50 protein-coding genes and 2 tRNA genes (2 of these 52 cut by a window edge) are annotated in these 57,671 nt (G+C 45.2%); 17 read left to right on the top strand and 35 right to left on the bottom strand.

The window, feature by feature from the left end; all coding sequences use genetic code 11:
• On the bottom strand, nucleotides 1-132 hold the start of the coding sequence (locus MHN02_RS04110; protein WP_239244685.1) for a 5-(carboxyamino)imidazole ribonucleotide synthase. It extends 1,005 nt beyond the left edge of the window; 132 of the gene's 1,137 nt are visible here — the first part of the coding sequence; its start codon is at nucleotides 130-132; the stop codon falls past the left edge of the window.
• Complete coding sequence (purE, locus tag MHN02_RS04105; RefSeq protein ID WP_239244683.1) at nucleotides 129-623, bottom strand: 5-(carboxyamino)imidazole ribonucleotide mutase; 495 nt, start codon at nucleotides 621-623, stop codon at nucleotides 129-131. Before purE ends, MHN02_RS04110 begins: the two co-directional genes overlap by 4 nt.
• A 278-nt stretch (nucleotides 624-901) precedes the next feature.
• Between purE and nhaA the strand changes: the two genes are divergently transcribed.
• Nucleotides 902-2,176, top strand: a complete 1,275-nt coding sequence (gene nhaA / locus MHN02_RS04100) for a Na+/H+ antiporter NhaA (protein WP_014948097.1) — start codon at nucleotides 902-904, stop codon at nucleotides 2,174-2,176.
• On the opposite strand, the gene MHN02_RS04095 is transcribed toward nhaA, so the two are convergent.
• The 4 genes from MHN02_RS04095 to trxA form a co-directional block, all read right to left on the bottom strand.
• Nucleotides 2,138-4,954 carry an ATP-binding protein gene (locus MHN02_RS04095; protein WP_239244681.1) on the bottom strand — a complete coding sequence of 939 codons (2,817 nt, stop codon included), beginning with the start codon at nucleotides 4,952-4,954 and terminating at the stop codon, nucleotides 2,138-2,140. The two genes, nhaA and MHN02_RS04095, sit on opposite strands and share 39 nt — an antisense overlap.
• 22 nt (nucleotides 4,955-4,976) lie before the next feature.
• On the bottom strand, nucleotides 4,977-6,275 hold the full coding sequence (locus MHN02_RS04090) for an amidohydrolase (RefSeq protein ID WP_239244679.1): 1,299 nt from the start codon (nucleotides 6,273-6,275) through the stop codon (nucleotides 4,977-4,979).
• Between the two features lie 228 nt (nucleotides 6,276-6,503).
• Complete coding sequence (rho, locus tag MHN02_RS04085) at nucleotides 6,504-7,769, bottom strand: transcription termination factor Rho (RefSeq protein ID WP_014948094.1); 1,266 nt, start codon at nucleotides 7,767-7,769, stop codon at nucleotides 6,504-6,506.
• Nucleotides 7,770-8,040: 271 nt separating this feature from the next.
• Nucleotides 8,041-8,367 carry a thioredoxin TrxA gene (gene trxA / locus MHN02_RS04080; RefSeq protein ID WP_012517074.1) on the bottom strand — a complete coding sequence of 109 codons (327 nt, stop codon included), beginning with the start codon at nucleotides 8,365-8,367 and terminating at the stop codon, nucleotides 8,041-8,043.
• 100 nt (nucleotides 8,368-8,467) lie between these two features.
• Here trxA and rhlB point away from each other — a divergent pair, with 100 nt between their 5' ends.
• Together rhlB and MHN02_RS04070 are read left to right on the top strand one after the other, a co-directional pair.
• The gene (gene rhlB / locus MHN02_RS04075) at nucleotides 8,468-9,760 is read left to right on the top strand and encodes an ATP-dependent RNA helicase RhlB (protein ID WP_239244677.1); all 1,293 of its coding nucleotides are present in this window, start codon (nucleotides 8,468-8,470) and stop codon (nucleotides 9,758-9,760) included.
• A gap of 33 nt (nucleotides 9,761-9,793) precedes the next feature.
• The gene (locus tag MHN02_RS04070; protein WP_014948093.1) at nucleotides 9,794-11,305 is read left to right on the top strand and encodes a hypothetical protein; all 1,512 of its coding nucleotides are present in this window, start codon (nucleotides 9,794-9,796) and stop codon (nucleotides 11,303-11,305) included.
• A 111-nt stretch (nucleotides 11,306-11,416) separates the two neighbouring features.
• On the opposite strand, the gene hemB is transcribed toward MHN02_RS04070, so the two are convergent.
• Genes hemB through tatA form a run of 7 tightly spaced genes read right to left on the bottom strand, consistent with a single transcriptional unit; the run spans nucleotide 11,417 to nucleotide 16,980 of the window.
• The gene (gene hemB / locus MHN02_RS04065; protein ID WP_039225046.1) at nucleotides 11,417-12,427 is read right to left on the bottom strand and encodes a porphobilinogen synthase; all 1,011 of its coding nucleotides are present in this window, start codon (nucleotides 12,425-12,427) and stop codon (nucleotides 11,417-11,419) included.
• Entirely contained in the window at nucleotides 12,424-14,322 is a 1,899-nt protein-coding gene (locus tag MHN02_RS04060) for a diguanylate cyclase (protein WP_039225047.1), read from the bottom strand. Before MHN02_RS04060 ends, hemB begins: the two co-directional genes overlap by 4 nt.
• Nucleotides 14,323-14,334: 12 nt before the next feature.
• Nucleotides 14,335-15,111, bottom strand: a complete 777-nt coding sequence (locus tag MHN02_RS04055) for a TatD family hydrolase (protein WP_239244675.1) — start codon at nucleotides 15,109-15,111, stop codon at nucleotides 14,335-14,337.
• Nucleotides 15,112-15,654, bottom strand: coding sequence for a hypothetical protein (locus MHN02_RS04050; RefSeq protein ID WP_239244673.1), 543 nt, complete (start codon nucleotides 15,652-15,654; stop codon nucleotides 15,112-15,114).
• Between the two features lie 25 nt (nucleotides 15,655-15,679).
• Nucleotides 15,680-16,435 carry a twin-arginine translocase subunit TatC gene (gene tatC, locus MHN02_RS04045; protein WP_014948088.1) on the bottom strand — a complete coding sequence of 252 codons (756 nt, stop codon included), beginning with the start codon at nucleotides 16,433-16,435 and terminating at the stop codon, nucleotides 15,680-15,682.
• Nucleotides 16,436-16,735, bottom strand: coding sequence for a Sec-independent protein translocase protein TatB (tatB, locus tag MHN02_RS04040; RefSeq protein WP_014948087.1), 300 nt, complete (start codon nucleotides 16,733-16,735; stop codon nucleotides 16,436-16,438).
• Nucleotides 16,735-16,980 (bottom strand): Sec-independent protein translocase subunit TatA, encoded by a 246-nt coding sequence (gene tatA, locus MHN02_RS04035; protein ID WP_230633705.1) that lies wholly within the window; start codon nucleotides 16,978-16,980, stop codon nucleotides 16,735-16,737. The genes tatB and tatA overlap by 1 nt, the downstream gene beginning before the upstream one ends.
• Before the next feature lie 177 nt (nucleotides 16,981-17,157).
• Between tatA and MHN02_RS04030 the strand changes: the two genes are divergently transcribed.
• Nucleotides 17,158-18,219 (top strand): hypothetical protein, encoded by a 1,062-nt coding sequence (locus MHN02_RS04030; protein WP_014975518.1) that lies wholly within the window; start codon nucleotides 17,158-17,160, stop codon nucleotides 18,217-18,219.
• Nucleotides 18,220-18,226: 7 nt separating this feature from the next.
• Here MHN02_RS04030 and MHN02_RS04025 read toward each other — a convergent pair whose 3' ends face one another.
• Nucleotides 18,227-19,837 (bottom strand): cyanophycinase, encoded by a 1,611-nt coding sequence (locus MHN02_RS04025; protein WP_232300906.1) that lies wholly within the window; start codon nucleotides 19,835-19,837, stop codon nucleotides 18,227-18,229.
• 502 nt (nucleotides 19,838-20,339) lie between these two features.
• On the opposite strand from MHN02_RS04025, the gene MHN02_RS04020 reads away from it, so the two are divergent.
• From MHN02_RS04020 to iadA, 3 genes are read left to right on the top strand one after another with little or no spacing between them, the layout of a single operon-like run.
• The gene (locus MHN02_RS04020) at nucleotides 20,340-23,300 is read left to right on the top strand and encodes a TonB-dependent receptor (RefSeq protein WP_239244671.1); all 2,961 of its coding nucleotides are present in this window, start codon (nucleotides 20,340-20,342) and stop codon (nucleotides 23,298-23,300) included.
• A 45-nt stretch (nucleotides 23,301-23,345) separates the two neighbouring features.
• Nucleotides 23,346-24,845 (top strand): putative basic amino acid antiporter YfcC, encoded by a 1,500-nt coding sequence (gene yfcC / locus MHN02_RS04015; protein ID WP_239244669.1) that lies wholly within the window; start codon nucleotides 23,346-23,348, stop codon nucleotides 24,843-24,845.
• Nucleotides 24,846-26,012 (top strand): beta-aspartyl-peptidase, encoded by a 1,167-nt coding sequence (iadA, locus tag MHN02_RS04010; RefSeq protein WP_239244667.1) that lies wholly within the window; start codon nucleotides 24,846-24,848, stop codon nucleotides 26,010-26,012. It abuts the gene before it with no gap.
• A gap of 120 nt (nucleotides 26,013-26,132) precedes the next feature.
• On the opposite strand, the gene ilvN is transcribed toward iadA, so the two are convergent.
• The 8 genes from ilvN to orn form a co-directional block, all read right to left on the bottom strand.
• Nucleotides 26,133-26,630: an acetolactate synthase small subunit gene (ilvN, locus tag MHN02_RS04005; RefSeq protein WP_014975513.1), complete on the bottom strand. Its 498-nt coding sequence runs from the start codon at nucleotides 26,628-26,630 to the stop codon at nucleotides 26,133-26,135.
• Nucleotides 26,630-28,348, bottom strand: coding sequence for an acetolactate synthase 3 large subunit (locus tag MHN02_RS04000; protein ID WP_039225051.1), 1,719 nt, complete (start codon nucleotides 28,346-28,348; stop codon nucleotides 26,630-26,632). The genes ilvN and MHN02_RS04000 overlap by 1 nt, the downstream gene beginning before the upstream one ends.
• A gap of 273 nt (nucleotides 28,349-28,621) precedes the next feature.
• Nucleotides 28,622-28,999 carry a DUF413 domain-containing protein gene (locus MHN02_RS03995; protein WP_069943639.1) on the bottom strand — a complete coding sequence of 126 codons (378 nt, stop codon included), beginning with the start codon at nucleotides 28,997-28,999 and terminating at the stop codon, nucleotides 28,622-28,624.
• Between the two features lie 233 nt (nucleotides 29,000-29,232).
• Nucleotides 29,233-29,694, bottom strand: coding sequence for a hotdog fold domain-containing protein (locus MHN02_RS03990; RefSeq protein ID WP_239244665.1), 462 nt, complete (start codon nucleotides 29,692-29,694; stop codon nucleotides 29,233-29,235).
• A gap of 182 nt (nucleotides 29,695-29,876) precedes the next feature.
• Nucleotides 29,877-32,963 carry a TonB-dependent receptor gene (locus MHN02_RS03985; RefSeq protein ID WP_239244663.1) on the bottom strand — a complete coding sequence of 1,029 codons (3,087 nt, stop codon included), beginning with the start codon at nucleotides 32,961-32,963 and terminating at the stop codon, nucleotides 29,877-29,879.
• An 826-nt stretch (nucleotides 32,964-33,789) separates the two neighbouring features.
• A tRNA-Gly gene (locus tag MHN02_RS03980) sits at nucleotides 33,790-33,865 on the bottom strand.
• Nucleotides 33,866-33,918: 53 nt separating this feature from the next.
• Nucleotides 33,919-33,994, bottom strand: a tRNA-Gly gene (locus MHN02_RS03975).
• Nucleotides 33,995-34,095: 101 nt separating this feature from the next.
• Nucleotides 34,096-34,641 (bottom strand): oligoribonuclease, encoded by a 546-nt coding sequence (orn, locus tag MHN02_RS03970; RefSeq protein WP_239244661.1) that lies wholly within the window; start codon nucleotides 34,639-34,641, stop codon nucleotides 34,096-34,098.
• An 86-nt stretch (nucleotides 34,642-34,727) separates the two neighbouring features.
• On the opposite strand from orn, the gene rsgA reads away from it, so the two are divergent.
• The 4 genes from rsgA to MHN02_RS03950 all read left to right on the top strand — a co-directional run bounded on the left by rsgA (nucleotide 34,728) and on the right by MHN02_RS03950 (nucleotide 38,571).
• Complete coding sequence (gene rsgA, locus MHN02_RS03965; protein WP_014975509.1) at nucleotides 34,728-35,771, top strand: small ribosomal subunit biogenesis GTPase RsgA; 1,044 nt, start codon at nucleotides 34,728-34,730, stop codon at nucleotides 35,769-35,771.
• Nucleotides 35,772-36,019: 248 nt separating this feature from the next.
• A complete protein-coding gene (gene asd / locus MHN02_RS03960) occupies nucleotides 36,020-36,967 on the top strand; it encodes an archaetidylserine decarboxylase (protein ID WP_239244659.1) in 948 nt (315 codons plus the stop codon).
• Between the two features lie 3 nt (nucleotides 36,968-36,970).
• Nucleotides 36,971-37,846: a DMT family transporter gene (locus tag MHN02_RS03955; RefSeq protein WP_014948075.1), complete on the top strand. Its 876-nt coding sequence runs from the start codon at nucleotides 36,971-36,973 to the stop codon at nucleotides 37,844-37,846.
• Between the two features lie 32 nt (nucleotides 37,847-37,878).
• Nucleotides 37,879-38,571: a glycerophosphodiester phosphodiesterase gene (locus MHN02_RS03950; RefSeq protein WP_039225148.1), complete on the top strand. Its 693-nt coding sequence runs from the start codon at nucleotides 37,879-37,881 to the stop codon at nucleotides 38,569-38,571.
• Between the two features lie 123 nt (nucleotides 38,572-38,694).
• On the opposite strand, the gene MHN02_RS03945 is transcribed toward MHN02_RS03950, so the two are convergent.
• From MHN02_RS03945 to MHN02_RS03935, 3 genes are all read right to left on the bottom strand, one after another.
• Nucleotides 38,695-39,123, bottom strand: coding sequence for a MerC domain-containing protein (locus MHN02_RS03945; RefSeq protein WP_014948073.1), 429 nt, complete (start codon nucleotides 39,121-39,123; stop codon nucleotides 38,695-38,697).
• Between the two features lie 156 nt (nucleotides 39,124-39,279).
• Nucleotides 39,280-40,170: a divergent polysaccharide deacetylase family protein gene (locus MHN02_RS03940; protein ID WP_239244701.1), complete on the bottom strand. Its 891-nt coding sequence runs from the start codon at nucleotides 40,168-40,170 to the stop codon at nucleotides 39,280-39,282.
• Between the two features lie 141 nt (nucleotides 40,171-40,311).
• Nucleotides 40,312-41,475 (bottom strand): peptidoglycan DD-metalloendopeptidase family protein, encoded by a 1,164-nt coding sequence (locus tag MHN02_RS03935; protein WP_014948071.1) that lies wholly within the window; start codon nucleotides 41,473-41,475, stop codon nucleotides 40,312-40,314.
• Between the two features lie 253 nt (nucleotides 41,476-41,728).
• Here MHN02_RS03935 and MHN02_RS03930 point away from each other — a divergent pair, with 253 nt between their 5' ends.
• From MHN02_RS03930 to gpsA, 4 genes are all read left to right on the top strand, one after another.
• Entirely contained in the window at nucleotides 41,729-42,154 is a 426-nt protein-coding gene (locus tag MHN02_RS03930; RefSeq protein ID WP_014948070.1) for a rhodanese-like domain-containing protein, read from the top strand.
• Between the two features lie 12 nt (nucleotides 42,155-42,166).
• On the top strand, nucleotides 42,167-42,427 hold the full coding sequence (gene grxC, locus MHN02_RS03925; RefSeq protein ID WP_014948069.1) for a glutaredoxin 3: 261 nt from the start codon (nucleotides 42,167-42,169) through the stop codon (nucleotides 42,425-42,427).
• A gap of 62 nt (nucleotides 42,428-42,489) precedes the next feature.
• Entirely contained in the window at nucleotides 42,490-42,999 is a 510-nt protein-coding gene (gene secB, locus MHN02_RS03920) for a protein-export chaperone SecB (protein ID WP_014948068.1), read from the top strand.
• Between the two features lie 10 nt (nucleotides 43,000-43,009).
• Entirely contained in the window at nucleotides 43,010-44,041 is a 1,032-nt protein-coding gene (gene gpsA / locus MHN02_RS03915) for an NAD(P)H-dependent glycerol-3-phosphate dehydrogenase (RefSeq protein ID WP_239244657.1), read from the top strand.
• Between the two features lie 90 nt (nucleotides 44,042-44,131).
• Here the strand turns inward: gpsA and MHN02_RS03910 are convergent, their stop codons facing one another.
• The 7 genes from MHN02_RS03910 to MHN02_RS03880 all read right to left on the bottom strand — a co-directional run bounded on the left by MHN02_RS03910 (nucleotide 44,132) and on the right by MHN02_RS03880 (nucleotide 53,268).
• A complete protein-coding gene (locus MHN02_RS03910; RefSeq protein WP_239244655.1) occupies nucleotides 44,132-44,524 on the bottom strand; it encodes an NAD(FAD)-dependent dehydrogenase in 393 nt (130 codons plus the stop codon).
• 159 nt (nucleotides 44,525-44,683) lie between these two features.
• The gene (locus MHN02_RS03905; RefSeq protein WP_239244653.1) at nucleotides 44,684-46,093 is read right to left on the bottom strand and encodes a TolC family protein; all 1,410 of its coding nucleotides are present in this window, start codon (nucleotides 46,091-46,093) and stop codon (nucleotides 44,684-44,686) included.
• A 4-nt stretch (nucleotides 46,094-46,097) separates the two neighbouring features.
• Nucleotides 46,098-48,068, bottom strand: a complete 1,971-nt coding sequence (locus tag MHN02_RS03900) for a MacB family efflux pump subunit (protein ID WP_239244651.1) — start codon at nucleotides 48,066-48,068, stop codon at nucleotides 46,098-46,100.
• Between the two features lies 1 nt (nucleotide 48,069).
• Nucleotides 48,070-49,248, bottom strand: a complete 1,179-nt coding sequence (locus MHN02_RS03895) for an efflux RND transporter periplasmic adaptor subunit (RefSeq protein ID WP_156085856.1) — start codon at nucleotides 49,246-49,248, stop codon at nucleotides 48,070-48,072.
• Nucleotides 49,249-49,342: 94 nt separating this feature from the next.
• Nucleotides 49,343-50,077 carry a hypothetical protein gene (locus MHN02_RS03890; RefSeq protein WP_239244649.1) on the bottom strand — a complete coding sequence of 245 codons (735 nt, stop codon included), beginning with the start codon at nucleotides 50,075-50,077 and terminating at the stop codon, nucleotides 49,343-49,345.
• A complete protein-coding gene (locus MHN02_RS03885) occupies nucleotides 50,074-51,201 on the bottom strand; it encodes a PepSY-associated TM helix domain-containing protein (RefSeq protein WP_239244647.1) in 1,128 nt (375 codons plus the stop codon). The genes MHN02_RS03890 and MHN02_RS03885 overlap by 4 nt, the downstream gene beginning before the upstream one ends.
• A gap of 3 nt (nucleotides 51,202-51,204) precedes the next feature.
• Nucleotides 51,205-53,268, bottom strand: coding sequence for a TonB-dependent receptor (locus MHN02_RS03880; RefSeq protein WP_239244645.1), 2,064 nt, complete (start codon nucleotides 53,266-53,268; stop codon nucleotides 51,205-51,207).
• A 280-nt stretch (nucleotides 53,269-53,548) separates the two neighbouring features.
• Between MHN02_RS03880 and MHN02_RS03875 the strand changes: the two genes are divergently transcribed.
• A complete protein-coding gene (locus MHN02_RS03875) occupies nucleotides 53,549-54,262 on the top strand; it encodes a response regulator transcription factor (RefSeq protein ID WP_239244643.1) in 714 nt (237 codons plus the stop codon).
• Nucleotides 54,259-55,623, top strand: a complete 1,365-nt coding sequence (locus MHN02_RS03870; protein ID WP_239244641.1) for an ATP-binding protein — start codon at nucleotides 54,259-54,261, stop codon at nucleotides 55,621-55,623. Before MHN02_RS03875 ends, MHN02_RS03870 begins: the two co-directional genes overlap by 4 nt.
• A 58-nt stretch (nucleotides 55,624-55,681) precedes the next feature.
• Here the strand turns inward: MHN02_RS03870 and trmL are convergent, their stop codons facing one another.
• The 3 genes from trmL to MHN02_RS03855 form a co-directional block, all read right to left on the bottom strand.
• Nucleotides 55,682-56,146, bottom strand: a complete 465-nt coding sequence (trmL, locus tag MHN02_RS03865) for a tRNA (uridine(34)/cytosine(34)/5-carboxymethylaminomethyluridine(34)-2'-O)-methyltransferase TrmL (RefSeq protein ID WP_202941782.1) — start codon at nucleotides 56,144-56,146, stop codon at nucleotides 55,682-55,684.
• Nucleotides 56,147-56,298: 152 nt separating this feature from the next.
• A complete protein-coding gene (locus tag MHN02_RS03860) occupies nucleotides 56,299-57,276 on the bottom strand; it encodes an alpha/beta fold hydrolase (RefSeq protein ID WP_039231048.1) in 978 nt (325 codons plus the stop codon).
• A gap of 64 nt (nucleotides 57,277-57,340) precedes the next feature.
• Nucleotides 57,341-57,671, bottom strand: partial view of an ATP-binding protein gene (locus MHN02_RS03855; protein ID WP_239244639.1) — the end only. Its footprint extends 1,031 nt past the window's final position; 331 of the gene's 1,362 nt are visible here — the last part of the coding sequence; its start codon lies off the right edge, out of view; its stop codon occupies nucleotides 57,341-57,343.

The raw sequence follows: 57,671 nt of genomic DNA, 5'->3' as shown, positions 1-57,671 counted from the left end.
AGGGGTTTTGCTAACTGGATGTACAACGGTATCGTTGTTTACGTCCACAGCTTGAACGTCAATACCTAACGGGCTTCCCGCCAGGTACATCATTTGAGCAAGTTGGCCTGCGCCGTAAACGACTACTCTCATTCATCTAGCTCCAACGTATTGCTTGAAGCAAGTACCGTATCAGTTTGCGATTTTCTAAAAGCGATAACGGCATTGCGTACGCTTTCGTCTTGCAGCGCAACAACTTGTGCCGCGAGAAGACCCGCATTTGCTGCACCAGCCTCACCTATTGCCAGTGTACCTACCGCAACACCTTTCGGCATTTGAACGATAGAAAGCAGTGAGTCTAATCCGTTGAGCGCCTTTGATTTAACCGGGCAGCCAAACACAGGTAAATGCGTGTGTGCAGCAATCATACCCGGTAAGTGAGCTGCGCCGCCTGCGCCAGCAATGATTGCGCTAAAACCTTTATCTGCAGCGCTTTCTGCAAACTCTACTAGCAAGTTGGGTGTACGGTGCGCCGACACCACCTTCGCTTCAAATTCAACACCAAACGACTTCAGCATTTTTGCGGCCTGCTGCATAGTAGGCCAGTCTGAAGTTGAACCCATTACAATCGCGACTTTTGCCATCTAGAGATCCTCGGGGTAGGTAAAGTGGACAACCTTGGAAAGGCCGCGATTGTAGCGTAAAACCGTTCAAAATCCCACCGTAAATGGCGTCAATTATAGCGCCACTCGCTTAAGGGTTGTTGAGGCTACTCTCTTATAAGGGTGATCTATCTCTTCGCTGTCAGTCGTATTAACTATAATTAATTTATGTAGAAAAGTTGCCTGACTACACGGATTAACGAACGCTTTTATTTCCACATTTTGCGACGTTGACCATGAACGGGCGTTAGAGGTTATTGATGACAGATAAACACGAACCCGACGTACTTGATGAGGTGATAGAAGAAGTACAAGACGTGGTCTCTGACTTCTTAAATCGCGAAGCCGCTCCCGGCATATTGTTAATGGGTGCAACGATTCTTGCGCTCATTATTGCTAATTCTCCCCTAGATACGCTTTACGATCATTTAATCAGTATGCCGGTACAAATATCAGCCGGTACGTGGGCTATCGATAAGCCATTATTGCTGTGGATTAACGACGGGTTAATGGCGGTGTTCTTTTTTCACGTGGGTCTGGAACTGAAGCGGGAAATCTGCGAAGGTGAATTGGCCAATCCCAAAGATATTATTTTACCCGCAGCGGGTGCTGTAGGTGGTATGGCACTACCCGCCTTGATATACGTAGGCATCAACTGGGACAACCCCGTAGCCATTGCAGGGTGGGCAATTCCCGCCGCTACTGACATCGCGTTTGCGTTAGGTATTTTGGCGCTACTAGGTAGTCGAGTACCTACGAGCCTGAAAGTTTTCTTAGTCACCCTGGCTATTATTGACGATATCGGTGCTATCGTAATTATTGCCCTGTTTTACACCGAGCACATTACCGCGGGTGCGCTGTATATTGCTGCAGGTTGTTTATTGCTGTTGTGGCAAATGAATAAACGCAATGTGGTAGATATTCCGCCTTATGTTTTTGTGGGAATCATTCTGTGGGTAGCCATGTTGAAGTCAGGCGTTCACGCCACACTGGCAGGTGTCGTACTTGCTGGCTTTATTCCTATGCGGGATGAGAAAGACGAATCTTATTCTCCGGTAACGCGACTAGAGCACGGTTTGAATGGCTCGGTGAGTTTCGCGATCCTACCTTTATTCGCCTTCGCTAACGCCGGCATAAGTTTTGGTAACATCAGTCCGGAGGGTATTTTCCATCCTGTTACCTTTGGGATCTTTCTTGGCTTGGTTGTGGGTAAACAAATTGGCGTATTCGGTTTTTGCTACTTAATGGTGAAGTTAAAGCTGGCTAAGTTACCAGAGGATCTTAACTTCAAGCATATCTATGGCTGTGCGCTACTTTGCGGTGTTGGCTTTACAATGAGCTTATTCATTGGGGGACTGGCCTTTGCACAGACAGGTATCAATCAAATTTTTGACGAGCGTGTGGGCATTTTAACCGGCTCTCTTGTCTCGGCGTGCTTAGGGTATATTGTACTGCGATTCGTTAGCGAAGCGCCGAGCGATAACACTGATGTAGCCTCAAACGCGAGCAAGTTCACGGGCAATACAGTCAAATAGAACCTGCTTGCGAATAGGCTTACTTAAATGCGCATTCATGCCTGCTTCTAAGCAGGCATTTTTGTCTTCGATAAACGCATTGGCGGTTAAGGCGATGATCCTGACCGAGTCCTTATTCCTGCCTTCACTTCGAATAAGTTTCGATGCTGTATGACCATCCATGATCGGCATTTGGCAATCCATTAAAATTACGTCGAAATCGTGCCTCTTCTCGGCCTTAACAGCATCTTGCCCGTTTTTCGTTCTAATACATTTGATGTTGGACGATTTGAGCATGTCCATGACGATTTCAGCATTAATGTCGTTGTCTTCAGCCAATAAAACCCGTAATCCATCGGGTAATGACGGAATCACTTCATTTTCTGCATGCTCTTTTTCTTCACTTACTGTGGCAGGAATGTGGAAGGTGAAGCTTGTTCCTTTACCCAGTTCACTTTCAACATAAAGCTCACCACCAAGAAGCTCAACCAAACCTTTAGAAATGGCCAAACCTAATCCTGTGCCACCAAAATTTCGAGTGGTGGACGGATCGGCTTGCTCAAACTTATCAAAAATAAGGCGTAGTTTGTTGGGAGCAATGCCTATTCCCGTATCGGTAACCGAAATTTTAAGTCCTTGGTGGGCATAGCTGACGTTAACCGTCACGACACCATCGCTGGTGAACTTAATCGCGTTACTAAGTAAGTTATTGATGATTTGGCTCACCTTCCCTGCATCAATGTTCAGTGCGTTAGGTACGCCCTGATTAATATACAAAGCAATATCGTACCCTTTTACTTGCGCAGCGTGACGGTAGAGGTCACAAGAAGCTTCAAGTAACTCGCGAATGGCACAACTTTGAATATCGGTGAGCATTTTACCCGATTCAATCTTCGACCAATCTAAGATACTGTCCAGGATGATAAGTAGATTGCTAGCAGAGCGTGAAATTGTTTTGGCTCTAGCCGAAACATTTTCCGGCAACTCGTTCTCGAGCATCAATTCACATGAGCCAATAATGCCGTTCATTGGCGTTCTGATCTCGTGACTCATGTTAGCGAGAAACTGCGTTTTCGCCACATTAGCGGCTTCCGCTTCTTTAAGCGCTAACGCAAGGTGCTCGGTTTTCTCTTCTATGCGCTTTTCCAAAGACTGATTCAATTCCCCTAGCTCGACATTCAGGCTTTGCTCTACTTCTCTTGCAACCTTTAGCTCTTCAAATGCATCGAGCAATCGGGCTTCTAAACTCACGAACTCATCGCTTAGCGACGAGAGCTCTTGAATGTGCAGTGCCCTTTGTGGTGCTTTAACAACTTCTTTTTGTGTAGGGTCGAATTCGGCAATATAGCGAACCAGGCGACGAATAGGCGCGCCGACCATTTTTGCGACTACGTATCCAGTGAATGTTCCAAATGCAGATAATGCCAATAGCAGCAGTAAGTCTTTTAGCAAATAATTACTCATTGATGCCATTAACAGTCGTTTGTCGAAGTAATAGCTGACTTTCCAGCTAGCAAAAGGCATATCTTTCGCTAACCTCAACCATGTTTTCCCCTGAGGCCCGTTCTCCACCTCAACAGCACAATCAGGTTCACAAATATAAAAAGGTGCTTTAGTGAGTGGCTTCATCTTCAGGCCTTTAGATGCATAGATAACTTCGCCTTTTTGATCCTCAATGAGCATCAAAAAACCACCTAAGCTTAAGTTATCAATAGCAGAAAAGCTCTTTAACGATAAAGAGCCCTCTACAATACCTTTTGGAGTGCCATCTGCATCTGTAATAGGAGCTGACAAGGCTACAATTGGATCGTTACCAAAACCTCGGCCTTGAAATACATTTGAAAGGAATGGTTTACCTGTCTGCATGACTTCAAAGAAATACGGCCTGTAAGCCACATTTGACAAGCCGCTTTGTTTTGCCTTATCCAACAGGCTAGGCGGGTAAGCGTGGGTAAGATCGCCATTGTCATCTGCAATGAGGAAGGTCAAAAATTCTGGATTGTGCGATGCCAACACCCGCAAATTTGTCACCGCTGCATTATCGAAATCGCTGTTTGATACCTCGCTAGACAACACTTGCGCTGCGCTAATAATGGCACTTTGGTGTTGCTGAATAAAATTCGAAAGTTGGAACTCCAGCACATTCACCCGCTGCGACATGTAACTGTGAATTTGTCTTTCTTGCTGATGTTGAAACAGACTTACCGACAAATAAATTACTGCCATGGAAGCAACGAAGAAGCAACCGGAAAAGAAGTACCCAAAAAGAAAGTGCAGCGTAACCCGCTCGGACTTACTTGATGTTTGTCGCTTAAGCCCGTGGACTGCCAAATACGAAAAGTGTCCGGTTACAAGACCAAATACACCGCTTACCCAGGTGACCAGCACACCCGAAAACAGCATATTTGCGTTATCGCCATCATAAAGAGAATGCTCTAAAACGAGAATGGGCAGAAAGACAATAGACCAAAAGCCTGCGCCTACTTTTATCACCTGTTTAAGCGACTTGTTATAGCCAAAAAAGCTAAGCACGATAGGCAGTAGAGTAAGGCTTTCCTTTCCAACTATGCTCCCGTCGTTAAGCCATAAGGGAAGGCTGACAACAAGTGCAATAGGAATGGAAATAAAAGGAGAAAACCGAAGTGAAGCGTAGACTGCCGCACCTATGCCAAATGTAGCTATCCCTGTGCTATCAAAGGGTGGGTTGAGAGCATTAAGACCCGCACCTAACACACATACAAGCAGTGCTTGAAGGGCCAGAGACCATGAAAAAGAAAATGAAATACTGCCAATTTTCAACGCATGTCTCCGGCGGATAGATTTAGTGTTGAGCCATGTAATCTAGGGTAAAGTTCGTTAGAAGCTTCACGCCTAATTTCATGCCTTCATCATCAACATAAAATTCCGGTGTGTGATGAGCAGGGCTATCTTCTTCAGACACGTCCAGTGGCTTACCGCCTACCCAAACATATAAACCTGGAATTTGTTCTTGGAAAAATGAAAAGTCTTCCGCCCCCGTGACCGGTTTAGAAAGCAGCGTATTTTCAACGCCTGCGGTACGCTGCATAGTAGGCAGCATGGCTTTTGTAAGCTCTGGGTCGTTGTACGTAATGGGGTAATAGTAATCTAGCGGTAGCGTAAGTTCTGCTTCTGCGCCCATACTTTCAGCAATAGCCTTTACTTTGCGCGGAAGCGACTCGTAAATGTGATCGCGAGCGGCTTCATTGAGTGTACGAATTGTGCCAACCATTTCTACTTCATTTGGAATGATGTTTGAACGGTTACCGCCGTGAATAGAGCCAATAGACACCACCGCTGCATCGTCAATCAATTTCAACTCACGACTTACTATGGTCTGAATTGACATGATCATTTGCGCAGCGGTAACCACTGGATCAACACTCTTCCAAGGATAAGCGCCGTGGGCTTGCTTACCGTGAATAACAATTTTAAATGGGTCTACCGCGGCCATGGTGCCACCCGCGTTATAACGCACTTTACCCACATCGGTGTTAGCATTGATATGCAGGCCAAAAATAGCGTCTACATCAGGGTTCTTAAGTACACCTTCAGCAACCATAACTTCCGCACCGCCTTTTTCTCCAGCGGGTGCGCCCTCTTCTGCTGGCTGAAAGATAAACTTCACTTTACCTTTCAGGTCGCCTTTAATTTCGGTAAGAATTTTTGCCGCGCCCATGAGCATTGCCATGTGAGTATCGTGACCACAGGCGTGCATAACCGGCACTTCTTTTCCGTTGTATTCGCCCATCTGCTTTGAGCGGTAGGACAAATCGTTTTGCTCTTTTACAGGAAGTCCGTCCATGTCTGCACGTAATGCAACCACAGGACCTGGCTTGCCCGAGTCTAAAATAGCTACCACACCGGTTTTCGCCACCCCAGTTTGCACTTCTAGACCTAAGCTATTGAGATAGTCGGCAACATATTCAGCGGTTTTAAATTCACGATTTGATAGTTCAGGAAACTCATGAAAGTGATGACGCCATTTAATTACATCTGGCTCTACTTTATTGGCTAATTCATCTACGTTGATTTGAGTAGCATTAGCAGCAGACACAGAGGCCAGCCCTGCAAATGCAAGTGACAGCAATTTCTGGTACATAACATTTATTTCCTTTGGTGTTTTTAGACAGAGTAAATCATCTTTAGAAAGAACACACCACTGAACTAACGATTGCTGTTAAAAATCAATAAGCAGACGAAAATACCCCATTCACAAGACTGAGGGTATTAGACGGAAGTATAAGAAAAGTACTTTATCGATGCAGGGAATAAAAAAGGCGCCGAGTGGCGCCTTTTCTTTAAATATCAACTTATTACTAAGTTTCTATTAACTCTTTTGTCTACGCATTGCGTCAAAGAACTCATCGTTTGTCTTGGTCATCGACAACTTACTGATAAGGAAGTCCATTGCGTCAATTTCTGACATTTCGTGAACGATTTTGCGAAGGATCCACATTTTCTGTAGTTCATCTTGCGCTGTAAGCAGTTCTTCACGACGGGTACCAGAGCGGTTGAAGTCGATAGCCGGGAATACACGTTTTTCCGCGATTTTGCGATTAAGGTGTAATTCCATGTTACCTGTACCTTTAAACTCTTCGTAGATAACTTCGTCCATTTTAGAGCCGGTATCGATAAGCGCTGTTGCGATAATCGTTAAGCTTCCGCCTTCTTCAACATTACGGGCGGCACCAAAGAAGCGCTTAGGCTTGTGAAGAGCATTCGCATCAACACCACCGGTAAGTACTTTACCTGATGATGGGATAACCGTGTTGTAAGCGCGAGCAAGACGAGTAATCGAGTCAAGCAGGATAACCACGTCTTTTTTGTGTTCAACAAGACGCTTGGCTTTCTCGATAACCATTTCAGCAACTTGTACGTGACGACTTGCTGGCTCATCGAAGGTTGAAGCAACGACTTCACCTTGAACGAGACGATGCATCTCGGTTACTTCTTCCGGACGCTCATCAATAAGCAATACCATTAACTCACAATCTGGGTGGTTAGCAGCAATTGACTGAGCAATATTCTGAAGAAGAAGCGTTTTACCGGCCTTAGGTGGCGCTACGATAAGACCACGCTGGCCTTTACCGATTGGCGACGCCAAATCTAGTACACGAGCCGTAATGTCTTCTGTTGAGCCATTACCACGTTCCATGCGCAAGCGATCTGCTGCGTGAAGTGGTGTAAGGTTTTCAAAAAGGATTTTATTACGTGAATTTTCAGGCTTGTCGAAGTTAACTTCGCGGATTTTTAGCAGGGCGAAGTATCGTTCACTGTCTTTCGGTGGACGAATTTTCCCGGCAATCGTATCACCGGTACGCAAGTTAAAGCGTCGAATTTGGCTTGGCGATACATAAATATCGTCTGGTCCTGCAAGATACGAAGAGTCAGCTGAGCGTAAGAAGCCGAAACCGTCCTGTAAAATTTCTAGTACCCCATCACCAAAGATGTCTTCACCGCTTTTTGCGTGTGTCTTTAGGATTGAGAAAATGATGTCTTGTTTTCTGGCGCGCGCCATGTTTTCCAGGCCCATCTCCTCGGCCAGGTTAACCAACTCGCTTATTGGTTTGTTCTTTAATTCAGTTAAATTCATACTGGTGGGTCTTTGTGCTTGAACTTCGCTTACAGGACTTAAAGTCACTCTGTTCTAGTTTAGATTTGATATCACCCTGATGTGGGCGTAAGCAGAACGCTGCTCGGATGAGCGCTGAAGAAAAGTTAGCACTATATTTAATCAACGTCCAGCGTTTTACCGCCGAAATGTTAAATAATTTGTGGCTTGCTCTTCTAGAATGAAACGTTAGTCCCTGTGGCGTAAATAAAAACCGGTGCTTCGTTAGCACCGGTTTTCAATTTGAAATCAATTAAAGGTTTTCGTTAAGAAACTCTGTTAATTGAGCTTTAGATAGCGCGCCTACTTTAGTTGCAGCAACGTTACCGTTTTTGAAAAGTAGCAATGTAGGAATACCACGAATACCATATTTAGGTGGAGTTTCGTTATTTTCATCGACATTCAACTTGCCAACTGTTAACTTGCCATCAAACTCGGTCGCAACTTCTTCCAAGATTGGTGCGATCATTTTACACGGGCCACACCATTCGGCCCAGAAGTCAACCAGTACAGGACCTTCAGCATTGATAACATCTGCTTCGAATTTATCGTCAGATAACTGGATAATTTTGTCGCTCATTCTTTTCTCCATTATTGGTCTGTCGCTGATTTGTCTCAGCCTGACCATAAGTGTTATATAGAAACTGTTTTTTAATGCAAGCACTGATAAGCTATAAGCTATGCCTACTCACTTAACTGATACTCACTTTTCTGACCTGCCGATTAACGGCAAGGTTGTTGACGCCTTGGCGGCAGCTAATTTTTCACATTGTACACCAATTCAAGCACTTGCACTGCCTCCTTTATTGGAAGGTCACGACATTGCAGGTCAGGCTCAAACCGGAACCGGTAAAACCATTGCCTTTTTGGTAGCTACATTTCACTATTTGCTAAGCAAAGCAGAAAATGTAGATAACAGCAAATCAAATGGCCCTCGCGCAATTATCATGGCGCCGACCAGAGAGCTCGCCGTTCAAATTTATAACGACGCCAAACTGCTTAGTGAGCATACTGGATTGTCGCTTGGTTTGATTTATGGGGGCGAAGGTTACCAAAGTCAACGTGAAACTTTGGAAGAAGGGGTAGATATTATAATTGGTACGACAGGACGCATACTGGATTACTACAAACAGAATGTGTTCACACTGAAGAATATTCAGGTTGCCGTACTTGATGAAGCCGACCGCATGTTCGATTTAGGCTTTATAAAAGATATCCGCTTTTTATTCCGCCGCATGCCACCGGCAAGCGAACGTTTGAGCATGCTATTTTCAGCTACACTTAGCTACCGCGTGCAAGAGCTTGCTTATGAGCACATGAACAACCCTACCCACGTACAGGTAGCGCCAGAACAAACAACTGCAACTCGCGTTTCTCAAGAGCTATTTTATCCGTCTGATGACGACAAGATGCTGCTTCTTCTTACGCTGCTTGAAGAAGAATGGCCAGAAAAGGCAATTGTTTTTGCCAACACTAAAAATAGCTGTGAGAAAGTTACCGACTGGCTTACCGCAGATGGCCATCGCGTGGGCTTGCTTAGCGGCGATGTACCACAGAAGAAACGCCTTGGGATCTTAGAAGATTTCACCAAAGGCAATCTTGATATTTTAGTCGCAACCGACGTTGCAGCGCGCGGTCTTCATATCGACGCGGTAACGCACGTATTCAACTACGACTTACCTGACGACGCCGAAGACTATGTACACCGTATTGGTCGTACTGGCCGTGCAGGACAAAGTGGTGTTGCAATTAGTTTCGCGTGCGAAAAATACGCACTAAACTTACCTGCTATTGAGCAATACATTCAAAAGGCAATACCGGTTACCGATTACGACCGCAGTGCTCTACTTGATGATGTAACGCCTCCAAAACCACGTAGAAGACGTACGCCTAACAACCGCAATTCTTCACGTCGTGGAAACGGAAGAGGCCGTGGAAAGCCTCAAAACCGAAACAACAGAGCGCAACAGTGAGGCGTAAAGGTACTCAATAAGAATCGAGGTTTTATGCAGGCAGAACTCCAGCACGACGCACAAACCTACGGCGAGTATTACGCCGCCGTAGATTTAGGCTCTAACAGCTTTCACATGGTGATTGTTCACGTTGTTAACGGCAGTGTGCAAATAATAGGGAAAATTAAACAGAAAGTGCGCCTAGCAGCAGGTTTAGATGATGAGCTAGCACTTGATGACGTAAGCATGGAACGCGGCTGGCAATGCCTGCAAGTATTCTCCGAACGCCTGCAGGATATCCCCCCTTCTAATATTAAAATTGTAGCGACCGCTACATTGCGACTGGCAACCAATGCGCATGTATTCATTCGCAAGGCAGAAGAGATTCTCAATCACAAACTTGAAGTGATTAGCGGTGAAGAAGAAGCGCGACAAATTTATCTTGGCGTAGCCTACACATCCGCCAACCAAGGCAATAGCTTAGTCATAGATATTGGCGGCGCCAGCACAGAAATCATTATCGGCAACGACATGCAGCCTATCCATCTTAAGAGTTTGGATATGGGCTGCGTAACGTTTATGGAACGCTATTTCACCGGCGGCACTATCACCGAAGACAATTTCGACAATGCCAAGCAAGCCGCACACGCGCTTATTGCCGATGTGTCTAGCGCATTTTTGTGTTTCGATTGGGAGAATTGTTTAGGTGCATCTGGCACGCCGCAAGCCATTACTGAGATTCTTGTAGCACAGGGCATTAGTGATGCTATCCGCTTAGACTATTTGTATCATTTAGAAAAGCAATGTATTGAATGCGGCAGCATTAAAACCCTTGATATCGACGGATTGGAAGATAACAGAAAAGCTATTTTCCCGTCTGGTTTAGCGATCCTCATCAGCTTATTTGAAGCGCTAAATATTAAGCACATGAATATTTCTGGTGGTGCGCTTCGAGAAGGACTTATCTACGGAATGCTAGATAACGTTACCGAGAATGATAGACGCCAGCAGACCCTTAATCAGGCAAAACATCGTTATCATGTAGATGCCAGTCACGCGAACTCGGTTAGTCACGTAGCGCTTACTTTATGCCATCAACTTTGTGCACAACAGAACATTTGTCATTTAGATACCGAAACCATTTTAGGTGCAGCCGCACAGCTCCATGAAATAGGTCTTCACATTGAATATAAGCGCCATCATGAGCATGGTGAATACATATTAAGTCACATTGATTTGCCCGGCTTCACGCGCCTTCAGCGGGCAGCCATCCGCGATTTAGTTGCTCAGCATAGATTAAACATAAAGCCAGACGTATTTGAAAAGTACCACGAAGACTACCGTCCAATGCTAAAAGGCTTATTGCGAATTTTACGTATAGCAGTGGTGTTATGTCTGCGTCGTCAGAATAAACATATACCAGAGGTAACTTTGCAGTGCGAAGAAAGTAAGTGGACACTTACTTTTCCTGAAGGCTGGCTGAAATCGCATCCTTTGATCAACGCAGAGCTAGCAAATGAATGCTGGCTTCAGCATAAAGCTGGCTGCGAACTCGTTTGTAAGTAACCACTTACATACAGATAGGATGCGTTAAATGTATTGCGATAAATAGAAAAGACACATAAAAAAGCCGTGCATTGCACGGCTTTTTTGTTGTCGAACCTTTGGTTGTTGGTATTACTTGTCGTTTTGCTTCGCTAAAAGCGCAGCAGCTTGCGGAGCGAAATAAGTCAGAATCCCGTCTGCGCCAGCGCGCTTAAACGCTAATAACGATTCTAGGATTACCGCGTCTTCATTTAGCCAACCATTAGCAAAAGCAGCTTGATGCATAGCGTACTCGCCACTTACTTGATAGGCGAATGTCGGTACTTTAAATTCGTCTTTACAACGACGCACAACATCTAAATACGGCATACCTGGCTTCACCATTACCATGTCAGCGCCCTCTTCTATATCAAGCGCAATTTCGTGGAGAGCTTCATCGGTGTTGGCAGGATCCATTTGATAGGTTTTCTTGTTGCCGCCCTTTATATTTGCAGCGGAGCCGACGGCATCACGAAATGGACCGTAGTACGCAGACGCGTATTTAGCAGAATAAGCCATAATACACGTATTGATGTGACCTGCTTCTTCAAGTGCTTTTCGGATACTGCCAATGCGCCCATCCATCATGTCAGAAGGCGCAACAATATCAGCGCCAGCTTCAGCATGCGATAACGCTTGCTTAATGAGCACCTCGACTGTTTCGTCGTTCATCACATAACCAGTTTCGTCTAAGAGGCCATCTTGACCATGAGACGTAAATGGATCTAATGCGATATCAGACATCAGCATTACTTCAGGAAACGCCTTTTTGAGCGCTCTCATAGCTTGCTGAGCAAGCCCTTCAGGATTGAACGCTTCGCTTGCACACTCGGTTTTAAGAGACATAGGTGTCACAGGGAAAAGCGCAATCGTTCTAATGCCCAGCTCTACCCATTTCGCCGTTTCTTGCACTAGCAAATCGATAGAAAGTCTTTCCACACCAGGCATAGAAGGTACGGCTTCTCGTGCGTTCTCACCGGGTAGTACAAAAACAGGGTAAATGAGATCGTCAGTGGTTAAACGGTGCTCTGCCACAAGCCCTCTTAAAGCATCTTTGGCGCGTAGTCTGCGCATTCTTCTTTGAGGGAAAGGTGAAGATGTCATAGTTTTTCCTGTAAATGTTTATGTATTACTGTATTGCGGCCCGCAGCCTTGGCTTCGTAAAGGCATTCGTCGGCGAACTTGAAAAGATTTTGCGCGTGCTCTTCATCAAGAATAATGGTTGTAGAAACGCCCGCGCTTGCAGTTAGCTTAATGGTTTCCCCTTCGTAATCAAGTGGGGTCGACTCAAGGCTATCTCGCATATTTTCGGCAACGTGAAAAGCGCCTTCAAGATCGGTATTAGGCAATATAATGGCAAACTCTTCACCACCTATGCGACACAAGTCATCTGTAGGGCGATGGATGTGCTTCTGAAAGACATTGGTGACGTGAATTAAGCAAGCGTCACCACCATCATGTCCGTGTTTATCATTAATTTGCTTAAAATGATCCACGTCAACAATGATGAGAGATAATGGTGTTTGCTCACGTCTACTGCGTCGCCCTTCAGAACGCAGACGCTTATCGAAATGTCGACGGTTGTGCGCTCCCGTGAGCGGATCTATTGCATTTAACCTTTCCAATTCTTGGTTAACTTCAGACAATTCGCGTAACGTAATTTCTAGCTCTAACGTGCGTTCTTGTACTTTATACTCCAGGTCATCTTGATAACGCTTTTGTACTTCAAGTAAGTTCTCTTTGGCGGTATTTGCCTGTTTTTCCTGTTCTAGCGCGAACTGCTGCGCCTCAATGAGATCATCGCGACTGTGGCTATAATTAATCGCTAAGATAAGTGCCAAGATGAGCGTTTCAACCGCGCCACCAATGATCAGCAGGTTATTTGACGAAATAGGCAACTGAATAATATTAACGTTATCAAGGCTCGCACTTAGCCCACTAATTAATAGAAAACCCCACGCAATGGTAAAATAACGTGCTACGACCACCCCTTTGAGCGTTAGCCAAATACCTAACCCAAGAGTAAAAATAACGATGAGGCTAAGCAGTAACAGGAACGCCTTTATCATGAACGAGTAAGGCAAGATAAGGCCGAGGATTATACTTAACCCGCACACCCAACTGATTGCCTGTGTGATTTTATCTAGCTTTACGCTGTGGGCTCTAATAGGTAGTAGGCTTCGCGTAAACATCGCCGCAAACATAATAGTCGCGTTAGCAAACACAAGAATTGCTTTACCTTGAAACCATGTGCTTCCCGGCCACATATAGGAGAAGCCGTAGCCGTGTAACGTCGCCAATATAAGCGCCAAACTCATTACATAGCCAGAGTAATAAAGGAACGACACGTTACTTGTCGTTACCGTTAAAAATGCGTTACTCACGCCCATTGCTACCAAGATGCCAAAAAATATCCCCAATGCCAGGTTACGGCTTGATGTATAGGCAATAAACTCTGTTTCTTCCCATATACGAATGGGAAGGCGGACGCTGCCAGAGGTTTGTACTCGAATAATCACCCGCTGCGACTGAGCGCTTACTGGTAGGGGGAATAGTGGCTTCACATGAGAAACGGGCCGGTTGTCAAAGTGCAGGCCATCGCCACCTGAATAAGTAGCAATAGGCGTGCTGCCTATTTGGCTGTAAATCGCAACGTCTAAACTATCTAAAAGGGGATAGTCGATGTGCAATAGAAATCGACTTTCATTGCTTTGTGTTGGCGCAATGACCATTGAAAACCAATGTACGTTTGTGTTCATACCCAAGTTAATGGGTGAAGATATTGGTGTCCAGTCCGTAAGCGGCGTTTGAGTAATGGTAGTAAAATCGAGCGCATTGCCATTATCTACATTGAGATAAGTAAGCTGCGAGAAACGTGGTGTTGCACTGGTGTTAGGAGACAAACTAAACAACACAGAAACAAATGCAACGACGGCCACTAGGGTGATAAGAATAAGACCCGCATCATACTTGCGCATCGCTTTCAGATTTGTCTGCATATAAACCTATGTTTAGCTGAGAGAAAACAACTCACAGCTATTAGCATAACTGCTAATACGTAATTTATCAGTCTCAACTTGCAGATATTCGCCTAATTGTTTAGCGATATGGGGTAGAAAAGCAGGTTCGTTATTACTTTTTCTCGGTCGAAGGGTTTTGGGAAACAGATAAGGCGCATCTGTTTCAAGAATAAGACGGTTTAAAGGTATAGACTTCACGGCTTCGCGTAGTGCTTCGCCTCGCTTCTCATCACATACCCAGCCAGTAATACCAATGTAAAGCCCCAGCGCAAGGTAGTGCTGAACCTGCTCTGCATTCCCAGTGAAACAGTGGGCAATACCACCTTTTATACGAGGCATATACTCGGTTAATAACGCGACTTGTTCGTCAAACGCATCCCTTTCATGTAAATACACGGGTAAGTCTAATGCAGCCGCAATATCTAACTGGGCTTCGAACACTGCCAATTGAACGGGCTGTGGTGAGAAATTGCGATTAAAATCCAGACCACATTCACCAATTGCAACACACCCATTCTGTTGTGCAAGTTCGCGTAACCGCTTGTAATCACTTGGCGTGACATCTTTTGCATTGTGAGGATGGACACCGATAGTGTAACAGCATTGGGTTGGATACTTATTATATAGCGCTACTGCGGCGTCCCATTCACTGGGGTGCGTAGTGATAATGCAGAGTTTTTCTACCCCTGCATCTTTTGCTCGTTGTATAACTTCATCGGCGTCAAATCGCTTATCAAGCAAGTTGACGCCAGCATCAAACCAAGGCATTTATTTTACGCGTTTCACTTTCATGCGCTTGTTAAGCCCTTCTACACTTAAGAAAAATGCACCCAATAAGCCCCTTTCTACGGCTACCGACTGACCTTCCTTAAGCTTCATATAGGTTCCATCAGTTTGCTGCCATACAGAACCATCGCTGAAAGTTATAACATGCTTATCACGCACATTCTTCTTGATCGAAGCGATAGTGACCGCAATCTCAGAAGCTTCGTCAGACAAATCTCGCTTATGTTCAAGTCCAAAGTCATTCTTAGGTTCAGAGGCTTGAACTTGTCCCTGAGCGACAGGCGCTGGGCGAGGCTTCATCTGATTACCATTGTTGCTCTTGTAGGCCTGTAGTTGCTCAATCTGAGCGTCTGAACCTTCGTACTTGTTGAGTAATTTCGCGACGCTGTCATAGCACATAAGTCGCTTTAAACTATTATCCGTGTTGCGACATTTCTCCAATGCATCAGCAACTGTCTCAGCTTGTACATTAAACGCCCCAAACGCGCACAGAATAGTGGCAAGAGATAGCAGTCGGGTTTTCATTTTTATTCCTTTCTTTTTTTGACATCTATGTGTTGTCTGTTGTTTCAGTAGATGTATCGTCTTTTGGTGTTTTACCCGCGTAAAATCCTCCAACAATAACCCCTACTTCAAACAGCAACCACATTGGAATAGCTAATAATGTTTGAGAGATAACATCTGGCGGTGTTAGCAACATGCCAACCACGAATGCACCAACAACCACGTACGGGCGCTTGGCTCGTAAAGACTTAGCATCCGTTACCCCAGTCCAGCACATTAAGATAATGGCTATCGGTATCTCGAATGAGACCCCAAATGCAAAGAACAGTTTCAAGACGAAGTTCAAATAACTGGATATATCTGTACTTACCGTTACACCTTCAGGTGCTACGCTTGTAAAAAACGCGAACGCTATTGGAAATACCACAAAGTAGGCAAACGCCATTCCTGCGTAAAACAGCAGCGTACTGGAAAGTAGTAAAGGCGCTACCAGGCGCTTTTCATTTCTGTACAAACCCGGAGCCACAAACCCCCATACTTGATAGAGCACATAAGGAATAGCAATAAAAAACGATAACACCAGTGTGAGTTTAAACGGAGCAAAGAAAGGTGATGCAACGTCGGTTGCAATCATGCTCGCATTTTCAGGTAAGGCTTCAAGCAATGGCATCGCCAATAGCTTATAAAGGTCTTGCGCAAACGCCGCAAGACAAATGAAGACGATAAGTACGCTCAAAAGGGCTTTGAGAATACGGCTACGCAATTCAATTAAATGAGAAATAAGGTTATTAGCGTCAGACATCTATTGCTTTTTATAAGGTTCTTGAACCGACTCTGCAGCTTTTTTTAGCTCATCGACGCTTTGTTCAAGTTCAGGTGAAAGATCTTTAAGCCCTTGCTGCTCTGCTTTTTTCAAATTTTCATGCAACTCGTGCACGCGCAACTGATGCTCAACTTCTTGCTTAAAGCCCGTTGCTACATTACGCACGCTACGAATTGTATTTATAGTTGAGCGCATGGCACCCGGTAATCTTTCTGGCCCTAAAATAAGTAACGCCAGTACACCGATAACCAATAGCTCCCAAAAGCCGATATCGAACATTAGGATTTTTCTTTAACGTCGCTCTGCGTCTTAGTTGAAACAGGCTCTGCTGCTGACTTTTCTTCAACTTGCTTCTTTTGTTCAAAGTCTGCGTCTTTGTCTTCTTCGGTGACAGCTTTTTTGAAGCCTTTGATTGCGCCGCCTAAATCAGTACCTATACCTTTAAGACGCTTCGTACCAAATAAAAGCACCACAATAACCAGTATGATCAGCAACTGCCAAACACTAATACCACCCATAAAAATAATCTCCCTTACATCGATTGGCACAGTATGCCATTGCCTGCTGATGCTTTCACCTGAATATTTACTTCAATGAATAAAGATTGACGTTTTGGTTGGGACAATCCATGCTCTGTATATCCCCAATGCGAATGGTCGAAACATTCAACTATGCTAATTTTTACAAGGAGTTAGTGAGCAATGCTATGCCTTACCGTGGTCTATTGCCATTTATTGCTCGCTTTACCTGTTGCACCTGACTCAGCTGCTGACACGTTGAACTCCCCCGTAAATGCGACCAGTGTAGGTATAACCTATCGGGATATTGCTCGACCAGAAAATACGCTCTCTAACCGCGCTAACTCGACAAAAGAAAGTACACACTCCTTACCTGCTTCAATACCTAATGAGCAATGGTTTGATATTTGGCAGCGTAGCTTCACCGACACCATGGACTTCACCGTAAAACAGCTTGATGGTTTGTTTGAAAGTTCAGATGAAATAGGTGCTTCAGGACAGAAGGAAGCCAGAGCCGAAGGCCGTGTTCAACTTGCATGGGAGCCAAGAAGTGGCATGCTTTCGGATACGGATTTGCGCTTCAGGGTAAGAGTTCGCCTACCGGCTTTAAAAGAACGCGTTGATTTACTATTAAGTGATAACGAAGACGAGACACAGAACAACACAATACGAGCCGCGAGGGACACCGGCAATAACAACCGCGATCGAACGACCATCGCGCTTCGCTTTCGTCCTGAGCAAGACTCTCACTACTCATTTAGAATCGGTGCTGGTCGCCGCGACCAACTCTATGCGATGACCCGATACAGAGATGCTTTTGCCTTTTCTAAACAATGGGCCATGCTATACGACGCCGAACTTTACTATTACACCCGTGACCGTTTGGGTGCGGAGGTGGGCGTCGCTTTTCAATACGAAATCAATAAAAAGCACCTGGTTCGACAAAATAATCGCTACTACTACCGCGACGATACCAACGACTGGCTATGGCGTCACGAGGTCCACCATTTGTTTTCGGTAGATCAACATAACGCCGTTATTCCTCACTTTATGGTGGAAGGGCTTAGCCAACCCAACTTTCGCGTAGAAGAAGTCTATGGCGGGTTTAGGTGGCGTAACAACATGTTGCGCGATTGGCTATTCTTTGAGGTAGAGCCTTTCGTTTTATGGCTACGTGAAGAGGATTTTAAAACCTCATACGGCGTAGCCCTGCGCGTAGAAGCCTATTATGGGCGCGATACTTAAACACAACCTAATCGTAAATTACAAACGGAACCTTGCTATAAGCACAATAACGCAGTTTGTGAAAGCGCGAGGCCTCTGAAGGCTGCAACACGTGAATATTCCCACCATTTTGCCAGCGAATCATGCCTTTAGAACGACAAAGGTTGCCCGATTCCTGTCGCCATTTTCCCTGCTCGTTGCGTTTGAAAGAAGCTGGCTTTTCCGATGATTCAATTGTGAGTTTCAGCTCACCCGATGTTATTTGTCCGGAAGTCTTAGCTGGTAAGTAACTCGCCTCACCTGCAATTATGCGTTTGGAGCCATTACGAGAATGCGTGATATCTTCTTTACCTTTGCTCATATCTACAATAAACACCCCGCCTTCGCCCAATACAGTGAAAGACACGTTTTCAAAGGGCGCTTTTGCGTCGACCATCAACGCCGTAGTTTCATCGACACCGAAGCCAAACGATTGGCCGCTTGATGCTGTGGCAGCGATCAGACGGACTTCGCGATCACGTTCTGAAAAGTGAGTATCAAGTAAGCCAAAATTGAAAAGCCCTAAACCGCCGGCAGGGTTGATAGTCATTGCGCCATCTGTTAGTTGATTTTCACATTGAGCGCTGTTCTCACAGCGTTGTGATGTGGGATCAACGCCATACACACCACCGGATAAGACGCCCATCGAATTTCCACTTGTTAACATGGGAACAGGTCGATGATTGTTGTATCCACCAGCCTGTACTGCTGTTCCTGCACTGGTCCCCCCTACTACTAGCTGATCGTCTCGCCAGAGATCACGCAGTTCAATAAGAAAGTCGCTGGGTTTTCCTGTTGGAGTACTTAGCGCAGCAAGGGTTTTACTTTGGTCTCCGCCGTTGAAAAATAAGCCATCGAGACTAGATAGTGTATTTATGGCCAACTGGTTGTCTTCACACCATGAGCGTTGTTTGCTCGTACGCTCAGGGTATAACCTCTCTTTATCAAACAGCGAATGCTGAGCTCTAAAAAATGCCAACTTGTTACAGCCTTGGCCTTTAAAACTTTCAACGTAAACGGCCTGTTGAAAAGCGGGAGTTAATGGGATCCAAATTACATCTACGTCGAATTGTTGAAAAACGCCCTCGTAAAAGTCTACCGCTTCAAATGGGTCTCGAGACGATGCCGTTACAATGCCGATAGTCGTTCGAACGGATGTGTCGGCGTTCACCTTTTCTGCAATTTTAGCTTGTCGTTTCGCATGTGCAGCTTCAATAAATGCGGTATAGATATCAACTGACGCCCTACCTTTCGTATTTGCTAACGATACTTGCTCTTGCAATCGATTGCCTAGCTCATCGGTTTGCTGCGCTTCTAAGGAGTCCAACAAAATGAAGTAGTCAGTATCAGAAAGGAAACGAATATCGCTATTTGATAACCCGGCATCATTGAGGGCATCTATCAGCGCATTTTTTGAATATAACCGCTCACCCCCAGATGAATATACATTCACTAATTTTGAATATAAAAAATCATTGTTTTGTGAGTATTTGTTCGCCAAATTTTGATATCTAAGTAGTGACTGCTGATTTATTTCGTACAAAATTTCCGCTTTCCCCGACAAAAACGTCGACGGTGATGTGCAGTTTTGTTTTGACATACTTGAACATGTTTTTAGTGCTCCTCCCGCCAAAACAAGGTTTGAAGACCCATAACAAAACACAGAAAATACAGAAAGATAAACATAACAAAGCGATAGAAGCGGTGCTTTTAATCTAGCCTTAAAACAGTAAAAATTTGCGCGCAAAAAAATAACTTTCATTAAAACCAACGGAACATTTAATTGATTGACTTTTATTCACCGTAGTGTTAACTAATTATTAATGTCAACGGTAAAGTTCACGCCGTATAACAGTATTTGATTCAGACGAAGTGCATAATTCGTCACAACACTGGTTTTTATAAATGCTTAAGAAAGCTGCCAACCTAGGCAACTATCGCTATCAAAACTTTTACTTGTCGGAGTGGTTCGACGAGTAGCTCCTGCGCCCTTCAATTCATTGAAGCGGTCACGCTGCGCCTTGCAGCAAATTTTTATCTAAACAAGTGTTGAATCGCGCAAAAAGCGGCATTAGACCGTGCGCGTTATGGGGATCACAATAATGAAAAAATCGACGTTAGTTCACAAATTAGGTGTGTCTGTTGGCACGCTAAGCTACCTATCGCTTTGTATATCTGGCGCTGTGTTTGCGCAATCTGTATCAGCACAAGAAACGAGCGAAGAAGAAGTTGTAGAGCGCATTCAGGTCACCGGCAGTAATATACGCGGTGCGGATATGGAAGGTGCGCAGCCGCTAACTATTCTAACTTCAGAAGATATTGCACGCACAGGCGCATCTACCATTTCAGAGCTAATGCGCACGGTGACGCAAACCCGTGGAGGCGTTGGTACATTTGACACCACCCAAAGTGGGGCGACGTCTACCTCTACACCACCCGGTCAAGCGGCAGCGTCACTTCGAGGCATTGGGCCCTCTTCAACATTAACGCTTGTGAACGGACGCAGAATTGCAGCAAGCTCATTCGCTTCTGGCACTGAAAATTTTGTTGATATCAATAGCATTCCTGCCTCTGCAGTAGAGCGCGTAGAGGTGCTAGCAACGGGTGCATCGGCGATTTATGGTGCAGACGCCGTTGCAGGTGTTATTAATTATATTCTCAAAAACGATTATGAAGGCTTAGAGCTTCAAACTAATTACGAGAACACCATCAACGGCAACGACCATGGTGCCTTCAATGTTCAAATGCTGTGGGGTAAAAATTTTGATAACGGCAGTAATTTAACGGCGTTTTTTGACTACTTCGATAGAAAAGCGATAAGGGCAACCGACTTTTCGCAAACACGCGATCCTATTTTGGAAAGTAGTTACTCATATCTTTCTAAAGGGCAGCCCAACATTTACTTTGATAGCACATTAGACCGCTATGAAATGCCCGCACCTAACTGTCCTGATGAGCTTACAATAACGGAGCTCGATGAGGAAATTTGTGCCTATTATGCCAATGAAGATGACTATTTCGAAACGCCGCTAGAAACCTTGTCAGGAGGCTTCACCTATACCTATCAAGGTAACGACATTACGTGGCGGACAGATCTTCTTGCCTCGCATACCAAATCAACGTCGTTCTCTACACCATCACCGATTAATCAGGTAAACGATGAAGAAGGAGCATGGATAGAACTCGATGCTCTTAACGTACTTGAGGACGACGCGCGTAACGCAATTATTGACAACTTGTTCATAGGCTCCTTTGATACTGTTGCAGGTCGTGAACTTGAAGGTCTTCAATACGATGCTCGATTTGTATCCCCACGTACCGTCGAAATAGAAACTGACGCCATTCGCCTAGTTTCGTCTTTACAGGGGTACTTTGGTGAGTGGGAATGGGAGGCTGGCGCCCTTTACTCTCGCAGTGAGTCTGAACAGATTGCAACACAAGGTATCTACAACCGCTATCTATATACAGCCGCCGTTCACGGAGAGCTCTGTGATACGGTTGAGATTGCGCAGTATGACAGCACAAACGATATTTTAAGCTGTGGCAGCGGCGCACTGTTACCAGCCTATAACCCTTTTCTAGTAGGCGATGCGCAAAACGACGCTATCTTGGGCCTAACACAAGCACGCCCCACTCGTGATGGAACCAGCGAAATGTTCGGCCTAGATGCCAAAATTAACGGTGAAATAGCGCAGTGGAATGGCAATGCTGTCTTGCTAGCAGCTGGGGTTGAATTCAGACGGGAAGAAATCACTGACTTGCCGTCTTTAGACTCACAAGCGAGAGCGGAAAATAGCTTTCTTGTCGATGTTTTTGGATTCGGTTCAAGTGCCTCAGCGGCAGACAGAAATCAGATGGGCGTCTTTACTGAACTCTTTGTTCCTATTACCGATCAGTTAGATATTAGCCTTGCGGGTCGTTTTGACGACTACAATGATTTTGGCAGCACGTTTAATCCAAAAGTGGGCTTCACCTACCGCCCTATTGATGACTTAGTACTTCGCGGCTCGTGGTCTACAGCGTTCCGTGCGCCTTCTTTGACTCAAGCAGGCGTGCAGCTGCGAACGACTCGCGCATCTTTCGACTGTTCAGCGAACGACGCCGTTGCAGATTTGTACTGCGAGGGGCAAGGTAGCGTTCGCGGCAATAACGTACTTGAACTTGGTAACCCAGCGCTGCGCGCTGAAGAGTCTGAAACGTACTCATTTGGCTTTGCCTATAGCCCAACTGACAACACCACGATTACGGTTGATTACTGGACCTTCGATCACGAAGACATTGTTGATACCAACATGACGGGGGTTCTAGACCGTGCCATTACCGATGCTTCACTTCGCCATTGCGGTGTATTGGATGAGGGAGAGGTTGGCATTTCTTACTTGAAAGACCTGTGTTTAGTTACCGATAGCGCAGGGAATACCATTGAAGATGAGGGCGCTAACTTAACTGAAATTCTTAACGCTTGGGTTGAATTTGACGACCCGCGTTTTGATGAGTTACCGCTGTTTAGAGATCATATTTTATTGCTTGATAATACGGGCACTCAAGAACTCGAAGGTATCGACTGGGACGTAGACCATGACTTTCAGTTAAATAGTGGCACGTTGGAGCTAGGATTTTCTGGTACTCACTACCTGACCTACGATCGCAATAGACCTGGCTCTGATGAAATTGAGTCATTAGCGGGCACTTTCCTTTATCCTGAAACTGTTGCTACAGCTGAACTTTTCTATGTTCAAGAGGATTGGTACGTAGGTGCTTACGTTTTCTATACTGGCAGCTATGACGACGATATCATTCGTTTACGCAGCAGAGAAATCGATGAGTTAATCGAGTTGGGCGCCATTGAAGATGAAGATGATATACGCGATGTAAGCAGCTGGACTACCGTAACACTCAGCGCGGGCTATTACTTTGAGAATGCTGACTTGCGCCTTACTGTTGACAACGTATTTGACCGAGATGCCCCTACGGCTTATGGCTCTGGTAGAGGTTTTGATGCCTTTAACCATGACCCATTTGGTACGCGCTACACACTTGCGTTTAGCTACTATTTTCACTAAGTGATAACAGAGGGCGTTAAGCCCTCTTCACTTTCGGAGGTAAGGTTGCAACATTCACCTTCAACATCGCGAATGCCTGATGCATTCGTAATTTTATTCTTTGTAATACTGCTTGCAGGGCTAGTGTCTTGGCTTGTTCCTGCTGGTACCTTTGACACAAAAAATATCACCACATCAGACGGCAACATTAAAACCGTGCTCGATGCCGATAGCTTCAGATATGCAGAAGAAAGCCATGGCTTTGTGTTATTCGATGGCACAGGCAACAAAACGGGAATAGCTAATTATGCCTTTGATGGCATGGTCTCGGGCGACAAATGGGGCGCTGCAGTCGGCGTTATCGCTTTTATTCTTATCGTTGGCGGCGCCTTCGGCATAGTGATGCAAACAGGCGCCATCAACAACGGCATTATGGCGTTGATAAAACGCTACCAACACGCCGATAATCTCTTGCTCCCTGCTTTATTTTTGCTGTTCTCATTAGGTGGGGCGATATTTGGAATGGGTGAGGAAGCCATTGCATTTTGTATTGTGCTAGTGCCGCTAATGACAGCCATGGGCTATAACGGCATCATGGCGGTGCTTGTCACTTATGTGGCTACGCAAATCGGCTTTGCTACAAGCTGGATGAACCCTTTCTCTGTTGCTATAGCACAAGGCATTGCTGATGTGCCGTTAATGTCGGGCCAATATTTTCGCATGGCCATATGGGCTATGTTTACCGTTTTTGGCTTAATCTTCACTTTACGTTATGCAAAGCAGCTAAAAAATAGTAACCAAGCATTTAACGATGCAGCTTCAGTAAGCAAACAGACGTCTTCTTTAGAGTTCACGTCATCTACCGCATCAACAAATGAGCTCACTGAGCAGCATTTTTCCGTTACCGACAAACTTATTCTGATCGCCTTTTTTGCTTGTATTTACTGGGTAATGTGGGGAGTAATTTTTCATGCTTACTATATTCCTCAAATTGCCTCACAGTTTTTTTGTATGGGAATTCTGATTGGTGCCATTGCATGGGTTGGTGGACGTATGCGCATGAACGATATCAGTGCGGCGTTTGTTAGCGGTGCACAATCGCTGCTGCCTGCCGCCCTCATTGTAGGTATGGCCAAAGGCATTGTATTAGTGCTTGGCGGTGACGAGGTGACTTCACCTTCTGTGCTAAACACCTTGCTGCATCACACTGGTAATACATTAGCGCAAACCGGTTCTGTAATGAGCGCTTGGCTCATGCTGTTGTTTCAAAGCATCTTCAATTTTTTTATTGCCTCTGGATCAGGGCAGGCTGCAATCACTATGCCTCTAATGGCGCCGCTATCAGATCTTGTGGGCGTGACTCGCCAAGTTGCGGTACTAGCCTTTCAGTTAGGCGATGGCCTAACTAACTTAATTATTCCAACTTCTGCTTCGCTGATAGGCTGTTTAGGTGTGGCTGGCGTAAGTTGGACAACATGGGTAAAATTTATTGCAAAGTTTTGCGCCGGCCTTTTCACACTTGCGTCGCTCACTGTTATCACCGCCGTTCTCATAGGTTTTTCTTAAATGCTAACGCTTATCAAAAATGTAGAGTGCTACTCGCCTTCGCCACAAGGCACAGTCGACATTCTTATCGCCAATAATGCAGTTGCACATACTGCCCCCAACATTTCGATGCATTCACCTTCTTTAAACATTATCGACGGTAGTAATTTGATTGCGCTGCCAGGCCTTGTTGACAGTCTGGTGCATATTTCTGGTGGCGGTGGCGAGGGTGGCTTTCACACACGTACGCCTCAAATGTCGCTGACTGATGCAAGTTTACATGGCGTAACAACCGTCATTGGTGCATTAGGTACCGATGCAACTACGCGAACACTTCCTGATTTAGTGGCTAAGACAAAAGGCCTAAACATTGAGGGGATCAGTGCGTATTGTTACACTGGCTCCTACCACCTTCCGGCTCGCACCATTACAGGCAACGTTACTGATGACGTTGTGCTAATCGACTGTATGATCGGGGTCGGAGAAGTCGCAATTGCCGATCATAGAGCTGCCGAGCCGACTGTCCAGGCGCTTGCAGAGGTTGCAGCACAAGCACGAACTGGCGGCATGATTTCTGGCAAAGCAGGTATTGTTTACATTCACACTGGCGACGGAGAGCGCCAACTTTCTGTTTTGCATGACGTTGTTGATAGTACAGATATTCCGGCAAGCCAGTTCTATCCAACTCACATCAATAGAAACCAAAGTTTGTTAGATGCAGGAATCGCTTGGACACAGAAAGGCGGTGTTATTGATATGACCACCAGCACCAACGAGCAATTTATTGAAGAGGGCGAAATACCCGCTGCAGAGGCCGTTGCCTATTGCCTAGATAAGGGTGTACCTACAAGCTGTTTAAGCATGAGCTCAGATGGAAACGCTAGCCTTCCAGTATTCGATGATAATGGCCAGCTTGTGGGCTTAGAAGTGGGTAAAGTAGGAAGTTTATTTGACGCATTTAAAGCTCTGGTATTAAAACACAATGTATCACTAGAGAACGCCATTTCGGTTGTCAGTAGCACCCCCGCCAAGAGACTTAAGCTGCATCGCAAGGGGAAAATCGATGTTGGATGTGACGCTGACATTGTGCTGTGCGATAGGGAAACACTGGATATTGTTCACGTTATCGCTAAAGGCAGGCAGCTGGTTCAGCATGGCAGGGCTTTGGTTAAAGGCACGTTTGAATAACCAAACCTACACGACAAACTTTGCATCGCACTACGTTGCTCCTGAACAAGAAAAAGGGCGCAAGCGCCCTTTTTCGTTTATTAACTATGAAGTATTGAGTCGATGTTTACGCAACTCAATTTAAGGACGAAGCGCCCTATCACCTCGAGCAAGCCCACACACACCGGTGCGCGATGATTCGATAATTTCAGCACACTGCCCCATAGTCGTGGCAAATGCATCTAGCTTATCTGTGGTGCCCGTAATTTCAATGGTGTAGTTGTTTACGTTCACATCCACAATACGCGCACGGAAGATATCAGAGTTCCGCTTCACTTCAGCACGTACCGACTCAGTGCGAGTCGCGACTTTAATCAGCATAAGTTCGCGTTCAATGTGCGTACCTTCAGTAAGGTCTACCACTTTTAGCACATCAATAAGCTTATTCACTTGCTTAGTAATTTGCTCTATGACTTTGTCGTCGCCGTGCGTGATAATCGTTAGACGCGAAAGGCTCGCGTCGTCGGTTGGTGCCACACACAGTGAATCGACGTTGTAACCGCGTTGTGAGAATACACCAACGATACGAGATAGTGCGCCTGGGGCGTTTTCCATTAATACAGAGATAATACGTTTCATCAGGTTCGCTCCGTCTTGCTTAAGCGCATGTCATCCATTGCGCCAAACTTAATTTGCATTGGATATACGTGTTCGTTTTGGTCTACTGCTATGTCCATAAACACTAAGCGATCTGTGTAACTGAAACATTTCTCCATTGCTGCGTCTAGCTCGTCAAGCTTGTCTACTTTAATACCCACGTGTCCGTAAGCTTCTGCCAACTTCACAAAGTCAGGCATTGAATCCATGTAAGAGTGTGAGTGACGTCCTTTGTAAATCATATCCTGCCACTGACGAACCATACCTAGGGCACGGTTATTCAATGAGATAATCTTGATAGGCAGGTTGTACTGCAAACAAGTAGATAGCTCTTGAATATTCATTTGAATACTGCCGTCACCCGTTACTACCACAGAGGTTGAACCTGGGTGCGCAAACTGCACACCCATTGCAGCCGGTAAACCAAAGCCCATGGTGCCAAGACCACCTGAGTTGATCCACTGACGCGGTTTATCATAAGGGTAATAAAGCGCAGCAAACATTTGGTGCTGACCTACGTCAGAACTTACGTAGGCTTTACCGTCTGTGTGTTTGTACAAGGCTTCGATAACGCGCTGAGGCTTAATTACCTCTTCGCCCTGTGCGTAGTTTAAGCACTGACGAGCGCGCCAGGTTTCAATTTGTTGCCACCAATCGGCCAGCTTTTCGCTTTGACCTGATAAGTCTTTCTTATTTACCTGACTTAAGATTTGGTCAAGTACTTTATCTACCGAACCTACTACAGGAATATGCGCATTTACGGTTTTAGAAATCGATGCTGGGTCAATATCAACGTGAATAATATCCGCATGTGGGCAGAACTTATCAACGTTATTAGTAACACGGTCATCAAAACGTGCACCTAGTGCAATGATGCAGTCGGCATTATGCATAGTCTTGTTCGCTTCAAGCGTACCGTGCATACCTAGCATGCCGATAAATTGCTTGTGTGTACCCGGCATAGCACCAAGGCCCATTAGCGTACAAGTTACCGGTGCATTAAGCTTCTCGGCTAACTCAATAACCTTTGCAGACGCATCGCAAGCTACAGCTCCACCACCTACATACAGTACGGGACGTTCTGCTTTAAGTAGCGACTCAACTGCTTTTTTGACTTGTTTAGGATGGCCTTTTTCAGTTGGGTTGTAAGAACGCATGGTCACGTCAGTTGGGAACTCGTACGGGTGTTCTTCTGCTACGTTCACAATATCTTTTGGCAAATCTACTACCACCGGACCAGGACGACCTGTGTTGGCAATATAATAAGCTTTAGCAATCGCTTCTGGGATATCAACCGCGCGCTTTACCAAAAAGCTGTGCTTAACGATAGGGCGTGAGCACCCCACCATGTCAGTTTCTTGGAATGCGTCTTCACCAATATGCTTCGACGGCACCTGTCCCGATAAAATAACCATCGGAATAGAGTCCATATATGCAGTAGCAATACCTGTAATAGTATTCGTAGCGCCTGGACCTGATGTGACGAGCACTGTGCCGGTTTTGCCAGTTGAACGTGCATAACCATCCGCCATGTGGGCGGCTGCCTGTTCATGACGTACGAGGACGTGTTTGACATCATCTTGCGCAAATAACGCATCATAAATGTCTAATACGGCACCACCTGGGTAACCGAACACGTGTGTCACTCCTACATCTTTTAGCGCTTCAACCACCATGGCTGCGCCCGACATCATTTTCACAGTGCTTTCTCCTGTAATGGGTTGGGGGGTTTGTCAGCGTACGTTGACGATGCCCCGACTATATCTAAGGTAATAGGAAGATAAAACACCAAATTGCGTAAAAGTGAGATATATATCCCAATATTCGCAATAATTAGGATAAATATTTCGACTTAAGTGTAATTTTGACAGAAAATAGGATATTTATTTACACGATTTTAACAGCACAAACAATAAACATGATTGCTTTAAGAGAGGCGCCTTTACACGTTTTAGATGCATAAAGGCATAAGCTTAATCATCGAGGTCGATATCAAGATCACTGTTATCGCTTATATCGTCGTCATCGTCAACATCTTGTTCAGCAGCACGCTTAGAGCCATAAATACTTGCTGTTTTTGGACGGTTTATTCTGGCTTGGTATTTCAACCACGCTTTCTCTTGCGGTGTTGCAGGGTCACGATGACCAAGAGCCGATTCTAAATAGGCTTGTTCTTCATCATTCTCTGGCGTAATTTTCCCGTCCACTAGTGCAGCGAACAAACTACCATGAGCCTGAAGAAGCTTACTTTCATTAATTGAAAAATCACCTGAACGGGCAAAGCCGTACGGGTAATTTTTCTTATCTATAAAGGGTTTTCTTGCGACTTGCTCTTTTGTGATTACAGACATCTTAACCTCTTCCACCGCTAATACCTGCGTTGTAAACACAGACAAAATTGCAACACCAACTGTTGAATGAAATAGACTACTGATATAGCGCCTTAATCGCTTTCAAGGTTATTCTTAGTTGGATTTTTATTTTCTGTCAAACAGAAAAGTAGCTGTAGTAAAAACTTAATATTGAATGTTTTAAAAGAGCATAAAAAAGGCCGCAAGCGCGGCCTTTTAATATAAGTGGGATATCAGCGTTTTTCGCTTACCCAAACCGTAATGGTTCCGTCGACGACCACGGTGCCTTCAGCGTTATACGCCTTAACAGAAATAGGTAAATCACCTGGCTTCCATGCGTCAGCTGGCACTTCTGCTACACAACGAATATCTGAGTCTGCTTTCGCCGGATACTTTACTTTCATACCTTTTGGGATCCACCTGAGGTTTTTAGGTATGGATGCTTCACACATAAACCCCATGGCCATTTCCAGACCATTGCAAATAGCAATAACGTGAACCGTTCCAATGTGATTTTCTACCGCTTTACGTTTACTAATAAGCACTTCACAGTAGTTTGGTTTAATGTCTGAGATAAGTGGTGAAACGGTAGAAAAATAAGGTGCCCTGCGCGCTGAGTACCAGCTAAATAGCTTCTTGCCAAAGGGCAGCTTCATAAATTTGTTATATGTATTTAGTACGTAATTCTTTGACATAGTTGTTCACGCTGATAGTTGGGAGCTTTTTATCTTTCGAGTGATTATTAAACCCGCGCCACTGGTTAGACCAGAGGAAGTTACATTAACATAATCCCAACGAAGTAGTGATGCAAATAAATTCCTATTTAGAGATATAAAAAAAGCAGCTAAAAAGCTGCTTTTTGATATCTGTGTAGACGTTACATTGTGTAATTTACGCCTAGGTAGAAGAAGCGTCCTCTAGGCCCTGCCGGTCTCGACAATGTGCCAAGGTAAGGATCTTCCTCAAACGCATTATTGATACCACCATATACTTCTAGGCTATCTTCAAAAGTGTATGAAACAGAAAAATCATGCACCAATGCAGAGCCAGTGTGAGTTTGACTGATAAAATCAGGATCACTCTCGATATCCTGGTTCTCTAGCCCTGGAAGTAGCTGGCTTCCTTCGTAGCGTCCTCTCCACCCAACAACGAGTTCACCAATTATATAGTCTGCACTCATGTTTACGATCCACTCTGGTCGCCCAAACGTTCCAAGAACATCTGTGACTTCGTCAGGTGCACTCACATCCCTTACTTCATCATTTTTGAGGAAGTTTGTTCCGTTGATAGTGAATTCAATTCTTCCGTCTGTGTCGACTAATTTAGCCAACTCAAAGCCATAATCTACGCGGAAATCAATACCAGATGTCTCTACCGCTGCAAGGTTGATAAACCCTGAACGAAAATCTGTGATAAATCCATTTGTAGCATCACGGTCAATTGCGTCACAAAATTGGTTGTTGATTGTTGGCGCGTCTACGCAGTTAGATGCAATGTCAAAACCAGTAAGGCTATCAATCAGGCCATCAATTTCAATATTATAGTAGTCTAGTGTCACTACTAAACCTTCCAGCATACCGTCGAGCTCTGTATCTGGTCTCCACACTGTACCAATCGTGATGGTTTCTGCTTCTTCAGGATCAAGGTCTGGGTTACCGCCCGTTGAACCAGAAACAAACGCTGACAGGAAGTTAGTAGAATCATAAGTGCCATCAGCTACCGCGTCGCCAATCAGTGCAATACAGTTCGCCTCCCTGAACTCAGAGCCCGCACTAATTAAGTTTTGGTTACAAGGGTCATCTCCTGCACCAAGTGAAGCCGCAAATGTAGGTGCGAAGGCTTCATTAATGTTGGGAACCCGCACCGCTTCAGAGAAGGTCGTTCGAATACTAAATGTATCAACAGGTGACCATACTGTTCCTATCGTCCAAGCGTCATGCGTACCATATGGGTCGTAGTCTGAGCTTCTGTATGCTGTGCGCAGCTCTAATCGCTCAGCGAAATCGACACCTTCTAGTAAAGGTATAGTTGCTTCTACAAAGTATTCTGAAACATCGTACTCACCGTCAGAAGGATTGGTTGGGCCGTTACGAGAGTCTAATGTTCCAAAGGTTAAGCCTGCTGCAGAATATGGATCTGGCGTATAGGTACTGGACTCTTTTCTCCATTCGTAACCAAGAGCAAACATAACAGGGCCTGCCGGAAGCTCGAATAAATCAGAAGAGTCGCCCGATACTACTGCTAAGAAATTCTCTTGCGTTATATCGTTCTGCTCAGTGCCAGGTTGGAATATAAAGTTAGCCGCTTCTGCGCTGATTGAATCCTTTCCAAACAAATTCACTGGTACACAAGAACCATCACCAGGCTGGAAAGTTAAGAACCCAAAATTCGCATTCGCAGATGGAAACGGCGACGTAGGAGGAAGCGCAGAACTGTCTAGGTCAGAGCGACAAACAACATTGCCAGTTGCTGGATCTGTTACAGCGTCAATAGCAGCGAAGTATCTATCCTCTATGCGCAAGTTCGAAGTAATGTCGGCATCAGTTCGACCGTAGTTATAGAAAACCTCGTACTCTAGAGCGGTGTTAGGGATATAACCATCGAAGCCTGTAACAATACGATACGTTTTACGTTCTGCTTCTGGGTTTGAATTAGCGTTTATATCAAGAACATCGCGGGACATTACCAAGCTTGGTGATTCACCTTCTGCTTGTAATTCATTAATTTGAGACAGTAGAGCTGCAGGAATATACGGATTGTCTAGTGAGATTGGAATATCGTCATTGAAACCATTCACCTGATTAGTTTCTTTAGTCGAGCTAAATACGAATTTGGCATCTACAAAGAAATTTACGAATTCATTTAGTTCGTAATTTGACACTGCCTGTACTAAGACTCTTTTAGACTCTGGAAGGATAAGTTCAGCGTCGGGACTACCCGGTACACCATCACCACCACTCGCATCGAAAGGTCCAGCATAAACATCGCCGGGATTGTAGGCACGTAAGGTGCCGTCTTCACCCACTACCTGACACGTTGGAAACATGGACGTTCCGATAGTGCCGCAACCTAGCACGCCGCCAGATCCAGCGACATCTCCAAACGCACTGCCAGTTAATGAAATTACACCTCTGTCACTTGAAATTGGAAGTCTGTAATCTGGCACCCAAGTATTCTTGAAGCGTGAATCAATACCAAATGCACTCTGAGTAGCCTCTGTATTAGCTACTTGTGTATATAGACCAGAGCCTGCGAAGTCTCTATCTCTAGCATACACTGGGCTGGTTTCTTGGTATTCAACCGCGAATACTAAATCACCTTTATCTGTAGAAAAGCCGTTGGCCAATGATAAAAAGAATTCATTTGCGTCACCATCGTCAGTCACACCTGTTTGTGTGCGAAGCTCTAGCCCGTCGAACGAGGCTCCGTTTCTCATATTAAAGTTGACAACACCGGTTACCGCATCAGCGCCGTAAACAGCTGAGGCACCACCAGTGAGGACTTCCACGTTTCTAAGTAAAGCAGTAGAGATGGTATTTACATCAACAGAGCCCGTACCCTCAATACCTGAAACATGTCGTCGACCGTTTTCCATAACTAAGGTTCGCTCACTACCTAGATTACGTAAGTCCAGTAAGCTTGCTCCTAGTGGGGTTCCATTAAATGCAGAAAAAGACCCCGGCAGTGACGCCTGTAGTTGAGGCGACTCACGCAACATGGCACCTAAATCTATTTGACCAGATGTTTTGATATCACCAGCATTAATGGCAAGAACAGGGCTCGCTGCTTCCAGGGAGGAGTCTTGAGCAACGCGAGAACCGGTTACAATTACTTTTTCGACATCCTTCTCTTCAACAGCGGCTTCTTCCTGAGCCTGAACCGCAGATGCACTAACAGTAAGTGCAGATGCTACTGCAATTGCTAGTGCAGAAATATTGTTTTGCTTTGATGAACCAAAAGCCATGTGTGTTTCTCCAAGTATTACTTTTTCGTTCCAGAGTGCTCTGTACGGCACTTTTGAGGAGTCTAAAAGCGATGGTTATTTTTATATGTTTTCAATTTGCGTTTTACATAATGCATTTTGCAAATGGTGTGCCTATCAAAAAGCAAGTAAACAGTGAAACTACCGCTAAAAAACGGCGCATTATGCATATTTACCCACTAAAATCTATTTAATATTCAAAAAGACTTAACTAACGGCTTTCGAATGCACATTTAATGTGCAAAAGAGCTCGTAAAATGTAGATTTATTGAGAACTAGGTTGAAATCAAGGCGGCACCGCACTAGGAAGGTGCAAAGAGTCATGAATAAGGATTCACAACGGTGCGTAAAGACAGACAGAATCGGCGCTGAAGCAATAAGCGCAAGCAAATTTATACTTTCGTATAAATTTAAGATTACGCAGTTAATTAGGTCACCTTGTATATTTAAATAAGTAGGTCTTAAACCGTTTTTCAGAGCTGACGACTTGCCGATTCTTGAGCAAGTATGCACGGTGCTTTTCAGTAACATAAGAGGTTATGGTTTGTAGCAAAAACTAATTTGAATGCTTTGTGAAGCGATGGCCGACACTCGGTCGCGGGCGCATAAAGGGGCGCATCAATACATCTGCTAATGTTTAGATTTTCGTGATGTTTGAAAATTTGGAGCGGGAAACGAGATTCGCATCTGGCCGACACTCGGTCGCGGGCCCACCAAGGGGTCGCACTTAGACACTCGGTCGCGGGCCCACCAAGGGGTCGCACTTAAAAACAAGATAAGTTTTTATTTTTGAGGTGTCTGAAAAATTTGGAGCGGGAAACGAGATTCGAACTCGCGACCCCGACCTTGGCAAGGTCGTGCTCTACCAACTGAGCTATTCCCGCATAGAGTCGATGCAGTGCATCTTTTAGTATCTGATTAGATTCAGATTTAAGTTTGGAGCGGGAAACGAGATTCGAACTCGCGACCCCGACCTTGGCAAGGTCGTGCTCTACCAACTGAGCTATTCCCGCAACAAAAGAGGTACTTCGTTTGAAGTGGTGCGCATTTTACAAAAATTTTGGGGTAACGCAACCTTTAATTCTACTTTTTTTGCACCTCAATGTTTGAATGCCTAAATCGTAAACACTTTCTCACGATAATAGCGCATTTCTTCAATAGACTCGCGAATATCATCAAGCGCTAGGTGTACGCCTTTCTTTTCGAAACCGCCTAAAATTTCAGGCTTCCAGCGGCGCGTTAGTTCTTTTATTGTGCTTACATCAATATTTCTATAGTGGAAGTAAGCTTCAAGCTCGGGCATGTACTTAACCATGAAGCGTCTATCTTGCCCTATGGTGTTTCCACATAGCGGTGACTTGCCTGCATCTACCCATTGCTCTAAAAAGGCAATAGTTTGCGCTGATGCTTCTTCAACACTTATTTTACTTTCTCGGCAACGTGCAGTTAATCCACTTTCACCGTGAACTCGTGTACACCACTCGTCCATATTGTTTAACACGTCATCACTTTGATGTACCGCTATTACAGGGCCTTCCGCCAAAATATTCAGCTGTGCGTCGGTAACAATGGTCGCTATTTCCATTACTACACAGGTTTCAGGATCTAACCCTGTCATTTCCATGTCTATCCAAACAAGGTTACTGTCGTCTTTACTCATTACTTTCCTCTTTGCGCTACAGACATGGCAACCATGCCCTACAAACGGTATTATTGACATAGTATACGTGAAACTAGAAAAGAATCGTGGCGAAAAAACCAAAACTTACACAACGACAGAAACGACAAGTTGCAGCAAATAGAAGCAAGCGCTTGCGTGAAAAGCACGCGTCAAAGGGCGCGGCGAACCTTGATGAAAGCACGCTAGAAAGCGGTACTGTGATTGGTCGCTTTGGTAAACACGCCGACGTTGAAGACGCAAACGGCGCAGTATCTCGCTGCCACATTCGCCGCACAGTAGACTCAGTAGTGTGTGGTGACAAGGTGTTTTTCAGTAAAGGGGATGACGCTGAGTCAGGTGTAAGTGGGGTTATTGAAATTGTAAAAGACAGGCACTCCGTCCTGACTCGCCCAGATTATTACGACGGTATTAAGCCCATCGCCGCGAATATCGACCGTATTATTGTGGTTAGCGCCATATTACCTACCCTTTCACTGAATATTATCGACCGTTATCTCGTTGCCTGTGAAGACATAGGCATCACGCCGCTGATTGTCCTTAATAAAGTAGAATTGCTCAGTGAAGAGGAACGCACAACCGTTACAGAGCAGCTTAAGACGTACGAAAACTTAGGCTACGAAGTGCTTTTCACCAGTTGCAAAACCGGTGAAGGCATTAGCAAACTCAATGAATACCTTAACGATAACATCAGCGTTTTCGTAGGGCAGTCCGGCGTAGGTAAATCGAGCCTTATAAACCAAGTTCTGCCAGACGCCGATGAATTAACCGGCGATATTTCAGATAACTCGGGACTAGGTCAACATACAACGACGGCGGCCAAATTGCTTCACTTGCCAGCCGGCGGTGATTTAATTGATTCCCCAGGAGTACGTGAATTTGGCTTGTGGCACATTCCTACCGAACGTATTACATGGGGCTTTATTGAGTTCAGAGATTATTTGGGCGGCTGCAAATTCAGAGACTGCAAGCACTTAAATGATCCGGGGTGCTTACTAAGAGAAGCTGTAGAAGAAGGAAAAATTAGCGCAGAACGCTTCGACAGCTACCATAGAATATTAACCACCATGGAAGAGCAGCGCCCTAGTCACAGCCAGCCTCCCGGGGCATAACAACTGCCACTAGGTTTCAACCTCACTGGAGCGCTAAACTCGTTGGAGCGACCGAAGAAGTACGCGCACTGCTTACGTGTAATAGCTGTCTCTTAATCGGCGATTTATTCTTTTGGTGTGAACCACGTGCTTATGCTTTTGTGTAAGCACTCATAACCCTAAAGTTGCTCTTAATACCACGACTTACGATACAATAACGCTATCTATGCAATGCGTTATTGCTTGCAAAAAAGAAACGGAGATATTTTGTGTTAGATTGGCTTAAAGTTAATTTACAATACGTTACACCAAAGCACCTGCTTTCACGCCTTGTAGGCAAACTTGCAGAAGCAGAAATGGGTAGTGTTACGACATTTTTCATCAAGGCGTTTATTAAGCAATACAACGTTGATATGTCAGAAGCGCTGCATGAGGAACCAGAGCATTATAGAAGCTTTAATAAGTTCTTCACCCGCCCGCTTAAACCTGAAGCCCGCACCATTGACGAAAACGATGACGTACTAATCCATGCTGTTGACGGTACGGTAAGTCAGTTTGGCGATATCCATAGCGACAGTATTTTTCAGGCGAAAGGCCATGACTTTAGCCTAACTACATTATTAGGTGGCAAGCCTGATGTAGCTGCGCCATTTAAAAATGGTAAGTTTGCTACCATTTACCTTGCCCCTCGTGATTATCACAGAATTCACATGCCTGTTGAGGGCACGCTTACTGATATGCTGTACGTGCCGGGCGAACTTTTTTCGGTAAATCCTCTTACAGCACAAAATATTCCAGGTCTGTTTGCACGTAACGAACGTGTTGTCGCGCTATTCGACACGCCTGTGGGCAAAATGGCGATGGTGCTTGTGGGCGCTACCATAGTGGCAAGCATTGAAACTGTCTGGGCTGGCACGGTTACGCCACCTGCGGGTAAAAACGTTCAGCACTGGTCATATGAAAAAGACAGTGAAGCAGCAGTTTTCCTTGAAAAAGGTGCCGAGCTAGGCCGCTTCAAGCTAGGTTCGACCATTGTGGTGTGTTTCGAAAAAGACATGATTGATTTTGAAGACCTCGCCCCTGGTATGGTTACACGCCTTGGTGAGTCTATGGCGCTTAAATCAACCGCACAGGCTACGGCTAAAGATACGCACGTTAGCGATGAAACAGCCAGTGACGAAAAGAGCGAGGCTTCGTCAGAGGGCGCTGACAGCTAATTTATGGATGCTGTTAAAAAAAGCCTGATCTCACTTCATTTCACGGTAATTTTACTTGGTGGTACAGCCCTTTTCTCTCGGCTTGTACCACTTAGCGCCAGTGATATCACTCTTGTTCGTTCAGTATTTGCCTGCATAGCGTTGTTTGCCTTTTTGAAATTGGCGAAGAACAAAATAAAGCTGAATTCAAAAAAAGACTACGGCGTTGCCCTCGGTTTAGGCGTGCTTATGGCACTGCACTGGGTCACCTATTTTGCCGCCATGCAATATGCTGGGGTGTCTGTTGGCATGATTGCCCTTTTTACCTTTCCTGTAATCACGGTACTTATCGAGCCTTTTTTTGAGCGGGTAAGGCTGGTCTGGCAGGATATCGTATCTACCGTTACGGTGGTCGTTGGCGTTTATTTAATAGTGCCAGAGACATCACTGGAAAATGACATTACCCTTGGTGTTCTCATCGGTATTGCCTCCGCCATCTTGTATTCGTTTAGAAACCTTATTCATCGTAAGCACTTTAAGCACTACAGCGGTGCGCAGGCTATGGCGTGGCAGACCTTGGTTATTAGCATTCTAATGTTGCCGGTAGGCAGTGCAGCAATAACCTCAGCGTCTACCAGTTCTTGGCTAATGCTATTGCTTTTAGGTACCGTATTTACTGCGCTTCCTCATGCACTTATTGCTGCGAGCCTACGTCACCTTAGGGCAAAAACGTTTTCGCTTATAGCCTGCATGCAGCCTCTTTATGGCGTTTTCCTTGCTATTATTCTGCTTAACGAAAAGCCTGGTTTAAGTGCGTTGTTAGGTGGAATTCTTATTACGTCAGCATCAGTTTATGAAACGCTCAACACGCATAAGTTGCATAATGCAAAAGATGATTAAGCCGTGTTGTGATCTTTAAGGAAGAAATGTCTATGCTCATTTTTGCTCACCGAGGTGCCAGTAAAGCCGCCCCAGAAAACACAGTAAAGGCATTTAAACTGGCTTTCGAACAACGTGCCGATGGCATTGAGTTTGATACCTATCAGCACGAAAGCGGCATTATTGTTTTTCACGATAGAACACTTACGCGCAGAGCACGGGAATCCGGCTATTTACTTGACGTACCGTGGCAATCCCTTACAGAAATGGACATTGGGGATGGAGAGCGCATACCGACCCTGACCGAAACACTGAATTGTGTTCCAAAAGACAAGTGGTGCAATATTGAGATAAAACACTTACGCGACGTAGACAGCTGGATTAAAGACGTTAAAGCGGCGGTACAGCAAAGCGGCATTAATGCTGAAAAGCTACTTATCTCTTCATTTAACCATCACTGGCTTCAAGCTATTGCGCTTAAGTGGCCCGAAGTGAAGATCGGCGCCTTATCTGCAAGCTACGAGCTTGACTGTACGGCGAGCGCCCGGGCTCTGAACGCTTATTCCGTAAACATTGCATTAGACGCCGTTGATAAGCAGTTTGTGCAAACGGCGCAGCAAGACGGATTTGACGTATTCGTTTATACCGTAGATGAGCCGAGAGACATGCTTATGCTTAACGAGTGGGGAGTGACGGGCATATTCACTAACGTGCCCGATGTAGCGCTTAGTGTGTTGTCGCATTAACCCCTACTTTTTCAATGCGAAAAGTCTGTAGAACGCGTATCTGATACAGACTCACACTATAAAAAAACGAGCCATTGGCTCGTTTTTTTTTGGAATGCTTTACTTGAATTGCAGCTTAGTTGACTACTTAAATTCAGTTGAAAGGTGGTCTGAAAACACCGTATTCTTGCAGCACTTACATTGTCTACACAATCGCATATTCACCCAGTGGCCGGCTACAATTAGCGCTGCACCTATCGCGATGGTAAAGGGTTCGTAGTGATGCCCAAAAATATCTTTGTGCCAATAGATAGCGCCACCCGTAAACAGCAATGCAAGCGGGTAGTATTTGCCATGATAGCGAATTGCACCGCTAACCAAGGCGACTGCACCTACAATTAACGAAAAGGTTAATATCGTTCTCTCAAACCACACTTGTGCAAAAAAGCTAGAACCGATCAGCGGCAGCAGAGGCACCAAAACAGGTAGCGCGAGGCAATGCAACGCACACAAGCTCGACACCCAGATGCCAAGTTTGTCTAGTTTTGTTGGATTCTCGTCAATTGGAGTCATTACCCTAATTACCACCGTGAAAAAATGAGTTCGCGAACTATTCGCCAGAGACGTTATATTATAACAGACTCACAGAAATGAGAAACGTTCCCACATTAAATTTTGATCTTAACGAGATGAAAATGAACTAACTACGTATAAAATGGGGCAAAAAAGCTATTCGTTTGGCGCTGTTTCCAAACGCTCAGCAATGCCTTTTTCTGCGGAGCTGTGCATTAGCCCACTGCTGTGTAAGGCATTTTCTTCAGTCATGCTTACTTTGCTATCCTTCATATCGGCGTTATTAAGTGAAGCCGTTTGATCGCGCTCTTTACCAAACTGCTTGGCCACTTTTGGCGCATGCGAAAAATAGTCGGTTACTGAGGTAAGGGTTAAACCTTCTTTTTCAAGTGAGGGTAAATGAGTTTTCAAGAAATCGACGGTTTCTGGGTGGGGATGACCAATCACAACAACATGACCATTCTTTTTAGCAATACGTTTCATGTGGTTGAACTGCTTAAGTAAGAATGCAGGCTCAAGCTTATGGTCCAGAAACACCTGTCTGCTTGCGCTAGGCACACCTAACCGCTGCGCAATTTCTTCACCTTTTGTGAGTACCGTGGTTCGGCTATCCACAAAAAACAAGCCTTGGCGTTTCACTTCTTGTAGGAGCGCTTCCATTCCTTTTTGCTGACCCGTGAACGCACTTCCCATATGATTATTCACACCAACCGCGTTCGGCACGCTCTTCATTGCCTTTCTCAAATTGTAAGTAATGGCACCTGCGAACATGTCAGTGGTTAACCCAAGGGGCCCCATGTCCTTTCCACTTTGCGCCTGCATAGGCATATGCAGCATAACAGCCCTGCCTTCTTGCTCAGCGCGGAGCGCAATTTCAGAAGCCAGCGGCGTTTGCGGAAGTATAGAAAAGGTAATTTCTTTAGGGAGAGAAAAAGCAGCGACATCGGACGGCCTGTATCCCAGGTCATCTAATATTATAATTATGTCTGACTTTGCTTTTACTTGAAGGCTAGTTAGCCCGCATAAAACAAAGATTATACAAGGCATTAGCAGACGCAAAAGCATCTAAGTCACATCCGTTTTTCATCATTATTATTAAGCGCACACTACACAATGCTGTGTTTTTTCTAGAATACCAACAACTGATTCAGTTTCAACTTAGTTTCTGTCAATCTAGGATTAACCTGCCTAGTCTAGCCAAGAGCTTGGATTTAGCGCCTTGCCTTTATGACGAATTTCAAAGTAAAGGTTAGGATATTCCTGACCACCACTTCGGCCCACAAGGGCTATGCGTTCACCTTGCCTGACATCATCGCCAGCTTGCTTGAGTAACGCTTGGTTGTGACCGTAAACACTCATATACCCTTCGCCATGATCGACAATAGCGACCAGACCAAATCCGCGCAACCAATCGGCGTACAACACTTTTCCAGGCGCAATGCTGTTTACAGGGTCGCCCTCGGCACCATCTATCACAATGCCTTTCCAAGACACTTGCCCTTGGCGGCGACTACCAAATAAGTTTCGTATTCTGCCTTTTACAGGCGCTGCCAGCTTACCTTTTAATTTGGCAAGTCCATCCATACTCACTTCGGCTTCACGGGCAGCCCGTTCTGCGGCAATCCGAGCCGCTTCAATGGCGTCTTTCAGCGCTTTTTCATCAGCTTGTAGCGACGCAATACGCTGGTTTTCAGAGGCTATGGTTTTGTTTATTTTCTTAAGCGTTGCTTTTCTATCGTCCTGGCGGGTTATAAGTACTGCTCGCTGACCTTCTTGCTCATCTTTCAAAGCGGCAAGTGACAAGGCTTTTTCGCTAAGCTCTGCGTTAACTTCTTCAAGCCTAGCAACATTTCCCCTAAAGCTCTCAATCTCTTTTTGGCGCGCTTTTGCCACGTATTGATAATAGGTGATGACACGCTCGAAGGTTCGCGCGTCATCTTGGTAAAACAGCATTTTCGCGTAGTCGTAATGCCCCGCCATAAATGCACTTTTAAGCTGGCTCGATAAAAGTGACTGCTGTTTACGGATAGCCGTTTTAAGCCCTTCTTGTTCTTCCTCGAGCTTCGCTTGTTCTTGCTCAATGTTTTTAAGTGACTGTCGGGTGCTGGATAGTGCTTTCGCCACTTTAGCGATTTCGAGTTCAGAGGCCTTCAGCACATTTTCCAATTCCTGTGCACTGGCTCTATTGTTCTCTAATACTTGCTGTCGAGCGCGCAGTTCGGCCTGTAACTCAGCTAGTTTTTCTTTTTGACTATTCGCACCGCCTTCTTGTGCAATAGCACCACTTCCAATCGGCATAATTGCAAGGGCAACTATGCACCCAATGATTGAAAGAAATAATCGTACTGACATACGTGCGCCTAGAACCTTAACTTTTTCATTGATGACCTAATGTGTTTCATCGTTGCTGTTAACAACGTTTTCCAGTGTATCTGACGCTCCTCCATATGCCCAGTGCAATTTGTTCGTAATATCAATCATCTAAAGTATTTGGCGTAAACCCGCTATGACTGACATCAATCATACTGAAAGGTAAGCTGGTTTCTCGCCCATTTTTCTATATACTTTGCACTCTTTTCATGGTCTGTAGACAGGGTTAGAGGTAATGGATCAACTAATTGAATTTGCTAGCAACAACTTTATTCTTGCTGGTATTTGGGTTGCGCTGATTGCCATGTTGATATTTAGCTATATCAGTGCATGGACATCTTCAGTAAAAGAATTAAGCACGCACGAAGCAACGGTTTTGATGAATAAAGACGATGCGATAGTGCTAGATACACGCCCTGCGAAAGAGTTTAAAGCTGGCCATATTTTGGGTGCCAGACAAATTAAACCTGAAGAGTTGCGTGAGAAAAACTTCAAGAAACTTGAAAACAGTAAAGACAAACCCATTATCGTAGTATGCGCTATGGGTAATCAGGCTCGTGGTACAGCAAATGCGATGCTTAAAGATGGCTTCGCGAATGTGAGTGTATTAAAAGGCGGAATGAACGCGTGGCAAAGTGCCAGCCTTCCCGTTTCTAAATAACAGGTAACCTTTATGAGCAAAGTAGAACTTTACACCAAGGGCCACTGCCCTTACTGCCACCGTGCAAAAGCATTGCTAACGCAAAAAGGTGTAGAATTTATTGAATACCCAATAGATGTTAAGCCTGAACTGCGCGACGAGATGATTGAACGCGCAAACGGCGGCTGGACTGTTCCGCAAATTTTCATTGACGATCAGCACGTTGGTGGCTGTGACGATATGATGGCTTTGGAAGCACAAAGCAAACTAAATCCAATGTTGGGTTTGGCGTAAAGCGTCAGCGCATACAGCAACGCACTACATTAAATTAAAACGACAATTAAATAGGAAATACCATGGCTGACGAAAATCAGACAAATAACGGCGAAGCAGCGGGCGCACAAGCGCAACAGAGTGCTCAGTTCAATATTCAGCGTATCTACACAAAAGACATTTCTTTTGAGTCTCCAAACGCGCCAGCTATTTTCACTAAAGAGTGGAAGCCTGAAATTAAACTAGACATCGACACTAGCACTAACAAGCTAGAAGAAAATGTATTTGAAGTTGTACTTTCAGTTACCGTTACGGCAACACTTGGTGAAGAAACAGCATTCCTTTGTGAAGTGCAACAAGCAGGTATCTTCGCTATTGGCGAAATGCCAGACCAAAACAAAGCGCACACGTTGGGCTCGTTCTGCCCGAACATGCTTTTCCCATATGCGCGTGAAACCATTTCTAACTTGGTTAACCGTGGAACATTCCCTCCACTTAACCTAGCGCCTGTAAACTTCGACGCTATCTTTGCAGCTTACGTGCAAAAACGTGCACAGCAAGCGCAGGGCGAAGCGCCAAAAATGGACGCCTAATTAGGTGAACATGAAAGGCGTGGACATGAAGTCGCATTCGGTTTCAGAGTCTGTTTCAGTATTAGGGGCGGGGTCTTACGGCACCGCCCTTGCTTTTTGTCTTGCCAGAAATGGCAACCCCACACTGCTTTGGGGCCGTGATGAAAAGCACATTGCCGAAATGAAAGCGAACCGTGAGAATGCTCGTTATCTTCCAGGCGCAACATTTCCAGATGCCCTAGTGGTAAATGCCAACTTAGAAGAAGTGGTAGCCGCCAGCCAAGATATTTTAGTGGTTGTACCTAGCCATGCATTTGCGGCTATGCTTCAAAGCTTAAAGCCATTGCTTAAACCGCATCAACGCGTTATTTGGGCGACCAAAGGACTTGAGCCAAAAACTGGCCGTCTGCTTCGCGATGTGGCAGAGGAAATACTGGGTACCGACTATCCCCTAGCCGTGTTATCAGGCCCTACTTTTGCTAAAGAAATGGTAGCAGGCTTACCTACTGCAATTTCGCTGTCTTCCACTGACGATACGCTGAGTGACGAATTTGCAGCAAAGCTGCATTGCGCAAAGTCGTTCAGAGTATACAAAAACTCAGACTTTACTGGCGTTCAGCTTGGTGGTGCGGTTAAAAACGTTATCGCTATAGGCGCGGGCTTAGCCGATGGCCTTGGCTTTGGTGCAAACGCGCGAACGGCGCTGATCACCCGAGGTTTGGCAGAGCTTACCCGTTTGGGCGTGAAGCTGGGTGCAAATCCAGAAACCTTTATGGGTATGGCGGGTCTTGGCGATTTAGTTTTGACTTGCACCGACAATCAATCGCGCAATCGTCGCTTTGGGCTGGCTTTGGGTCAAGGCAAGAGTGTCGATGTTGCTATTGACGAAATCGGACAAGTGGTTGAGGGATATCGCAACACTGAAGAAGTGCACATTTTATCTAAGAAAGTAGGCGTAGAAATGCCTATTTGTGAACAAATTTATGCTGTGCTTTATCATGGGAAATCCCCTAAAGAGGCGGCCTTAGCTCTGCTTGGTCGAGACCTCAAAAAAGAAGCCTAGTGAATACTTGATGGTTTTTGCTTAGTAGCAAAAACCATCAGCCTCTTAAAGCCCCACTATTCCTATCTTTTCCAGCTTGTTAACCTGAATTTAGCGGCCTTCTCTTACCACGATCACTTTAGTGTTGTCGTGATATCCAGCGTGACTGCGCTTGTGGTGCTTCACTTTTTTCACCTTTTTGTAGGGTGAATCGACAACCACATAGCGATTCCCATGCTTGCGATAGTAATGATTATTAGCAACGTAATAACGATGATTGTCGATAACTTCTACCCTATGCGCACCTGGCAAGACGTTAACGTACAGGCCAATTTCAGGAACGCCTATGGCTACGTCAATAATCGGACGAGCAGGTTGCGTAATAATAGTGACCCTTTCATTCGCCCCTCTATTCGAGTGAGAATGATGACCTGAATGGGCGCTTGCTTGCCCTGCAATCATTAAGCAAACGCCGGTGATAATACTCAGGGTAATACGTTTCATAATGCTTCTCCAAACTCATTCGTGCATGTTCACAGGCTATATTAATGAGTGAAGCTGAACGAAACCTGACTCAGACAGGATTTATACCAATCCTTACAAAACGCACAAAAAAGCCCTGTTCACAGGGCTTTCGTATTGCTGCTTGAGAAAATCTAAATGCTATGGCGAAGTGATGTCGGCGCCTGCGCTTTCTCTGTAGGTGGCAATGACAGAAGAGAGTACGGCTTGATAATTACTGATCACAGATTGCCTAGCCGAGAAAAAGCTACGTTGAGCATTAAGCAAATTCAGAAAGTCAGTGTCACCGGCTTTGTAGCGAATATCCGCAAGACGATAAAGCTGCTGATTGTTCTCGAGCGAGGCTAAAGCGTAGCGGTAGTTTTGTTGATTGAATACCAAGTTAGTTTGGCTATTTAACAATGCTTCTATCGCGCTAAGCACCGTCTGCTGATACTGTAATATTGCTAAATCCACGTCGGTTTTCGCCGCATTTTCTGCAGCTTCTAATCTACCGCCATCGAACAGGGTTGCTGCTGAGCTTATTGCAGCACTCAAGGTCCACCCTTGCGCTAAGTCCAGTAAATCACTAACGCCAATATCTGCACTTAAGCTCATGCCTGGAAGACCTGCCACTGACGCTTCGTAAAACGCTAAATCAGCCTGCTTAAATTGCGCTATAGCTAACTGAACATCTGGACGCTGCTTCAATACCTCAGCGCTTAATACAGGTGCCACTTCGGGCAGTGAAAAATCGGTTAGCGAAAGGGAAAGCAGCGCTTTTTGTTCAGGCGTATTAAATTGCATAGATTCATTACCTAACAATACCGCTAATGCCCGCTCATTAAGCGTTAAACTATTGCTCAGTCGCAGCACCTCCGACTGAGCACTGATCAAGGTATTGCGCTGCTGGGATACCTCAATACCTGAGGTATCCCCCTCTTCAAAGCGAATTTGAACTAGGTTTAGCAGCGCTTCGCTAATCTCAACGTTTTGCATCGCAATAGACAGCCGCGACTGCAGTGAAATCTGCTCAAGCAGGGTATTTATAAACAACGCCTGGGTGTCTAACAGCGCATCGGTAAACTGATACTGTGCAGTATCGATACCTAACTGACGACTGCGCTGCTGAGCATCTCGTGTACCCCATATGTCCGCGTCATAACTCAACCCCAGTCCACCTGAGGTAGAGTGGCTTGAACGGCCACTCTCTAGGTCTCTTCCACTGCGTCCAGATGTCCTCGCCGTTATAGTCGGAAAGTCACCTGCATTAACTTGTGCTAATAGAAATTGCGCTCGTTTTACCCTCTGCTCGGCTTGATTAAGGGTTAAATTTTGGCTTTCAAGCGTCTTCATAACGGGCGCAAGTTCAGCCACCTCGAACACCTTCCACCATGATGTTGTTATTTGACTAGTCGCGTCCACAGACTTCGCTTTTTGTAGCGCCTGCGTGTCAGTTTCGGGCAACGTTGTAGAAGGTGAATAAGCGCAGCTTGCGGTCAGCACGATACAAGAGAACGCGCACAGTAATGAACGAGCGGCAAGAGGCACAGAAAAGCGAAAAGAATGCATGGCGTTACTCCTCTGCCAACGCGTCAATGGGATTAAGCTTTGATGCTTTTTGAGCAGGGGCATAACCAAAAATGAGCCCTACAGCGAGAGATGTGACAAAAGCCAAAACGGGCGGCATTAGCGTGTAGGCGACAGGCACACTGAATGAAGCAACGATAAGGACAACAAAATAGCCCAAAAGAATGCCGAATATACCACCCAAGATACACACTACCCATGCCTCGATATTGAACTGGCGCAATATATCGCGAGGTTTTGCGCCTGTGGCTATGCGTAGTCCAATCTCCCTCTTACGCTCAGATACGTTGACCAGCATGATATTCATTACACCGATACCGCCAACAAACAAAGATATGGCAGCGACAGACGCCAAGAGCCAAGTTAACGTGTCTTGCGTTTCCGTGACCGCCTCTACCAGTGACTCTGTGGTACGCACCATCACGTCTTCTTGTCCGTGACGTTGTACCAACAGTGCCAGCACATCGTCTTTTACCTGAGTGGCTACTTCGGTACTTTCTGCCTTTATGGTAATGCTGCTTAAGTAATCCCGACCAAATACCTTCAAACGACCAGTTGTAACCGGAATGAGCACTTCGTCATCCATATCGTTACCACCTGCACTGGCGCCCTTAGAATGAAGTACACCTACGACCTGATAAAATGCATTTTGCATCAAGATGTACTCGCCTACTGCCCGATATTTATCTTCAAACAGGGTCTCAGCTACCGTATCTCCAATTACCACCACCGGTGCATAATTTGTTACGTCTTCATCGCTGAAAAACACGCCCTGCGCCATTTCCCAGTCTTTAGCATGAAAGTAGTCAGGTGTGGTGCCTGTAATACGTCCTGAAAAATCGTTTTCGCTGTATCGGATGGTTGCCCTTGCACTTCTTTCCGGCGCGACATAAGCCACACCCGGAACACTTTTCAATGCAGTGGCATCGGCTAACGTCAGCGATGCAATATCACCGGATGAGCGCATGTTTCGTCCACCCGGCCTAATCGAAATCAGGTTCGTGCCAATGGTTTCAATGCGCTCAAGTACCTGCTGTTTACCTCCCTCACCGATGGCCATCATGGTCACCACTGCCGCTACTCCAATAATAATCCCCAAGAGTGTGAGCAAGGTTCTAAACCAATTCATTCTAAGGGCAGTGAACGCCATAGATAGGGCTGAAAAAAGTGAGATACTTGGAAAAGGTTTAATTACCGCTACCGGTGTGGGCTCTTGAGAATGTACGTGCTGTATCGAAGCCGCATTCTTTTCAAATGATTCACTTGTGCTAGGCGCAGCGGTTTTGGTATCTGTTACAATTTTCCCATCAAGCAAGTGTATTTGCCTGTCGGCATGTTCAGCAACTGCACTATCGTGGGTGATAAGAATAATAGTCACCCCTTCTGCGTGTAGCTCGCGAAGCAATGCCAGTAACTGCTCTCCACTCGCCGAGTCAAGTGCCCCGGTGGGCTCGTCGGCTAGTATTACTTCTGCACCATTAATTAAGGCTCGCGCTACCGAGACACGCTGTTGTTGGCCACCTGAAAGCTCTCCGGGTTTGTGCTCTTTTCTGCTTGAAAGGCCAAGTTTATCAAGCAGCTGTTGCGCTTTTTGAGTGCGATCTTCGCTAGACGTACCGCTGTATATTGCTGGCAGTGCCACGTTTTCAGTGGCGTTTAGCGACGACAGTAGCTGATAGCGCTGGAAAACAAACCCGAACGTTTTCAAGCGAAGGGCAGAAAGTTGATCGGGGTTTAACGAGGATACTGACTGTCCGTGGATACGGTACTCCCCTTCTGAAGGGGTGTCTAAACATCCTAGGATATTCATCAAGGTCGACTTCCCTGACCCGGATTGCCCCATAATGGCGACAAATTCACCCTTATCGATTGATAACGAAACGTTATCCAATGCGGTGACTTCAAACCCTTCTGTTTTGTAGCGACGTGATACGCCATTAAGCTGTATTAACGACATATTAGAATCCGTCACGGCGGCGCGGTGGGCCTGATGGCGGCTGCCCACCCGGAACTCTGCGCATACCCGCGGCCGGCATTGCGGTGCCGTCTGCTAGACCCACAACCACTTCATCACCTTCTGATAGGCCTTCTATAATTTGAATATGGGTTCTATTTTTTATGCCTACTTTTACTGGCGTGCGAACCACCTCATCGCCCTGTTTAAGCATCACAAATTGATTGCGAGCTCGTCCTTTTACTGCCGCTAACGGCACAGAAAGCGCGCCTTTCACCTGCTCCTGCACAAAGAACACTTGGGTAGTCATGGCGTCCATTAACGTGCGATCAGGATTCTCAACATCGATTAGCACTTGGTATAGCACTACGTCATTAAGTACAGTGGGTGTAGGTAGCACTTGACGAACGGTAGAGTGGTAGAAGGTCTTGTTATCGCCCAAGGTAGAGAAATAGACTGGCATGCCGCGCTTTATTTTCTGCACATCGGCTTCAGACACTTCTGCGCGTAGGGTCATTACTGATAAATCGGAAATTTGAAGCAACACGGGGGCGTTTTGATTAGCATTCAGGGTTTGCCCCTCACGCACCGGTAAGGTGGCTACAGTCCCGGATATTGGCGCAAATATCTTTGCAAACCCGAGCTTAGTAATATCCCCTTCCAGCGAGGCTTCGTCGGCTTTAATCTGTGCGATGCTCGCCGTGATCTTGGTATCGATAACTTTAAGGTTTGTATCACTGCTTACGACTACATCTTGGCTGACTGCATTTTGCTTAAACAAATTTTGATTGCGTTGCGCTCTCACTTCGGCGAGTTCTCGCTCTGCCCGCAGCTGAGCCAGCTGTGCTTTTTTGCTGTCCAGCGCCGCTTGAGAGTTCTGTACTTGTGTTTCAAATACACGGGCATCGATCTCTACCAGCAAATCGCCTTCTTTAACAATATCCCCCTCTTCTACGTGAATATTGTCTACCTGACCTGAAACCTGCGCGCCTACCTCTACGTAGCGCTTGGGCTCAAGCTGACCTGTAGACACCAAGCTTAGCTCTATGTCCTGAACTACTGCAGGTTGAAAAAGAAAGCCTGGCTGTGACGACGATTTAAAAAAGAAAAAGTGAATAGCGTAGCTAGATGCACCTAGGAAGATAATGACCAAAATGCACTTAATAAAAAGTGAAATCTTCAACGTGTTAAGTCCTTACAAAAATATGCTTACACTATACTTTACGTAAGCACTATCAACGACAATACTGACGAGACTTTACCAATCTTTACACTTTCTAGATTTCTTCACTCTGTTGATTTTCAATGCTTAATAGGATTCTCGATTGTGTAGAGTCTAAATTACGGTATAACTGCTCTCGATATCCTGTGCTGAGCGCGACTAATGTTTCAAAACTGATTACGGCTCTTTTTTGTTGCCTCTCCTTGGCGTTAACATAGTCCGCATCCAGGATATTGAGCGTCAACACTGCCTCTCTGGCTTCAGTAAACACTTTTCTCTTTTCAGACAGTTTGCCCTTGTACTCTATAAGCAGAGCACGCACTATAGTTTGCTGCTCTTTAGTCAAAGCAAGCTTCCGCGTCATTTTTGCGATACTTTGTTCCACGTTATTTAGTGCGAACCCAGCTAGTGTTGGCCCTTGGCTGTGCTGGGTATTGCCACCGCGAACAGTACTTGCTTCTGCGCCATTCCCTCGTTCTCCCCGACTACCACTTACAGTGTTATCTCCATGTCTTTTACCTTGGCTTCGGGTGACTTCGCTTCCGCCCTGGCCGCGACCATGCTTGCTACCCTGTCCTTCACCTTGCCCTCTTTGGCCTTTTTGATTCCTTTGCAGTCCTTCTACTGCTTCGCGGTTCATCCCTTTTCGTTGAGTTTCCCGCTCTGAACCTGCTGCTGCGGTTTGAGGGCGCGATGATGATACTTCGTTAGCAGCGTTATTAGACAAATATTTGACTGCTATAACACTACAGATAATACTAACCAGTGCCGTGAGAATTAATTGCTTCATTGTTTTTTCCTCAAACTCGCTTCTCTTTTTACTAGGTTGTTGAACCCGTTAACTAACTTTTTCTTCTGGCGAGATTTTTTCACTACAAAACTAATCACTCCAGAAAGCACCATAATAAGCGCCAAGGTCATTATTCCAATCATTACAAGCAAGTACAGACTGGGTAAATTACGCCCAGTATGTAAAGGCACAATAAAGCGATAAAGCTTTTCACCGAAGGCTAATTGCCCGAAGTCCTCTTGCCCTAGCAAAGCGCCAGAGGCTGTATCTACGTAAACCGAAGAGCCGGCGAAACCTAACCAGTCGTTAACTGTATGGTATTTAAGCTGTAGCGCACCTGAATAGAAACTGTTGCTTCCTCTGGCACGCACGGTTCCAACACTCATCAATTGCGGGTCTTCAAAGCGATTTTCTGCTAGGTTCAGCATGTCTATCCATGGCGTGACCATATACTCTGGTATTACATGCGCAATAGGTGCTTCTTCTTTTAATATGCTTTGAGCCACGCTTCGATAAGTAATGGCCGCGCCAGTGATCGAGAACAAAAGCACAAAAGCCACAGTAACAATACCGCCGCTAAGGTGTGCAAAGAAATAGTGAGAGTTCTTATTTGCGGTAGGCACAAGACGCTTCAACTTGAATGTTTTCCGATGAGGCCACCACAAATAAACACCCAATAAGCTGATAGCTAGTGCAACAAGCCCTACCCAAGCCACCCATTCTTTACCTGCCAAACCTGCTATTTGCTGCCTACCGATAAGGAAATTTCTATGAAGTCCCAACACAAAGCTGGAAAAACTGTTCTGAGTAGATACTTCATGGTCAAGTAACTGAAGTTCTACCGCTGAATAGATGTATTTTTCACCGCGAAGTGCGACTTCAAACACGGGGCTACTGGGCTGAGGTACTTTTATCGATCTATAACCAGAGTGGCGCTCATGCAGAGCACGTAGGTGAGCAGAGAGTTCTGAATTACTTAATCTGTGATATTTTTGACCGAAATCTCTATCCACAGATATATAGTCAACAACACCCGTGATAAGACCTGAGCCTAAAGTAACAATAAATAAAACACCGATGGGAAAACCAACCCACCGGTGTAAAAGTGTCAGTGCTTTTTTCATTGGTTAAAAAGCAAATGCCATCTCTAGCCTAGCGTTTCTGCCAATTGAGTTATCAATCTGGTCAAAACGGCGATACGCTTCGTCAGTAATGTTGTTAATACGAGCACGTAAAACAAGCTTCTCATTTATTTGATAAGCACCGAAAAGATTCATCACTTGCGCAGCTTCTGAGTCATCACCAGTGACATTCTGATTTTCACCGACTTCGTCTTTGGAACCCAACACTTCTAATTCAGCACGCAATGTCAGAGTGTCATCAAAACCTGCCCATCCGATATAAAGTGTTCCGCGATCTGGGCGCACAGAATTAAGGTCTTCACCCGTATCTAAACGCTCGCCAATCGATCGCGCATATGTAGCGCCGATAAAGGTTGAAGCATATGTATACTCAAGCGAAGCTTCGACACCGCGAACTTGGCTTTCCCCCACGTTCTGGTTTTGCCTTACTAACGTTGTGGTATCGCCAACTGTTTCACTTTCGAGTACGACTTGCTCTATACGTTCAGTAGATTCGTTTTTGAATACACCTATCGAACCATAAAGATGAGACTTCGTGTCTTGCTTTCTATTAAACCGGATACCTACATCATAGGTATCTGAAAATTGAGGTCCGAGATCTTCATTCGGTAACGTTGTGGTAATCGTGGTTACACCACGGCGAGAAGTTTCTTGTGTATTGCCTAGAAGTAGTTGATTTAACGTTGGAGTCCGAAGGCCCTTTGCGTATGTCGCATAGAAAGAAACTCCGGGTAAAACACTAAAATTAGCCGTAAGTTTTGGTAACCACTCGCTACCATCATTGTTGGTACCTATATCTGTATCTATAGCATATCGTTCAAAACGTATTCCCGGTACAAGGTTGAAGTTTTCTGTAAATTGAATTCGACTGTGAGCAAACGCACCATAGTTCGAACGCTTACCACCCACATCACTACCGCCAACAAAAGAGAGTTCATCTGTAGAACCACTGACCCCAGCTGTAACGTCAAAAATGATATCATTCATGATAAAGCGCTTTGACGCATACGCCTGTCCGCCTTTCGTTTCTACTTCACGAGTATCTAATTCTCCAGGCTCTCCATTTGCACCACGTCTCCCTTCTAATAAAGTTTCTTCGTGGTCTGTTTTAGAGATAAATGCATTGGCAAAATACTGGGTCTCAGATGACGGTTTGTAATCAATCGAGATATTAGCGCCTGTATCTTCAACCTCATTGAAAAAGTCTGCATCTTGCCTCTCATTACTACGGGCAAATATGTTTGAACCTAGATATTCTATGTTCGACTTTGATACCCCACCCTCTACCTGCAAATTCTCAGAAACATCCCATTGCACTTTAGTTAGATAGTTTTCACTGTCACTGCCACTGTTTAGTACTTCGTTGCCATCACCATCGTCGTAACTTTCGAAGCTACGGTCTGAAAATGCAGCAAGTATACCCACATTGTCCGAAACGCTTCCCGCTACAATTCCCGTGAACAATCGTCCATCGCCGTTTGATTCACCATTCACGCGAACTTCACCACCAAAAGCGTCTGCGGCGGTTACGTAGTCAAATGGATCTACAGTTTCAAGCTGAACACGACCACCTGTCGACCCTGTACCAAACGTATTTGATACAGGCCCCCTAATAATACTGACCGATTTCATAAATTCGGGGACAAGAAATACTGGATTAAAGGTTGTTCCGTGCTTGGTAGTTACTAGGTTTTTCTCAGCGCCATCTACTGTCACAATAACGCTTCCTGCACCTTCGCTTCCGCGAAGGTTAAAATCGAAAAACTGACGACCGGGCCCTTGTAACGCCTCTACATTCGGAATGCTCCTAAACAATTCATCAGCGGTAGTAGCCATAAGCGTATCTACTTCACCTTCGCTTAACGCTAAAATTCCCTCTGATTCAAAACCTAAACCGTAGACTGTCAGCTTTTCAATATCTGCCTCTTTATACGTGTTATTGTTCTTTTGTGTTTTTTCCTGCGCACTTTGTGCAAAAGAAGGTGAAGCACCCATTGCAAAATTTAACGAAGCGGCAACTAAACAAAGCGTAATTCTGTTTCTAAGCATTTTAGTTTCTCGGCGATGCTAAACACTGCTAACAATTCAATGTAAGTCCAGCATTTAAATTTTTAAAACTTGATTAATTGGAGTTTTTTTAATGATAATTATTATCAATTGCATTTCAATGCCTAATGTATTCTCTACCATTCTCTCTTGAATGGTGAAAGCGTAAAAAACGACACAAAATATTGAATTTATTGTTTTTTATTTTTATCAACAGTTGTTTTTGCTAACTGTAAAGAAGTGTAAGGCTGAATCGTTAACGTGCTATTTCGAGTAAACTATTATGATGAAGAACGCTAATCCCCCCCAAAAAGTACTGATAATTGATGACGATGAAGATCTTTGTACTTTACTTGCTGACTATCTAAAACGTAATCGCTATGAGGCTTCATATTGTACAGATAGTTTATATGGCGTATCGCTAGCGCTATCATCCAATACTGACATAGTGGTACTTGATGTAATGATGCCTAAGCTCGACGGCTTTGCGGCGCTTAAGAAAATACGTCTTCAAAGTGATGTTCCTATTATTATGCTTACTGCTGTGGACGAGGCTCACGAGCGCATACAAGGCCTTGAGCTAGGCGCAGATGATTACTTAGTGAAGCCATTTGTTCACAAGGAGTTGTTAGCCCGAATTAATGCTCTCACTCGTCGTATTACGTCGTATTCACCTGCAAAGTCTCAACACTTACTTACATTTGCAGACATAAAATTAGACACTGCAAGTCGACAGGCGACGGCTGACGGTCTGCAGTTACAGCTTACTAGCGCTGAAATATCAATTTTAGAAGTTCTTTTACGGCACGGTGCAAACACTTGCGACAAATCGATTATTAGCCGCTTGGCCTTCGCCCGGCCACTCGAAAAAGGCGACCGCTCTATTGATGTTCACGTCAGTAATATACGGAAAAAAATAGCGAAACAAACAGGAGTGGACAGAATAAAAAATGTTCGTGGTGTAGGCTATGTGCTGGTTGGGGACAAAATAGAATGAAGTTAGTAACGCGCTCTTTGTTCGTGAAAGTATATTTTTGGTTTTGGATTATTACTGTCAGCATAGTTTGCGTACTGTTACTTGTAAATCCACTTAATTATGCCGCAATTCACACAGAACCCTTACGACAAAATGAACTGGATAACTTTGCTCGATTTTCTGAGGTGCTATCACGAGTATTGAGCAATCGCTCACAACCACTGCTTAGCAACTCTCCCCCTAAGCTCACTCGAAAACGCTATTTGTATTTTTACAATGCGTCTGATGGATTGACAATTCAAAATAAACCACTGCCTATAAATATCGATGTGAGTTTACTTAATGATATAAATGCAGAGAGCCCAATGCGACTAATCAGCGAGCAGTTTACTGCTATAGGCCCGGTCGACATTGAGCTAGATAGCTTGAACTACGCTATGTTTGAACTGTTCCCCGATAAAGGAGCTACTTTGGGGTCACAGATAACGTTGGCGCCTTTATGGGTTAAGGTTGCCGTTGTGATTTTCGTATCTACCGTACTCGTTTTCTTCTTCACTCAAAGTTTTGTTCGCCCCATTCTTGCACTTAGAGATAGCGCAGTCGAAATTTCTAAGGGAAAACTGTCCAGTCGCGTAAAGACAAATATGAATCGGAAAGATGAAATCGCTCAACTATGTGCAGAGTTCAACGATATGGCAGACAAACTTGAACGCGCTGTAAATAACCAAAAGCGCCTTTTCAGAGATATTTCACACGAATTGCGCTCGCCTCTCATGCGGCTGTCTACCGCCAATGAAATTGCAGCGAATATGGCAAGCAGTGAACTGCGTCCTTATTTAAACAGAATAGAAACCGAGTCGTTGAAGCTTGAGGGCATTATAGAAGAGCTTCTTATTTATTCTAGATTGCAGGCGCAACAAGAGCCGGTAAAACAAGAAAAAACGGACCTATTCTCGCTGCTTTCCCCGATAATTAGCCAGGCGGAATTTGACGCGCATTCTCGAGAAAAAACGCTAGTCATCAGTCAGATTGAACCTATAAACATGATGACGGATAAGCGACTCACCACGCGAGCCCTGGAAAACCTGTTATCAAACGCAGTTCGCTACGCTGCGTTAAACGTTTGCGTAAATGTTCGGGTAACAAACACACTCATAATCATTGATATAGAAGACGATGGAGAGGGGGTAGACGACGATGCCCTTCAGGAACTTGCTAAGCCCTTTTATCGCGTTGCGACCTCTCGTGAAAGAGATACAGGTGGCAGTGGAATTGGGCTTGCTATAGCAAATAGCGCGGTGCGCATTCAGCAAGGAGCGCTTGAATTTTCCCATGCTAGCACAGGTGGCCTAAAAGCTTCTGTTATCCTTCCACTGCTTTAACAATACGAAGTATCACGCCTAAGCAAAACTGTTTATAGCACTCTGAAAGAAAAAGAAGCTAACGAGCACCCTCGTAACCAAACTGACGCCAGCTTTCATACACAAATACCGATACTGCATTAGACAAGTTCATACTACGACTGTCTGGCAACATAGGGATGCGAACACGCTGCTCTGGAGGAAGCGATTGAATATAGTCGTCTGGTAAACCTCGAGTTTCCGGTCCGAAAATTAACGCATCGCCTTTTTGATAAGACACATCGCTGTGAAATGCTTTGCCTTTCGTTGTGCAAGCGAATACCCGTTTTGGCTTAGCATCATTCAGGTAAGCGTCTAAACTGGCGTGGCGCTTTACGTGAGCAAACTCGTGATAATCTAAGCCTGCGCGTCGAACGCGTTTATCGTCCCATTCAAAACCCAAGGGCTCGATTAAGTGCAACGTAAAGCCACTGTTTGCGCATAAGCGGATGATGTTTCCCGTATTAGGCGGGATCTCTGGCTGATAGAGTACGATATCGAGCATGCTTTTTTAAATTACCTTCACAGTTAACAACTCGTTTATTTTATACCGAAACGCCATTCTTCATCACCCTTGCACACACTTTTATTACCTGTGAAATAGAAAGCGCTGCTCTTAAGTATGATTACCTAACTAAATGTTAGCTTTGGCTGCACTTATGTAGACGAGTCTTCTGTCAAAAAGTCGAGAATACGCGCCACAGAGCGCTCGCGAATGTCGTCAGACTCGGTGAATAGCTCATGGTAAGCGCGGGGCACTATTTCAAGTTTTGCATTTGGCATAAGCTGCGCCACGCGGCGTTGACGGTTATTATCAATAATCGCGTCATCGTCTGCACTTAATACAAGCGAGGGCGTTGTAATAGCGCGTGCGCTACTTTCAATTTTGTTCATAGCCTGATGTGCCGCGGCCAACCACTCAGTAGTCACGCCACCAAGCTGAATATCCTGCTCTTCGTCATACAGTTCACGAAACAGCGCATAGCGGGTTTTGCTGTGGGTGAGCTTATTAAGTGAAAAAGGAAACGCGATATACGGGGTTTGACCAAAAAAGTACCCCGCATCTTTCTTTTTCATCCTGTTTACCGCAAGGCCTGTGCGAATTAAGCCATTCGCCAACCAATTGGGCAGAGCGGGTTTAATGCCAAACATGGGCGAAGCTAAAACGGCTTTTGAAAACAAATTCGGAAGACGCAGCAGCGTGAGTGCACCAATGGCGCCCCCCATCGAATGGCATACCAGCTGTAACGGGCCTTGCTGCAGTGGCTTTACAATAGTTTCTACGAACATAACGAAGTCATCAACGTAGTCGTCAAAATCGGCAACATAACCATGCTGAGGGTCACGGGTCATCCTGTCTGACAAGCCTTGGCCTCTGTGATCTAAGATGAATACGGCGAAACCATTTTGATAGAGATCGTAAATGAACTCTTTGTACTTTAAATAAGATTCGATTCGACCAGAGCATATTACAATGGTAGCTCGCGGCGATTCTGGGATACAGTGCGCAAAGCGTACCTTGATATTGTCTTTCCCAGAGAAGTGGCCCTGAGTAACACTGTTTTGCCAGAAGGGATTGATATACGTGGCAAAAGTGCTGGCTAAGTTATTTTCAGACGTGAACGTCCAGTTCATAAATACCCTATTACAGTCAAATTGCGCTCTTTGTTAGGCTACGGAGTGCTATCAACGTTCCCAATCATAACTTGGGAAATGACATAGTAACTCGTAGCCCACCGCGCTCAGCAGGTTCAGCGATTATGCGTCCATGATGCAACTCAACTGCCGCTTTTGCAATGGATAAGCCCAAGCCTACGCCTCCTGACTCGCGCTCTCTGGCAAGAGTTGCCCTGTAAAACGGTGAAAATATACGCTCACATTCCTCAAGGGTTAACCCGTCGCCGTCATCTGTAATGTGAATACACCAATGCTGCGCATCTTCGCTAAACGCAATATGCGTGACGAGTTTGCTATGGCGTATGGCATTGCGAAGAACATTCTCGACAGCGCGACAAAACATCATGCTGTCA

This window comes from Alteromonas sp. CNT1-28, from assembly GCF_022348345.1.
Taxonomy (GTDB): domain Bacteria; phylum Pseudomonadota; class Gammaproteobacteria; order Enterobacterales; family Alteromonadaceae; genus Alteromonas; species Alteromonas macleodii.
Note: the sequence above shows the minus strand (reverse complement) of the source record. Positions and strands in the feature narration are given on the sequence as shown.

Excerpts from the sequence above, each read along its gene's own strand:
- purE (WP_239244683.1), bottom strand. The coding sequence starts at position 623 with ATGGCAAAAGTCGCGATTGTAATGGGTTCAACTTCAGACTGGCCTACT.
- nhaA (WP_014948097.1), top strand. The coding sequence starts at position 902 with ATGACAGATAAACACGAACCCGACGTACTTGATGAGGTGATAGAAGAA.
- MHN02_RS04090 (WP_239244679.1), bottom strand. The coding sequence starts at position 6,275 with ATGTACCAGAAATTGCTGTCACTTGCATTTGCAGGGCTGGCCTCTGTG.
- rho (WP_014948094.1), bottom strand. The coding sequence starts at position 7,769 with ATGAATTTAACTGAATTAAAGAACAAACCAATAAGCGAGTTGGTTAAC.
- trxA (WP_012517074.1), bottom strand. The coding sequence starts at position 8,367 with ATGAGCGACAAAATTATCCAGTTATCTGACGATAAATTCGAAGCAGAT.
- rhlB (WP_239244677.1), top strand. The coding sequence starts at position 8,468 with ATGCCTACTCACTTAACTGATACTCACTTTTCTGACCTGCCGATTAAC.
- MHN02_RS04070 (WP_014948093.1), top strand. The coding sequence starts at position 9,794 with ATGCAGGCAGAACTCCAGCACGACGCACAAACCTACGGCGAGTATTAC.
- hemB (WP_039225046.1), bottom strand. The coding sequence starts at position 12,427 with ATGACATCTTCACCTTTCCCTCAAAGAAGAATGCGCAGACTACGCGCC.
- MHN02_RS04060 (WP_039225047.1), bottom strand. The coding sequence starts at position 14,322 with ATGCAGACAAATCTGAAAGCGATGCGCAAGTATGATGCGGGTCTTATT.
- MHN02_RS04055 (WP_239244675.1), bottom strand. The coding sequence starts at position 15,111 with ATGCCTTGGTTTGATGCTGGCGTCAACTTGCTTGATAAGCGATTTGAC.
- MHN02_RS04050 (WP_239244673.1), bottom strand. The coding sequence starts at position 15,654 with ATGAAAACCCGACTGCTATCTCTTGCCACTATTCTGTGCGCGTTTGGG.
- tatC (WP_014948088.1), bottom strand. The coding sequence starts at position 16,435 with ATGTCTGACGCTAATAACCTTATTTCTCATTTAATTGAATTGCGTAGC.
- tatB (WP_014948087.1), bottom strand. The coding sequence starts at position 16,735 with ATGTTCGATATCGGCTTTTGGGAGCTATTGGTTATCGGTGTACTGGCG.
- MHN02_RS04030 (WP_014975518.1), top strand. The coding sequence starts at position 17,158 with ATGCTATGCCTTACCGTGGTCTATTGCCATTTATTGCTCGCTTTACCT.
- MHN02_RS04025 (WP_232300906.1), bottom strand. The coding sequence starts at position 19,837 with ATGTCAAAACAAAACTGCACATCACCGTCGACGTTTTTGTCGGGGAAA.
- MHN02_RS04020 (WP_239244671.1), top strand. The coding sequence starts at position 20,340 with ATGAAAAAATCGACGTTAGTTCACAAATTAGGTGTGTCTGTTGGCACG.
- iadA (WP_239244667.1), top strand. The coding sequence starts at position 24,846 with ATGCTAACGCTTATCAAAAATGTAGAGTGCTACTCGCCTTCGCCACAA.
- ilvN (WP_014975513.1), bottom strand. The coding sequence starts at position 26,630 with ATGAAACGTATTATCTCTGTATTAATGGAAAACGCCCCAGGCGCACTA.
- MHN02_RS03995 (WP_069943639.1), bottom strand. The coding sequence starts at position 28,999 with ATGTCTGTAATCACAAAAGAGCAAGTCGCAAGAAAACCCTTTATAGAT.
- MHN02_RS03990 (WP_239244665.1), bottom strand. The coding sequence starts at position 29,694 with ATGTCAAAGAATTACGTACTAAATACATATAACAAATTTATGAAGCTG.
- MHN02_RS03985 (WP_239244663.1), bottom strand. The coding sequence starts at position 32,963 with ATGGCTTTTGGTTCATCAAAGCAAAACAATATTTCTGCACTAGCAATT.
- orn (WP_239244661.1), bottom strand. The coding sequence starts at position 34,641 with ATGAGTAAAGACGACAGTAACCTTGTTTGGATAGACATGGAAATGACA.
- MHN02_RS03955 (WP_014948075.1), top strand. The coding sequence starts at position 36,971 with ATGGATGCTGTTAAAAAAAGCCTGATCTCACTTCATTTCACGGTAATT.
- MHN02_RS03950 (WP_039225148.1), top strand. The coding sequence starts at position 37,879 with ATGCTCATTTTTGCTCACCGAGGTGCCAGTAAAGCCGCCCCAGAAAAC.
- MHN02_RS03945 (WP_014948073.1), bottom strand. The coding sequence starts at position 39,123 with ATGACTCCAATTGACGAGAATCCAACAAAACTAGACAAACTTGGCATC.
- MHN02_RS03940 (WP_239244701.1), bottom strand. The coding sequence starts at position 40,170 with ATGCCTTGTATAATCTTTGTTTTATGCGGGCTAACTAGCCTTCAAGTA.
- MHN02_RS03935 (WP_014948071.1), bottom strand. The coding sequence starts at position 41,475 with ATGTCAGTACGATTATTTCTTTCAATCATTGGGTGCATAGTTGCCCTT.
- MHN02_RS03930 (WP_014948070.1), top strand. The coding sequence starts at position 41,729 with ATGGATCAACTAATTGAATTTGCTAGCAACAACTTTATTCTTGCTGGT.
- grxC (WP_014948069.1), top strand. The coding sequence starts at position 42,167 with ATGAGCAAAGTAGAACTTTACACCAAGGGCCACTGCCCTTACTGCCAC.
- secB (WP_014948068.1), top strand. The coding sequence starts at position 42,490 with ATGGCTGACGAAAATCAGACAAATAACGGCGAAGCAGCGGGCGCACAA.
- gpsA (WP_239244657.1), top strand. The coding sequence starts at position 43,010 with ATGAAAGGCGTGGACATGAAGTCGCATTCGGTTTCAGAGTCTGTTTCA.
- MHN02_RS03910 (WP_239244655.1), bottom strand. The coding sequence starts at position 44,524 with ATGAAACGTATTACCCTGAGTATTATCACCGGCGTTTGCTTAATGATT.
- MHN02_RS03905 (WP_239244653.1), bottom strand. The coding sequence starts at position 46,093 with ATGCATTCTTTTCGCTTTTCTGTGCCTCTTGCCGCTCGTTCATTACTG.
- MHN02_RS03900 (WP_239244651.1), bottom strand. The coding sequence starts at position 48,068 with ATGTCGTTAATACAGCTTAATGGCGTATCACGTCGCTACAAAACAGAA.
- MHN02_RS03890 (WP_239244649.1), bottom strand. The coding sequence starts at position 50,077 with ATGAAGCAATTAATTCTCACGGCACTGGTTAGTATTATCTGTAGTGTT.
- MHN02_RS03885 (WP_239244647.1), bottom strand. The coding sequence starts at position 51,201 with ATGAAAAAAGCACTGACACTTTTACACCGGTGGGTTGGTTTTCCCATC.
- MHN02_RS03880 (WP_239244645.1), bottom strand. The coding sequence starts at position 53,268 with ATGCTTAGAAACAGAATTACGCTTTGTTTAGTTGCCGCTTCGTTAAAT.
- MHN02_RS03875 (WP_239244643.1), top strand. The coding sequence starts at position 53,549 with ATGATGAAGAACGCTAATCCCCCCCAAAAAGTACTGATAATTGATGAC.
- MHN02_RS03870 (WP_239244641.1), top strand. The coding sequence starts at position 54,259 with ATGAAGTTAGTAACGCGCTCTTTGTTCGTGAAAGTATATTTTTGGTTT.
- trmL (WP_202941782.1), bottom strand. The coding sequence starts at position 56,146 with ATGCTCGATATCGTACTCTATCAGCCAGAGATCCCGCCTAATACGGGA.
- MHN02_RS03860 (WP_039231048.1), bottom strand. The coding sequence starts at position 57,276 with ATGAACTGGACGTTCACGTCTGAAAATAACTTAGCCAGCACTTTTGCC.